At 68.9% G+C, this 49681-nt stretch carries 44 protein-coding genes; 10 read left to right on the top strand and 34 right to left on the bottom strand.

Annotated elements, in window-relative coordinates:
* Window positions 1–123 precede the first annotated feature (123 nt).
* From SCI24_RS06885 to rho, 7 genes are all read right to left on the bottom strand, one after another.
* Window positions 124–1188, bottom strand: coding sequence for a 3-deoxy-7-phosphoheptulonate synthase (locus SCI24_RS06885; RefSeq protein WP_318724677.1), 1065 nt, complete (start codon window positions 1186–1188; stop codon window positions 124–126).
* A 300-nt stretch (window positions 1189–1488) separates the two neighbouring features.
* Window positions 1489–1614 carry a hypothetical protein gene (locus SCI24_RS06880; RefSeq protein WP_318724676.1) on the bottom strand — a complete coding sequence of 42 codons (126 nt, stop codon included), beginning with the start codon at window positions 1612–1614 and terminating at the stop codon, window positions 1489–1491.
* Between the two features lie 64 nt (window positions 1615–1678).
* The gene (locus SCI24_RS06875; protein ID WP_318724675.1) at window positions 1679–1807 is read right to left on the bottom strand and encodes a hypothetical protein; all 129 of its coding nucleotides are present in this window, start codon (window positions 1805–1807) and stop codon (window positions 1679–1681) included.
* 84 nt (window positions 1808–1891) lie between these two features.
* Window positions 1892–2605, bottom strand: coding sequence for a dihydromonapterin reductase (folM, locus tag SCI24_RS06870; protein ID WP_318724674.1), 714 nt, complete (start codon window positions 2603–2605; stop codon window positions 1892–1894).
* Window positions 2602–3381: an NAD(P)H-flavin reductase gene (locus SCI24_RS06865; protein WP_318724673.1), complete on the bottom strand. Its 780-nt coding sequence runs from the start codon at window positions 3379–3381 to the stop codon at window positions 2602–2604. Before SCI24_RS06865 ends, folM begins: the two co-directional genes overlap by 4 nt.
* Before the next feature lie 18 nt (window positions 3382–3399).
* Window positions 3400–4887, bottom strand: a complete 1488-nt coding sequence (gene ubiD / locus SCI24_RS06860; RefSeq protein WP_318724672.1) for a 4-hydroxy-3-polyprenylbenzoate decarboxylase — start codon at window positions 4885–4887, stop codon at window positions 3400–3402.
* 230 nt (window positions 4888–5117) lie between these two features.
* Window positions 5118–6377: a transcription termination factor Rho gene (rho, locus tag SCI24_RS06855; RefSeq protein ID WP_318724671.1), complete on the bottom strand. Its 1260-nt coding sequence runs from the start codon at window positions 6375–6377 to the stop codon at window positions 5118–5120.
* Window positions 6378–6819: 442 nt separating this feature from the next.
* Between rho and ppx the strand changes: the two genes are divergently transcribed.
* Window positions 6820–8361, top strand: coding sequence for an exopolyphosphatase (gene ppx, locus SCI24_RS06850; RefSeq protein ID WP_318724670.1), 1542 nt, complete (start codon window positions 6820–6822; stop codon window positions 8359–8361).
* Here the strand turns inward: ppx and tilS are convergent.
* The 18 genes from tilS to rpsB form a co-directional block, all read right to left on the bottom strand.
* Window positions 8294–9622 carry a tRNA lysidine(34) synthetase TilS gene (gene tilS / locus SCI24_RS06845; protein WP_318724669.1) on the bottom strand — a complete coding sequence of 443 codons (1329 nt, stop codon included), beginning with the start codon at window positions 9620–9622 and terminating at the stop codon, window positions 8294–8296. The two genes, ppx and tilS, sit on opposite strands and share 68 nt — an antisense overlap.
* A 21-nt stretch (window positions 9623–9643) precedes the next feature.
* On the bottom strand, window positions 9644–10597 hold the full coding sequence (accA, locus tag SCI24_RS06840) for an acetyl-CoA carboxylase carboxyl transferase subunit alpha (protein ID WP_318724668.1): 954 nt from the start codon (window positions 10595–10597) through the stop codon (window positions 9644–9646).
* Window positions 10598–10942: 345 nt separating this feature from the next.
* Window positions 10943–14443, bottom strand: coding sequence for a DNA polymerase III subunit alpha (gene dnaE, locus SCI24_RS06835; RefSeq protein WP_318724667.1), 3501 nt, complete (start codon window positions 14441–14443; stop codon window positions 10943–10945).
* 270 nt (window positions 14444–14713) lie between these two features.
* Window positions 14714–15352: a ribonuclease HII gene (gene rnhB / locus SCI24_RS06830; protein ID WP_318724666.1), complete on the bottom strand. Its 639-nt coding sequence runs from the start codon at window positions 15350–15352 to the stop codon at window positions 14714–14716.
* On the bottom strand, window positions 15349–16545 hold the full coding sequence (lpxB, locus tag SCI24_RS06825; RefSeq protein ID WP_318724665.1) for a lipid-A-disaccharide synthase: 1197 nt from the start codon (window positions 16543–16545) through the stop codon (window positions 15349–15351). Before lpxB ends, rnhB begins: the two co-directional genes overlap by 4 nt.
* Before the next feature lie 13 nt (window positions 16546–16558).
* Complete coding sequence (gene lpxA, locus SCI24_RS06820) at window positions 16559–17326, bottom strand: acyl-ACP--UDP-N-acetylglucosamine O-acyltransferase (RefSeq protein ID WP_318724664.1); 768 nt, start codon at window positions 17324–17326, stop codon at window positions 16559–16561.
* The gene (fabZ, locus tag SCI24_RS06815; RefSeq protein ID WP_318724663.1) at window positions 17323–17766 is read right to left on the bottom strand and encodes a 3-hydroxyacyl-ACP dehydratase FabZ; all 444 of its coding nucleotides are present in this window, start codon (window positions 17764–17766) and stop codon (window positions 17323–17325) included. The genes lpxA and fabZ overlap by 4 nt, the downstream gene beginning before the upstream one ends.
* Before the next feature lie 105 nt (window positions 17767–17871).
* Window positions 17872–18909 (bottom strand): UDP-3-O-(3-hydroxymyristoyl)glucosamine N-acyltransferase, encoded by a 1038-nt coding sequence (gene lpxD / locus SCI24_RS06810; protein WP_318724662.1) that lies wholly within the window; start codon window positions 18907–18909, stop codon window positions 17872–17874.
* A 28-nt stretch (window positions 18910–18937) separates the two neighbouring features.
* A complete protein-coding gene (locus SCI24_RS06805; protein ID WP_318724661.1) occupies window positions 18938–19441 on the bottom strand; it encodes an OmpH family outer membrane protein in 504 nt (167 codons plus the stop codon).
* A 29-nt stretch (window positions 19442–19470) separates the two neighbouring features.
* Window positions 19471–21810: an outer membrane protein assembly factor BamA gene (gene bamA, locus SCI24_RS06800; RefSeq protein WP_318724660.1), complete on the bottom strand. Its 2340-nt coding sequence runs from the start codon at window positions 21808–21810 to the stop codon at window positions 19471–19473.
* A gap of 87 nt (window positions 21811–21897) precedes the next feature.
* Complete coding sequence (rseP, locus tag SCI24_RS06795; RefSeq protein ID WP_318724659.1) at window positions 21898–23256, bottom strand: sigma E protease regulator RseP; 1359 nt, start codon at window positions 23254–23256, stop codon at window positions 21898–21900.
* Between the two features lie 39 nt (window positions 23257–23295).
* Window positions 23296–24471 (bottom strand): 1-deoxy-D-xylulose-5-phosphate reductoisomerase, encoded by a 1176-nt coding sequence (gene ispC, locus SCI24_RS06790; RefSeq protein ID WP_318724679.1) that lies wholly within the window; start codon window positions 24469–24471, stop codon window positions 23296–23298.
* A gap of 2 nt (window positions 24472–24473) precedes the next feature.
* Complete coding sequence (locus SCI24_RS06785; protein WP_318724658.1) at window positions 24474–25274, bottom strand: phosphatidate cytidylyltransferase; 801 nt, start codon at window positions 25272–25274, stop codon at window positions 24474–24476.
* Entirely contained in the window at window positions 25267–26055 is a 789-nt protein-coding gene (gene uppS / locus SCI24_RS06780) for a polyprenyl diphosphate synthase (protein ID WP_318724657.1), read from the bottom strand. Before uppS ends, SCI24_RS06785 begins: the two co-directional genes overlap by 8 nt.
* A 118-nt stretch (window positions 26056–26173) precedes the next feature.
* Complete coding sequence (frr, locus tag SCI24_RS06775) at window positions 26174–26731, bottom strand: ribosome recycling factor (protein ID WP_318724678.1); 558 nt, start codon at window positions 26729–26731, stop codon at window positions 26174–26176.
* A 4-nt stretch (window positions 26732–26735) separates the two neighbouring features.
* Window positions 26736–27503: a UMP kinase gene (gene pyrH / locus SCI24_RS06770; protein WP_106231405.1), complete on the bottom strand. Its 768-nt coding sequence runs from the start codon at window positions 27501–27503 to the stop codon at window positions 26736–26738.
* Window positions 27504–27618: 115 nt separating this feature from the next.
* Window positions 27619–28488 (bottom strand): translation elongation factor Ts, encoded by an 870-nt coding sequence (gene tsf, locus SCI24_RS06765; RefSeq protein ID WP_318724655.1) that lies wholly within the window; start codon window positions 28486–28488, stop codon window positions 27619–27621.
* A 137-nt stretch (window positions 28489–28625) separates the two neighbouring features.
* Window positions 28626–29372, bottom strand: coding sequence for a 30S ribosomal protein S2 (gene rpsB, locus SCI24_RS06760; protein WP_318724654.1), 747 nt, complete (start codon window positions 29370–29372; stop codon window positions 28626–28628).
* 286 nt (window positions 29373–29658) lie between these two features.
* Between rpsB and map the strand changes: the two genes are divergently transcribed.
* From map to SCI24_RS06725, 7 genes are all read left to right on the top strand, one after another.
* Window positions 29659–30450, top strand: coding sequence for a type I methionyl aminopeptidase (map, locus tag SCI24_RS06755; protein ID WP_282815809.1), 792 nt, complete (start codon window positions 29659–29661; stop codon window positions 30448–30450).
* Window positions 30451–30460: 10 nt separating this feature from the next.
* Window positions 30461–33142 (top strand): [protein-PII] uridylyltransferase, encoded by a 2682-nt coding sequence (locus SCI24_RS06750; RefSeq protein WP_318724653.1) that lies wholly within the window; start codon window positions 30461–30463, stop codon window positions 33140–33142.
* Between the two features lie 144 nt (window positions 33143–33286).
* Window positions 33287–34492: a succinyldiaminopimelate transaminase gene (dapC, locus tag SCI24_RS06745; protein ID WP_318724652.1), complete on the top strand. Its 1206-nt coding sequence runs from the start codon at window positions 33287–33289 to the stop codon at window positions 34490–34492.
* A complete protein-coding gene (locus tag SCI24_RS06740) occupies window positions 34486–34824 on the top strand; it encodes an arsenate reductase (RefSeq protein ID WP_318724651.1) in 339 nt (112 codons plus the stop codon). The genes dapC and SCI24_RS06740 overlap by 7 nt, the downstream gene beginning before the upstream one ends.
* A gap of 43 nt (window positions 34825–34867) precedes the next feature.
* Complete coding sequence (gene dapD / locus SCI24_RS06735; protein WP_318724650.1) at window positions 34868–35893, top strand: 2,3,4,5-tetrahydropyridine-2,6-dicarboxylate N-succinyltransferase; 1026 nt, start codon at window positions 34868–34870, stop codon at window positions 35891–35893.
* On the top strand, window positions 35880–37052 hold the full coding sequence (dapE, locus tag SCI24_RS06730) for a succinyl-diaminopimelate desuccinylase (protein ID WP_318724649.1): 1173 nt from the start codon (window positions 35880–35882) through the stop codon (window positions 37050–37052). The genes dapD and dapE overlap by 14 nt, the downstream gene beginning before the upstream one ends.
* A gap of 7 nt (window positions 37053–37059) precedes the next feature.
* Window positions 37060–37446, top strand: coding sequence for a hypothetical protein (locus SCI24_RS06725; protein ID WP_318724648.1), 387 nt, complete (start codon window positions 37060–37062; stop codon window positions 37444–37446).
* Between the two features lie 79 nt (window positions 37447–37525).
* Here SCI24_RS06725 and SCI24_RS06720 read toward each other — a convergent pair whose 3' ends face one another.
* Window positions 37526–37990 (bottom strand): cold-shock protein, encoded by a 465-nt coding sequence (locus SCI24_RS06720; protein ID WP_318724647.1) that lies wholly within the window; start codon window positions 37988–37990, stop codon window positions 37526–37528.
* Window positions 37991–38091: 101 nt separating this feature from the next.
* On the opposite strand from SCI24_RS06720, the gene SCI24_RS06715 reads away from it, so the two are divergent.
* Entirely contained in the window at window positions 38092–38337 is a 246-nt protein-coding gene (locus SCI24_RS06715; protein ID WP_318724646.1) for a SlyX family protein, read from the top strand.
* 158 nt (window positions 38338–38495) lie between these two features.
* On the opposite strand, the gene trxB is transcribed toward SCI24_RS06715, so the two are convergent.
* Window positions 38496–39446 (bottom strand): thioredoxin-disulfide reductase, encoded by a 951-nt coding sequence (gene trxB, locus SCI24_RS06710; protein WP_318724645.1) that lies wholly within the window; start codon window positions 39444–39446, stop codon window positions 38496–38498.
* A 56-nt stretch (window positions 39447–39502) separates the two neighbouring features.
* Window positions 39503–39712 carry a CPXCG motif-containing cysteine-rich protein gene (locus SCI24_RS06705; protein ID WP_318724644.1) on the bottom strand — a complete coding sequence of 70 codons (210 nt, stop codon included), beginning with the start codon at window positions 39710–39712 and terminating at the stop codon, window positions 39503–39505.
* 185 nt (window positions 39713–39897) lie between these two features.
* Between SCI24_RS06705 and acnA the strand changes: the two genes are divergently transcribed.
* Complete coding sequence (gene acnA / locus SCI24_RS06700; protein ID WP_318724643.1) at window positions 39898–42642, top strand: aconitate hydratase AcnA; 2745 nt, start codon at window positions 39898–39900, stop codon at window positions 42640–42642.
* Window positions 42643–42881: 239 nt separating this feature from the next.
* Here acnA and SCI24_RS06695 read toward each other — a convergent pair whose 3' ends face one another.
* From SCI24_RS06695 to SCI24_RS06670, 6 genes are all read right to left on the bottom strand, one after another.
* The gene (locus SCI24_RS06695) at window positions 42882–44561 is read right to left on the bottom strand and encodes an NAD-dependent malic enzyme (RefSeq protein ID WP_318724642.1); all 1680 of its coding nucleotides are present in this window, start codon (window positions 44559–44561) and stop codon (window positions 42882–42884) included.
* Between the two features lie 137 nt (window positions 44562–44698).
* Window positions 44699–45907 carry a YeeE/YedE family protein gene (locus SCI24_RS06690; protein WP_318724641.1) on the bottom strand — a complete coding sequence of 403 codons (1209 nt, stop codon included), beginning with the start codon at window positions 45905–45907 and terminating at the stop codon, window positions 44699–44701.
* A gap of 129 nt (window positions 45908–46036) precedes the next feature.
* Window positions 46037–47062, bottom strand: a complete 1026-nt coding sequence (gene trpS / locus SCI24_RS06685) for a tryptophan--tRNA ligase (protein WP_318724640.1) — start codon at window positions 47060–47062, stop codon at window positions 46037–46039.
* Window positions 47063–47339: 277 nt separating this feature from the next.
* Window positions 47340–48455, bottom strand: a complete 1116-nt coding sequence (gene ald / locus SCI24_RS06680; RefSeq protein ID WP_318724639.1) for an alanine dehydrogenase — start codon at window positions 48453–48455, stop codon at window positions 47340–47342.
* A gap of 229 nt (window positions 48456–48684) precedes the next feature.
* Window positions 48685–49008, bottom strand: coding sequence for a DUF2007 domain-containing protein (locus SCI24_RS06675; protein ID WP_318724638.1), 324 nt, complete (start codon window positions 49006–49008; stop codon window positions 48685–48687).
* 3 nt (window positions 49009–49011) lie between these two features.
* A partial coding sequence (locus SCI24_RS06670; protein WP_318724637.1) for a class I SAM-dependent rRNA methyltransferase occupies window positions 49012–49681 on the bottom strand: 670 nt, incomplete at its 5' end.

Genomic DNA, 49681 nt, shown 5'->3' with positions numbered 1-49681 from the left:
CCGCTCCGCTTGCAGGGCCGGTGCTGGCCATCCATGGCCAGCCCGTTCGGAGCAATGCTCCTCACCCCTGGCGTAGGTGTCTCCTCTTCGGCCTGCCCCCGGCGCACCTCGCTACAGCCCGCTTCAGCGCAGACGCTCGGCGGCCGTGAGCAGCAGATGCTCGGTGGTCTCCCAGCCGAGGCAGGCGTCGGTGACCGAGACCCCATGGCGCAGCCGGCCCGGTTGCAGCGGCTGCTTGCCCTCGTGAAGATGGCTCTCGAGCATCAGCCCCGCCAGCGCCGTCTCCCCGGCCTGGCGCTGGGCCAGCACATCGAGCAATACCTCGCTCTGGCGGCGGTGGTCCTTGCGCGCGTTGGCATGGCTGCAGTCGACCATCAGCCGCGGCGACAGGCCGGCGTCCTCCAGGGCGCGGCGCGCCGCCTGGACATGGGGTGCCTGGTAGTTGGGCTCGCCATGGCCGCCGCGCAGCACCAGCTGGGTGTGGGGATTGCCCGCGGTGTCGCGGATCGCCGGGCGGCCCTCGGAATCCATGGCGAAGTGGCTGTGGGGATGCGCCGCGGCACGCATGGCATCCAGCGCCACGCCGATGTCGCCGCCGGTGGCATTCTTGAAGCCCACCGCCGCTTCCAGGCCGCTGGCCAGCTCGCGGTGCAGCTGCGATTCGGTGGTGCGGGCCCCGATGGCCACCCAGGAGAGCAGGTCCTCCAGGTAGGGGGAGAGCATCGGCTGCAGCAGCTCGGTGGCCACCGGCAGCCCCAGCTCGGCCACCTCGCGCATCAGCCGCCGCGAGACCACGATGCCGCGGGCCATGTCGCCTGAGCCGTCGAGGTCCGGGTCGTAGGCCAGGCCCTTCCAGCCCACGGTAGTGCGCGGCTTCTCCACGTAGACGCGCATCACCGGCAGCAGCCGGTCCGAGATGCGCGGGGCCAGCGCGGCCAGGCGACGGGCGTACTCCAGGGCCGCCCCGGGATCGTGGATGGAGCAGGGGCCGACCACCACCAACAGGCGGTCGTCGTGGCCGGCAAGGATCTGGTGGATGGCGCGGCGCTGGGCCTCGATCCGGGCCGCCAGCGCCGGTGAGAGCGGCAACTCGCGGCGCAGCTCGCCGGGGGTGGGCAGCGGGCGGGCCGGGTTGGCGGCGCGGTGCAGGGTCTCGGTCAGGGGGGCGGCGGCAAGGGAAGCGTTCATGTCGTCATCAGCTCCGGGTAGCGGTCATACATCGTGTCGGTCGGGTGCCATCGATCTCGCTACGGCCGGGCATGGCGGAGTGGGCCGACCGCAGCTCGCTAAATCGCCAGTAGCCGTAATAGCCCGCGAAGCCCCGGGACTGGCGAATGGCGATGGATGCGGTCATGGTCTCTCTCCTGGATGTCGGTGGTGTGGACGGGGGCCGTGAAACGCAGAACCCCCGGGCGGGGCGGCCGTCCGGGGGTTCTGGCGGAGGCGGCCCTGGTGGGGGATGCCTCCCGGCGATGTCGCGTCTTGCGCTCAGGACATGGCCACGGGCACCCCGGGGGTAAACCAATAGCCATGCCAGAATCCGCGCACCGCGAACGCCACGCTGCCATTGCGGGCATCGCGAGAGTCGGGCTGGGCACGGCGGGTCATGGTCATGGGTCGCTCCTGAGGTCTCGTCACATCGTGCCGCATTGCCGCATGGCTGGCAAGGGCCGCCCGCTCAGCCGGCGAACAGCTGGTACCAGCCGATGGTGGCCGGCAGGGCGCTCATGGCCACCAGCACTACCAGGCCGAGCACCACGGAGAGCAGGCCGCTTTGGTCCTTGAAGTTCGTGTCGTGTCCCGCCATGTGTCGCTCCTTACTATCGTGTCAGGGTAGGACCGCATTCTAGCGAAGATGGCCACGCCCGGCACGGCACCGATGGTCGCAGGCTCAGCGCAGATGGCGTCCGCCGTCCACCGGCAGGGTCACGCCGGTGACGTAGCGATTGTCGAGCAGGTAGCGCAGGCTCTGGTAGATCACCCCGGGGCCGGGAATCATCTCCATCGCCGACTTGGCGCGGGCCTTCTCGGCGTAGGCCTCGTCGTCGCCCTCGTTGAGCATGATCATCGCCGGGGCGATGGCATTGACCTGGATCGTCGGGGCGTACATGGCGGCGAACGACAGCGTCAGGTTGTCCAGCCCCGCCTTGGTGGCGGCGTAGGCGGCGTGCTTCCGCGAGCCCTTCTGCACCACGTAGTCGGTCAGGTGCACGATGTCACGCTGGGGCTCGCTGCACGCCTCGAGCATCTCGCGGGTGTGCAGGTTGATCAGGTAGGGCGCCAGCATGTGGATCCGGAACAGCCGCTCGAAGGTGGCCCCCGCCTCGGGGCCGCTGGAGTCCGGCGCCCAGTCGCTGGCGTTATGGACGACCGCTCTCAGGGAAGGGGTTGCCTCCTTCAGCCTGGCGAGAAACTCCAGGATGCCCGCCTCCGTCGAGAAGTCGGCCGGCAGGGTGACGATGCCCCGCTCTCGCAGCGCGTCGAGCTCGGGGCGCTCGCGGCGATAGCTGATGATCACCGGATGGCCGTCGTCACGCAGGCGCTCGGCACAGTGGCGCCCCAGGCGCTGGGCGCCGCCGGTGATCAGGATCGGCGAGGCGCTCATGGCCGCCCCTCCCTCACCAGGCTGCCCGCGGTGGGCACGATGGGGTCCCGCGGCGCATAGGCGAAGACATCCGAGAAGACCCGCGAGGCCTGAAGGCCCAGCGAGGCGAGCACGTCCACGCAGGCGTAGACCATGCCCGGCGAGCCGGAGACATAGACGTCATGCCCCGAGACGTCATCGAGGGTCGACGCCAGGGCACTGTCGATGCGGCCGCGGTGGCCGATGACCCGCTCTCCCGTCAGGGGCTCCTCGGGCGCGACCTCGGTCACGGCATGGAAGCGGACATTGGGATGGCTCTCGGCCCACTCCCGGGGCAGGCGCTCCAGGTAGAGGTCGCGACGCTCGCGGGCCGCCCACCAGAGGTCGATCTCGCGTGCCGGGTCATCGTGCAGCGCCGCCTCGGCGATCGCCTTCATCTGGGAAAAGCCGGTGCCGGCGGCGATCAGCAACAGCGGGCGCCTGCTGTCCGGGTCGAGGATGCAGTCGCCGCCGGGCAGGCGCAGGGTCAGCCGCTCGGCCACCTGCATCAGCTCGCGCAGCCGGGCGGAGTTCTCCCGCTCCGGCCAGTGCTGGATATGCAGCTCGATCCCGCCATCGCCGCCGTGGGCATTGGCGATGGAGAACGGCACCCAGAGGTCCTCCTCCAGCTTCAGTTCCAGGTACTGGCCGGGCTCATGGGCCACGGCCTCGGGCCGGCCCTCCAGCTGGACGCGGAAGACGTCCGGGGTGAGATCCTCGACCTCGGTGACCAGGCAGGTCAGGGTCCTTGGCGTCATGAAAGCCTCATGAAGTTGTCAGAGTGTCGTGGTGTCGGGGAGGTCGATGCCCAGCTCGTTCCAGCGCTCGCTGACGCGGGCCTTGACGGCCTCGTCCATGACGATGGGCGTGCCCCACTCGCGGTCGGTCTCGCCGGGCCACTTGCTGGTGGCGTCCAGGCCCATCTTGGAGCCCAGCCCCGCCACGGGCGAGGCGAAGTCCAGGTAGTCGATGGGGGTGTTCTCCACCATCACGGTGTCCCGGGCGGGGTCCATGCGCGTGGTGATGGCCCAGATCACGTCCTTCCAGTCGCGGGCGTCGACGTCGTCGTCGAGCACCACCACGAACTTGGTGTACATGAACTGGCGCAGGAAGCTCCACACCCCCATCATCACCCGCTTGGCGTGGCCCGGGTACTGCTTCTTCATGGTCACCACCGCCATGCGATAGGAGCACCCCTCCGGCGGCAGGTAGAAGTCGACGATCTCGGGAAACTGGCGGCGCAGGATGGGCACGAACACCTCGTTCAGCGCCAGCCCCAGGATCGCCGGCTCGTCCGGCGGGCGCCCGGTGTAGGTGGAGTGGTAGATGGCATTCTCGCGCATGGTCATGCGCGTCACCGTGAACACCGGGAACTGCTCGACCTCGTTGTAGTAGCCGGTATGGTCGCCGTAGGGGCCCTCGGGCGCCATGTCGTCGGGATAGATGAAGCCCTCGAGGATGATCTCGGCGGAGGCCGGCACGTCCAGGTCGGCGTGGCCACACTTGACCAGCTCGGTGCGCGAGCCGCGCAGCAGCCCGGCGAAGGCGTACTCGGAGAGCGAGTCCGGCACCGGCGTCACGGCGCCGAGGATGGTGGCCGGGTCGGCCCCCAGCGCCACCGCCACCGGGAAGGGCTCACCGGGGTGGGCCTGCTGGAACTCCTGGAAGTCGAGTGCCCCGCCGCGATGGGAGAGCCAGCGCATGATCAGGCGGTTCCTCCCGAGCTTCTGCTGGCGATAGATCCCCAGGTTCTGGCGGGTCTTGTGGGGCCCCTTGGTGATCACCAGGGGCCAGGTGACCAGCGGCGCGGCGTCGCCGGGCCAGCAGTGCTGGATCGGCAGGCGGTCGAGGTCGACCTCGTCGCCATCCAAGGCGAGCGCCTGCACCGGCGCCGAGCGCACCGTCTTCGGCCCCATGCTCATCACCTGCCGGAAGATCGGCAGCTTGCTCCAGGCGTCGCGGAAGCCCTTGGGCGGCTCGGGCTCCTTGAGGAAGGCGAGCAGTTCCCCCACCTCGCGCAGGGCGGCGACCGAGTCCTGGCCCATGCCCATGGCCACCCGCTTCGGGGTGCCGAAGAGGTTGCCGAGCAGCGGCATGGTGTGGCCCTTGACGTTCTCGAACAGCAGCGCCGGGCCCCCGGCGCGCAGGGTACGGTCGCAGATCTCGGTGATCTCGAGGTAGGGGTCGACCTCGGCGGTGATGCGCTTGAGCTCGCCCTGGGCCTCGAGCACCGCGATGAACTCGCGCAGGTCCTTGTACTTCATTCGGATTTCCCGGTTCCGGAATGACGAAAGGGGCAGCATAGCATGCCGCCCCTTCCTTTCTCGTCCGACCGCGAGGCAGTTTCAGTCCGCGGCTTTTCCGGCGACAGGCCCCGGAGCGCCGGACCGTCGAGGAGGCGCTGTGAACCCCTCCCTGGGCGCTACCGATGCCATCCCTGGCATAGGACCTCCTCTACGGCCTGCCCCCGGCGCCGCTCGCTCCAGCAGGGACCTCAGCGGCGCTTCATGGCCTCGAAGAACTCGAGGTTGGTCTTGGTATCCTTCAGGCGGTCGATCAGGAACTCGGTGGCCGCGGTATCCTCCATGGGGTTGAGCAGCTTGCGCAGGATCCACATGCGCTGCATCTCGTCCTCGGAGGCGATCAGGTCCTCGCGGCGGGTGCCGGAGCGGCGGATGTTGATCGCCGGGTAGACGCGGCGCTCGGCCAGCTTGCGGTCCAGGTGCGCCTCCATGTTGCCGGTGCCCTTGAACTCCTCGAAGATCACCTCGTCCATCTTGGAGCCGGTGTCCACCAGCGCCGTGGCGATGATGGTCAGGCTGCCGCCCTCCTCGATGTTGCGCGCCGCACCGAAGAAGCGCTTGGGCTTCTCCAGGGCGTGGGCATCGACACCGCCGGTGAGCACCTTGCCGGAGCTCGGCACCACGGTGTTGTAGGCGCGTGCCAGGCGGGTGATGGAGTCGAGCAGGATCACCACGTCCTTCTTGTGCTCCACCAGCCGCTTGGCCTTCTCGATCACCATCTCGGCGACCTGCACGTGGCGCGCCGGCGGCTCGTCGAAGGTCGAGGCCACCACCTCGCCGCGCACCGTGCGCGACATCTCGGTCACCTCCTCCGGCCGCTCGTCGATCAGCAGCACGATCAGGTGGCACTCGGGGTTGTTGCGGGTGATGGAGGTGGCGATGTTCTGCAGCATCAGCGTCTTGCCCGCCTTGGGCGGGGAGACCAGCAGGCCGCGCTGGCCCTTGCCGATGGGCGCCACCAGGTCGATGATCCGCGCCGTGAGGTCCTCGGTGGAGCCGTTACCGATCTCCATGCGCAGCCGTTCCTGGGGGAACAGCGGCGTGAGGTTCTCGAAGAGGATCTTGCTCTTGGCGTTCTCCGGCTTGTCGAAGTTGATCTCGCTGACCTTGAGCAGCGCGAAGTAGCGCTCCCCTTCCTTCGGCGGGCGAATCTTGCCGGAGATGGAGTCGCCCTTGCGCAGGTTGAAGCGCCGGATCTGGGAGGGCGAGACGTAGATGTCGTCGGGGCCAGCCAGGTAGGAGCTGTCGGCGCTGCGCAGGAAGCCGAATCCATCCTGCAGGATCTCCAGCACGCCATCGCCGAAGATCGGCTCGCCGCTCTTGGCGTGCTTCTTGAGGATGGCGAAGATGATGTCCTGCTTGCGGGAACGTGCCAGGTTGTCGATGCCCATCTCGCGGGCGATCTCCAGAAGCTCCGGCACTGGCTTTTGCTTGAGTTCGGTAAGATTCATCGGTGTGTTCAGAATTCGCTCGTGGAAGCCGGGCGGCAGTGCGCCGTGAGGAAAGACAGGAGGCGAGACGATGACGCCCTGTGGATGCGTTCAGAGCCCGGACAGGCTACCTCTCGTCATGCTGCATCGAATGGCCATGGGCGGGCAACCGCACTCTGGGGTTGCCGGGCCGATATCGGTAGCGAGGAAGCAGGTTCGTTTTCGCCTGACCTGCGGGTCCGGGCCAGGCGGCCGGGATCGCGGGCTGAAGCAGTGGGCTGTCTGACGACTTGGAAACTGACCGTGACGGGATCGCCGCGAGACGGTCGGGAAGCATTCGGAACAGGCGAACGACCCGATACTAGTCAAGGCGGCGTGCGAACGCAAGCCCCGGGGCCCGCGACAATTGACACGACCGGGAGCGCCGCGCACCCTTGCTCCTGATCGATTCGAAGGAACTGCCATGACCTCGCCACAGGACCCGGCGCCCTCCACTGCCGACCCGCTTCCGGCCGCCGTGGCCGGCGATCCCACCCGGCTCGCCGCCATCGACCTCGGCTCCAACAGCTTCCACCTGCTGGTGGCCAACTATCAGGACGACCGCCTGCAGGTGGTGGCCCGCCTCGGCGAGAAGGTGCAGCTGGCCGCCGGCCTCGACGACGACGGCCGGCTCGGCGAGGCGGCCATGCAGCGCGCCCTGGACTGCCTGGCCCGCTTCGCCCCCTTCCTCGAGGACATCACCCCGGGCCACCTGCGGGTGGTGGGCACCAACGCGCTGCGCGACGCGACCAACAGCCAGGTGCTGATCGAGCGTGCCGAGGCCCTGCTCGGCCACCGCATCGAGATCATCGCCGGCCGCGAGGAGGCCCGCCTGATCTACCTGGGCGCGGCCCACGCCCTGGCCGAGGACGGCCGCCGGCTGATCGTCGACATCGGCGGCGGCTCCACGGAGTTCATCATCGGCGAGCGCTTCGAGCCCCTGGCGCTGGAAAGCCTGCGCATGGGCTGCGTGACCTTCACCCGCCGCTTCTTCGCGAGTGGCGAGATCAGCGAGAGGCGCATGCGCCAGGCGGAACTCGCCGCCCTCTCGGAGCTGGCCAATATCCAGCGCCCCTACCAGCGCCTGGGCTGGGCCGACCCGGTGGGGTCCAGCGGCACCATCAAGGCGGCGGCCGCAGTGATCGCGGCCGCCGGCGATGCCCCGGAGGGGGTGATCACCCGCAACGGCCTGGCCGCCCTGCGCAAGCGCCTGATCAAGTGCAGGAAGCTCGACAAGGTGGCCATGGAGGGCCTCAAGGCCGACCGCTCGCGGGTCTTTCCCGCCGGGGTGGCGATCCTCGGGGCGATCTTCGAGGCCTTCGACCTGGAGCGGATGCGCTATGCCGACGGCGCCCTGCGCGAGGGGGTGCTCTACGACATGGTGGGGCGCAACAGTCCCGAGGACTCGCGCCTCAAGACCCTGGACGGTCTGGCCCGCAACTACCAGGTGGACGGCCGCCAGGCCGACAACGTGGCGACCACCGCCGGTGCCCTGCTCGACCAGGTCCGCGGGGCCTGGGGCCTCGACGACGACCAGGCGCGCTTCCTCGACTGGGGGAGCCGCCTGCACGAGATCGGCCTGGCCATCTCGCACAGTCAGTTCCATCGCCACGGCGCCTACCTGCTGGAGCACTCCGACCTGGCCGGCTTCTCGCGGCCCGAGCAGCGCCTGCTGGCCTTCCTGGTGCGCGCCCACCGTCGCAAGTTCCCGGTCAAGGAGTGGCAGGCCCTGCCCGAGTCGGAACGCCGTCCCCACGCCCGCCTGGCGCGGCTGCTGCGCCTGGCGGTGATCCTCAACCACTCCCGGCCCGAGCAGCCCCCCGCCGTGCCACGGCTCGAGGCCGAGGGCGAGACGCTGACGCTGACGCTGGCCGGCGAGGAGCCCCCGGCGCTGCTGCTCAACGACCTGGAGCAGGAGGCGGCCTACCAGCAGGCCGCGGACTTCCCGCTGGTGCTGCGCGGCTGATCCAGCCCTCGGCGAGCGCCAGCCACGCCTCATCCACAGGGTCGAGGACCGCCACCGGCGTGTCTCCCGCCCGGACCACCAGCAGCCGCCCACGCGCCCAGGGCGGCACGCCGAGCTCCTGGAGCAGCCGCTTGAGGTCGCGCCGGCCACGGCCGGGCAGGTGCAGCCGCTCGCCCCCCTGCCGCGGCACCACCCGCAGGCACGCCGGTGCACCGTCTGCCCGCCCCAGTGCGACCCTCACCTCGCCCAGCGGGGTCACCAGCGGCGGGTGGCCGTCCCACTCCGCCTGCCAGTCGGCCGGCAGCAGTTCCGGGGGCGCGAGCAGGTGGAGCCGCCCTCGCCAGACCCTGGCCTCGGCACCCGGCCAGGCCACCCGCACCTCGGCCCCCTCTCCGGCACCCAGCTGGGCCAGCAGCGTCTCGAGACGCCGCGCCGGCGGCCGCGGCAGGCACAACCGCTCGCAACAGTGCCGGACCAGCAGGCGCCGTCGAGGGTCGGAGAGCGCCGCCAGGCCCGCCACCGGCAGCCGGGCAGGGTCACCACCCAGCCGCTCCAGGTCCAGCCCGGCGAGTTCGGCGAGCAGGCCGTCGGCTTCACCTGCGAGTGCCGAGCTGCGGGCGAGGGCCGCGCCGGCATGGGGCCAGCGGGAGGCGAGCAGCGGCAGCACGCCATGGCGCAGGAAGTTGCGATCCAGGCTCTCGTCGGCGTTGGAGGGGTCCTCCAGCCAGGCCAGGCCCCGGTGCCCTACCTCGGCCTCGAGGGTCGAGCGTGCGACACCGAGTAGCGGGCGCTCGAGCCGCCGGTCCCGCCAGTCGCGGCATGCCGCCATCCCGGCCAGGCCGCGCACCCCGCTGCCGCGCAGGGCGGCCAGCAGGAAGCTCTCGGCCTGGTCATCCCGATGCTGGGCCAGCCAGAGGCTCTCCCCGGGCGTCACGCGCCGGGCGAAGGCCGCATAGCGCGCCTCCCGGGCCGCCCCTTCCAGCCCCTGTCCGGCGGCCCGGTCGACGACGACACCTTCCACGAACAGCGGCACGCCTAGGCGCGAACAGAGCCGTCGGCAGTGATCCTCGAAAGCGTCGGCGGCCGGCTGCAGCCCATGGTGGACATGCAGGGCCCGCAGGGGACGCGGATGGCGACGACAGGCCTCCGCGGTGAGCGTCAGCAGCAGCGAGGAGTCGAGGCCCCCGGAGAGGGCCACCCAGACGCAGCGCCCCGGCGGGGTAGCCGCCAGGGCGCTGTCGATACGGCGTTGCAGGGACATGGCCGAATCCAGGCAGGCCCCCTAGGCAGGCGCCCCGTAGCTCATCAGGCGCTCGTAGCGACGCGCCAGCATCTGGTCCGTGTCCATCGCCTCCAGGCGGTCGAGGCTCGCCAGCAGCGACGCCTTGATCCGCTCGGCGGTGGTCACCGGGTGGCGGTGGGCGCCGCCCAGGGGCTCGGGAATCAGGGTATCGACCAGCCCCAGCTCCTTGAGGCGCTCGGCGGTGATCCCCATGGCCTGGGCGGCATCGGAGGCCTTCTCGGCGCTCTTCCAGAGGATGGAGGCGCAGCCCTCGGGGGAGATCACCGAGTAGGTGGAGTACTGCAGCATGGCCAGCTCGTCGCAGACGCCGATGGCCAGCGCCCCGCCGGAGCCGCCCTCGCCGACCACGGTGGCGACGATCGGCGTGCGCAGGCGCGACATGACCGCCAGGTTGTAGGCGATGGCCTCGGACTGGCCGCGTTCCTCGGCATCGATGCCGGGATAGGCTCCCGGGGTGTCGATGAAGGTCAGTACCGGCATCTTGAAGCGCTCGGCCATCTCCATCAGGCGGCAGGCCTTGCGGTAGCCCTCGGGGCGCGGCATGCCGAAGTTGCGGCGCACCTTCTCGTGGACGTCGCGCCCCTTCTGGTGGCCGATCACCATCACCGGCTTGTCGTCCAGGCGCGCCACGCCGCCGACGATGGCGGCATCGTCGGCGAACTTGCGATCGCCGTGCAGCTCGTCGAAGTCGCTGAAGACGTGCTCCAGGTAGTCCAGGGTGTAGGGGCGCTGGGGATGGCGCGAGAGCTGCGAGACCTGCCAGGGGCTCAGGTCCTTGAAGATCGACTCGGTGAGCTTGCGGCTCTTCTCCTCGAGACGGCCGATCTCGTCGCTGAGGTTGACCTGGCTGTCGTTGCCGACCAGCCGCAGCTCCTCGATCTTGGCCTGCAGCTCGGCGATGGGCTGTTCGAAGTCGAGATAGTTGGGATTCATTGGCGGGAGGCCTTGTGGTGTTTCACCGCCCTGCACGTCGAGGCCAGGCGCGGCGCGAAAAATGAGAAGTGGCTGGCATTATCGCACCCTCAACGCGCCACGCAAGGCGACACATCGACTGCTCGGGGCTGATCCGGCGGAAGGCCTGCGAGGAGGCGCTGTGAACCCCTCCCTGGGCGCTACCGACGCCCTGCGGCGCTCTCACGTCCCGCTCCGCTTGCAGGGCCGGTGCTGGCCATCCATGGCCAGCCCGTTCGGAGCAATGCTCCTCACCCCTGGCGTAGGACCTCCTCTACGGCCTGCCCCCGGCGGCCCCTCGCGGGCATGCTGAAGGCCACGGCCCGTTTACCGATACTTCAGTCTTACCCCATCCTGGCCCTGCACCTCGCGCAGGCCGGTCAGCAGTTCGTCGCTTGGGGTGACGCGCCACTCCTCGGCGAGCTCCAGCCAGCCCGAGGCCTCGGCATTGCGGTAGCGCAGCCGCACCGGCAGGCCTTCAGCGTTACAGAAGGGCGCGAGGCTGGCACGCAGGGAGTCCACCAGGCGTCCGTTGAGGCGGCCGCCGTCCAGGGAGAGCTCCACCGCCTGGCCGAAGCGGCTGCGCGCCTCGACCATCGGCGTGACCTCCTTGCCGCGCAGGCGCAGGCCGCCGGAGTAGTCGTCGCTTGCGACCTCGCCCTCGACGATCATCACCTGGTCGGCCTCGAGGCGGCCACGCAGCTGGTCATAGAGCTCGCCGAACAGCGAGGCCTCGATGCGCCCGGTGCGGTCGTCCAGGGTGATGAAGGCCATGGTATCGCCGCGCTTGGACTTCATGGTCCGCACGCCGACCACCAGGCCCGCCACCCGCTGGGGCTCGCGGGAGGGCTTGAGATCACTGATGCGGGTGGAGACGAAGCGGGCGAGCTCGCCCTCGTACTCGTCGATGGGATGGCCGGTGAGGTAGAGCCCCAGGGTCTCCTTCTCGCCGGCGAGGCGCTCCTTGTCGCTCCACTCCCGGACCCGGCGGTAGTCGGCGTAGGCATCCCCGGCCGACTCGTCGACGAAGGCCTCGCCGAACATGTCCATCATCCCCAGGTTCTGGTTGGTCTGGGTCTGGACCGCCGCCTTCAGGGCGTCCTCCAGGGCCGCGCTGAGCACCGCACGGCTCGGCCCCAGGTTGTCCAGGGCACCGGAGCGGATCAGCGCCTCCAGGGTGCGCTTGTTCATGCGCTTGGGATCGACCCGGCGGCAGAAGTCGAAGAGGTCCTCGAAGGGGCCGCCCGCCTCCCGGGCCTCGACGATGGCGCCGATCGGGCCCTCGCCGACCCCGCGGATCGCCCCCAGGCCATAGACGACCCGCGCCTGGTCATCGACGGTGAACTTGTAGCCGCCAACGTTGACGTCGGGCGGGGTCACCGTGAGCGAGAGGTGGCGGCACTCCTCGATCAGCGGCACCACCTTGTCGAGGTTGTCCATCTCGGTGGACATCACCGCCGCCATGAAGGGCCCGGGATAGTGGGCCTTCAGCCAGGCGGTCTGGTAGGAGACCAGCGCATAGGCCGCCGAGTGGGACTTGTTGAAGCCGTAGCCGGCGAACTTCTCCACCAGGTCGAAGATGTTGCCGGCGAGGTCCTTGTCGATGCCGTTGGCCGCGCAGCCCTCCATGAAGCCGGCGCGCTGCTTGGCCATCTCCTCGGGCTTCTTCTTGCCCATGGCACGACGCAGCATGTCGGCCTGGCCCAGCGAGTAGCCCGCCATCACCTGGGCGATCTGCATCACCTGCTCCTGGTAGAGGATGATGCCGTAGGTGGGGGCGAGCACCGGCTTGAGCAGCTCGTGCTGGTAGTCCGGGTGCGGGTAGGAGATCTCCGCCCGGCCATGCTTGCGGTTGATGAAGTCGTCGACCATCCCCGACTGCAGGGGCCCCGGGCGGAACAATGCCACCAGGGCGATCATGTCCTCCAGGGAGTCGGGCAGCAGGCGCTTGATCAGCTCCTTCATGCCGCGGGACTCGAGCTGGAAGACCGCCGTGGTCTCGGCCTTCTTGAGCATCTCGAAGGTCGGCACGTCATCCAGCGGGATGGTGTCGATGTCCAGCGGCCCCTGGCCCTCGGTGGCACGCACCTTGTCGACCATTTCCAGCGCCCAGTCGATGATGGTCAGGGTGCGCAGGCCGAGGAAGTCGAACTTGACCAGCCCCGCCTCCTCGATGTCGTTCTTGTCGAACTGCACCACCAGGCCGTTGCCGTCCTCGTCGCAGAGCAGCGGCGAGAAGTCGGTGAGCTTCGTCGGCGCGATCACCACGCCGCCGGCATGCTTGCCGGTGCCGCGGGTGATGCCCTCGAGCTTGAGCGCCATCTCCCAGATCTCGGCGGCCTCCTCGTCGTTGTCGAGGAACTCCTTGAGCGCCGGCTCGGCCTCCAGCGCCTTGGCGAGGGTCATGCCCACCTCGAAGGGGATCAGCTTGGAGAGCTTGTCGCCCAGTGAATAGGGCTTGCCCTGGGCACGCGCCACGTCGCGCACCACCGCCTTGGCCGCCATGGTGCCGAAGGTGACGATCTGGGAGACGGCGTCGCGGCCATAGCGGTCGGCCACGTAGTCGATCACCCGGTCGCGCTTCTCCATGCAGAAGTCGACGTCGAAGTCGGGCATCGAGACCCGCTCGGGGTTGAGGAAGCGCTCGAACAGCAGGTCGTAGCCGATGGGGTCGAGGTCGGTGATCTTCTGGGCGTAGGCGACCAGCGAGCCGGCACCGGAACCGCGCCCCGGCCCCACCGGGACATCGTTGTCCTTGGCCCACTGGATGAAGTCCATCACGATCAGGAAGTAGCCGGGAAAGCCCATCTGGATGATGATGTCGAGCTCGAAGTCGAGCCGCTTGCGATAGCGGGCATCGATCTCGGCATACTCCGCCCCGTCGCGCGGATAGCGCTCCACCGGATAGAGGACGTCCAGCCGCTCGGTGAGGCCGTCGTGGGAGATCTTGCGGAAGTACCCGTCCTGGGTCATGCCCTCGGGAATCTCGAACTCCGGCAGGAAGATCTCGCCCAGGCGCACCTCCACGTTGCAGCGCGCGGCGATCATCACGCTGTTCTCGAGCGCCTCGGGGATATCGGCGAACAGCTCCGTCATCTCCTCGGGGCTCTTGAGGTACTGCTCCTCGGTATAGCGGCGCTCGCGGCGCTTGTCGTCCAGCGCCTTGCCCTCACCGATGGACACCCGGGTCTCGTGGGCCCAGAAGTCCTCGCGGGCGAGGAAGCGCACGTCGTTGGTGGCCACCACCGGGGTGCCGGTCTCCACGGCCAGATCCACCGAGAGGTGCACGCACTCCTCCTCCAGCGCCCGGCCTGTGCGGGTCAGCTCCAGGTAGAAGCGTCCCGGGAAGGCGGCGTTCCACTCCTCGAGCAGGGCGCGGGCCTCGTCGTGATGGTCGCTGAGCAGGTGGCGGCCGACCTCCCCTTCCCGGCCACCGGAGAGGGCGATCAGCCCCGCGCTCTGCTCGAGCACCCAGGCCTTGTCGAGCAGCGCCTGGCCCTGGCGCTGGCCGTGCATCCAGCCCCGCGAGATCAGCTCGGTGAGGTTGCGATAGCCGGTCTCGTCCATGGCCAGCAGCGTCAGGCGATAGGGATGCCCCTCGTCATGCGGGTTGGCCAGCCAGAGGTCGCTGCCGATGATCGGCTTGAGGCCCGCGCCCTGGGCGCCCTTGTAGAACTTGACCAGGCCGAAGAGGTTGGCCTCGTCGGTCAGCGTCAGGGCCGGCAGGCCCTGGTCCACGGCGGCCTGGACCAGCGGCTTGAGACGCACCAGGCCGTCGACCAGGGAGAACTCGCTGTGAACGCGAAGATGAACGAAGGGCGTGGTCATAAAGGGCTCGGGGCTTGGCAGTAGATGATCAGTACAGGAAGTTCGAGGCTATCCCGGAAGCAGGCCCCGGAGCGCCGGACCGTCGAGGAGGCGCTGTGAACCCCTCCCTGGGCGCTACCGATGCCCTGCTGCGCTCTCGCGTCCCGCTCCGCTTGCAGGTCCGGTGCTGGCCATCCTGGCCAGCCCGTTCGGAGCGATGCTCCTCACCCCTGGCATAGGACCTCCTCTTCGGCCTGCTCCCGGCGCCTCTCGTGGTGCCGCTTGAGCGACCTAGAACAGTGCCAGCTGGCGCTTTACCGGACCGAAGGAGCGGCGGTGCTCCGGCAGCGGCCCCAGGCGTTCCAGGGCGGCCAGGTGCTCGCGGGTCGGGTAGCCCTTGTGGCGGGCGAAGCCGTAGTCGGGATGCCGGGCATCGAGGGCCACCATGCCCGCGTCACGGGCGACCTTGGCCAGTATCGAGGCGGCGGCGATGGCCGGATGGCGGGCATCGCCCTTGACCACCGCCTGGCCGGGCACATGATGCCCGGGCAGGCGATTGCCGTCCACCAGCAGGTACTCGGCCGCCGGCACCAGGGCATCGATGGCACGGCGCATGGCGAGGTGCGTGGCATGGTAGATATTGAGCGCGTCCACCTCGGCGGCCGACGCCTCGGCCACGGCACAGGCCAGTGCCCGGTCGCGGACCTCGAGCGCCAGGGCCTCGCGACGCCGCGCGGTGAGCACCTTGGAGTCGGCAAGGCCCGCGATGGGGCGCGCCGGGTCGAGGATCACCGCGGCGGCGACCACCGGGCCAACCAGCGGGCCTCGCCCCACCTCGTCGACCCCGGCCAGGCGCTCGCCGGCATAGTCGATCGAGAGCGGCGGCAGCTCGCGGCCCCCTTTGCCTCTCGCACACGCTTTTGCCGTCATGGCGCCACCTCCTCGGTCAGCGCCGGGGCGACGCTCTCGGGCAGCGGCCTGCCTGCGACCAGCGCCTCGATGGCCTCGGCCGCCCGGCGGCTGGCGTCCCGCTGCAGGCCGGCATGCATCGCGGCGAAGCGCGCCTCCAGGGCCGCCCGCCCCGCGTCATCGTCGAGCATCTCGCCCAGGCGCTCGGCAATCGCCTCGGGGGTGGCCGCGTCCTGGATCAGCTCCGGCACCAGGCTATCCCGGGCGATCAGGTTGGGCAGCGAGATCCATTCGGTCTTCACCAGTCGCCTGGCCAGCCAGTGGGTCATGGGCGCCATCCGGTAGGCGACCAGCATCGCGCGGTGGCAGAGCATCGCCTCCAGGGCCGCGGTGCCCGAGGCGAGCAGCACCGCGTCGCTTGCCACCATCGCCTCCCGGGCCCGGCCATCGACCAGGGCGAGGCGGTCCGCCAGGGCGGGATGCTTGGCAATCAGCTCCTCCAGCTCGGCGCGGCGCGCCGGCGTCGCCGCCGGGACCACCACCCGCAGGCCGGGACGCTCGGCACATAGCCGCTCGGCGGCGGCGAGAAAGGTCTCGCCCAGGAAGCGGATCTCGCTGGCCCGGGAGCCTGGCAGCACCGCCAGCACCGGGCCATCGGCAGGCAGGCCCAGCTCGGCACGCGCGGCCGCGCGGTCGTTGGCCAGCGGCAGCTCATCGGCCAGCGGGTGGCCGACGAAGGCCACCGGGACCCGATGGCGCGCATAGAAGGCCGCCTCGAAGGGCAGGAAGGTGAGCATGGCGTCGACCGACCTCGCGATGCCCTTGACCCGCCCCTGGCGCCAGGCCCAGACGGAGGGGCTGACGTAGTGGGCGGTGGTGAGGCCCGCCTCGCGCAGCTGCCGCTCCAGGCCGAGGTTGAAGTCCGGGGCATCGATGCCGACCATGATATCGGGTTGCCAGGCCAGCGCATCGCGCCTGAGTTCGCGCCGCACCCGGACCAGGCCGGGCAGGTGACGAATCACCTCGACCAGGCCCATGACCGACAGGGTCTCCAGGGGGAAGCGGCTGTCGATGCCCTCGGCGATCATGCGAGGGCCGCCGATGCCGCGGAATTCGGCCCCCGGATGACGCGCCTTCAGCGCCCGCATCAGGCCGGCCCCCAGGATATCGCCCGAGAGCTCGCCCGCGACCAGGTAGACGCGCCGGACCGTCATGACGCTGCCATGCTCAGCGGATGATGCCGCGAGTCGAGGCCTCGATGGAGGCGACGAAGGCCTCGGTCTCGGGCAGCGCGAAGCGCTCCCGGATCTGGACCAGGGCCTGCTCGGTGGTCAGCCCCTGGCGGTAGACCAGCTTGTAGGCCTCGCCCAGCGCACGGATGGCCTCCTTGGAGAAGCCGCGGCGCTTGAGCCCCACCAGGTTCAGGCCATGGACCTGGGCCGGGTTGCCGTTGATCATCACGTAGGCCGGGGTGTCCTTGGTGATGATCGAGCCGCCGCCGGCCATGGCGTGTTCGCCGAAGTGGCAGAACTGGTGGATGGCCGAGAGCCCGCCGAGGATGACGAAGTCACCCAGGTGCACATGGCCGGCGAGGGTCACCTGGTTGGCCAGGATGCAGTCGTTGCCGATCACGCAGTCGTGGCCCACATGGACATAGGCCATGAAGAGGTTGCGCGAGCCGATGGTGGTCTCGCCGCGATCCTGGGCGGTGCCGCGATGCAGGGTGGCCCCCTCGCGGATGACGTTGTCGTCGCCCATCACCAGGCGTGTCGGCTCCCCCGCATACTTCTTGTCCTGGCAGTCCTCGCCCACCGAGGCGAACTGGAAGATGCGGGTACGCGCGCCCAGCACGGTGGGCCCCTTGAGCACGACATGGGGGCCGATGTGGCTACCGGGCCCGATCTCGACATCGGGCCCGATCACCGTGAAGGGCCCGACCTCGACATCGTCGGCCAGGCGTGCCGCGGGATCGATGAGGGCGGTGGGGTGTATCAAGCGACCTTCCTCTCGGCGCAGGTGATGTCGGCCTCGCAGACCAGCTCGTCGTCCACCGTGGCCCGGCAGGCGAACTTCCAGATGCCGCGCTTGGTGCGTTCGACCCTGGCTTCCAGCACCAGCTGGTCGCCCGGCATCACCGGGCGCTTGAAGCGCACGTTGTCGCTGGCCACCAGGTAGTAGACGTAGCCGTCGGCGGGCAGCTTGTTGACGGTCTTGAAACCGAGGATGCCACAGGCCTGGGCCAGCGCCTCGACCACCAGCACCCCGGGCATGATCGGGTGGTGCGGGAAGTGGCCGTTGAAGAAGGGCTCGTTGATGCTGACATTCTTGTAGGCAACGATGGCTTCGCCCAGGGTGATCTCCGTCACCCGGTCCACCAGCAGGAAGGGGTAGCGGTGGGGCAGATACTCACGAATCTCGTTGATGTCCATTACCATCGTAGCGACCTCTGAAATGACAGGATGCCCGTCCGGGGAGGGGCATGGCCGGCAGCAGGGGCCGGCAGAGACAGGCGGTGGATTATACCGCCCTGCGACGCGGCCTCAACCGCTGCGGCCGGCCTTCTCGAGCCGCGCCAGGCGCCGCGCGATATCGTCGAGTTGCTTGAAGCGCACCGCGTTGCGGCGCCACTGGGCGTTGTCCATGGCGCCGGTCCCCGACGAGTAGATGCCGGGTTCGAGGATCGAGTTGGTCACCAGGCTCATGCCGGTGACCTGCACCCCGTCGGCGATGGTCAGGTGGCCGGAGAGCCCCACCCCGCCCCCCAGCATGCAGTGGCGGCCCACCCGGGTGGAGCCGGCGATGCCCACGCAGCCGGCCAGGGCGCTGTGGTCGCCGATCTGCACGTTGTGGGCGATCTGTACCTGGCTGTCGATCTTGACGTCATCGCCGATCAGGGTGTCGCCGAGGGCGCCGCGATCGATGCTCGAGCAGCTGCCCACCTCGACGTCGTCGCCCAGCACCACGCCGCCCAGTTGGGCGATCTTGTGCCAACGCGCGCCGTCGTGGGCGAAGCCGAAGCCGTCGCCGCCGATCACGCAGCCGCTGTGCAGGATGGCCCGGGCCCCGATCACCACGCCATGGCAGACGGTGACATTGGCGTGCAGCCGCGACCCGGCGCCGATGCGCGAGTCGGCGCCCACTACGCAGCCCGGGCCGACGACCACCTCGTCAGCCAGCTCGACGCCCGGCTCGATCACCGCCTGGGGGCCGATGGCGACGTCCGCCCCCAGGCGGACGTTGTCGGCGACCACCGCCGTGGGATGGATGCCGGCCGGGGTGCGCCCGGCCAGGGGATCGAAGAGCCGCGACAGCTCGGCGTAGCCGAGGTAGGGATTGTCCATCTCCAGGCGCGCCACCGGACAGCTCTCGGCATGGCCGGGGGCCAGCAGCACCGCCGCCGCCCGGGTGCCCGGCAGGTCCTTGAGGTAGGCGCGATTGGCGAGGAAGGCCACCTGGTCCGGCTCGGCCTCCCGGAGCGTGGCCAGGCCACTCACCTGCCGCCCGCCGTCCCCCTCGAGGCGGGCTCCCAGGCGCTCGGCGATCTCGGCCAGTGTGAGGGTTCGGGCGTCTTGGTTCATGGGGACTCGCTGTCGTGGGGCGGCCGGCTCAGTAGAGGGTATTGAGGATCTCGGTGACTTCCCCGGTCAGGTTCTGCAGCTCCCGTTCGGAATGCAGCACGCCGTTCGGGTCCACCAGCACCTCGACCCCGTGACGGTCGATGACCCGCTGGACGGCCTGATCCAGCTTGGGCTCGGCCTCCTGGAGGAACTGCTGCTCGGACTGCTGGCGCGCCTGGCCGATCTCCTGGCGCAGCTGCTCGAAGCGCTGGCCCTTGCGCTGGAACTCCTGCATGGCCGTGCGCCGTTCGGTCTCGGTCATGCTTTCGCCCTGCTGCAGGCGCTGCTGCATCTGCTGAAGCTCCTGGCCCAGCGACTCGGCCTCCTGCTGCTGGCCGGCGAGGCGGTTGCGCAGCTCGTTCATGGAACGCTGGGCGGCGTCGGTCTCCATCAGCGCGGCGCGCCAGTCGAGCACGGCCACCTCCTCGGCCTGGGCCGGCAGGGTGACGGCGACCAGCAGGCTGAGGCAGAGGGCGGCGGAGAGCTTGCGCATTACGGGGGACTCCTCGATAGGGGGCCGGATCAGAAGGTCTGACCGAGCGAGAACTGGAAGAACTGGGTGTCGTCACCGTCCTTGTCATTGAGAGGCTCGGCGACGCTGAAGGTCAGCGGCCCCACCGGGGTCAGCCAGGAGAGGCCGACGCCCGCGCTGTAGCGCAGCTCGCCCAGGTCGACGCCGGATTCGCAGGACGAGGTGAACCCCTCGGGCACGTCGTAGCAGTCGGTCAGGAAGGTGTTGCCGGCATCCAGGAACAGCGAGGCCTGCAGGGAGCGCTGGTCCTCGACGAAGGGTACCGGGAAGAGCACCTCGGCGCTGCCCTCCACCAGCACGTTGCCGCCCAAGGTACGGTCGTCGCCACCGTTGCGCTCGGTAGTGGCCGGCCCCAGGGTGTTGCCGGTGAAGCCGCGCACCGAGCCCAGGCCGCCCGAGAAGAAGTTCTCGTAGAACGGATAGGGGTCGTCGCCGACGCTGTCCGCGTAGCCCAGCTCGCCGCTGAACTTCAGCCCCCAGGTCTGCTCCTCGTTGAGGGGGAAGATCTGGCGGGCCCTGGCGCGCAGCTTGTAGTACTCGGCGTCGCTGCCCGGCACCGCGCTCTCCAGCGACAGACGCTGGTAGTTGCCGGCGGTGGGCATGATGCCGCGGTTGAGGTTGTTGCGGGTCCAGCTGGCGGTGAGCTTCAGGCTCTGGGCGTCACTACCCTGATCCTCCTCATACTGGATGATCTCGGCCGGTGTATCGCGGAAAGTCCTGAGGGTCAGGTCCTCGACAGAGGCCCCGAAGTTCAGGCGGGTCAGCTCGTTGATCGGATAACCGAAGTTGATGCCCCCACCGTAGGCGTCGGTAGAGAAGGTCGAGATATCGGAGTCCTCGTAGTCGGTCTCGCGGTAGTAGAGGTTGTAGCCCCGCGAGATGCCGTCCAGGGTCCAGTAGGGATCGGTGAAGCCGAAGTTGAGGCTGGTGAAGGTGTCGCTGCGCTGGGCACCGAGGTTGACCCGGTTGCCGGTGCCCAGGAAGTTGTTCTGGGACAGCGAGGCGCCGTAGATCACCCCGGCGCTCTGGGAGAAGCCGATGCTCGCCGAGATCGAACCGGAGGGCTGCTCCTCCACGGTGTAGGTGACGTCCAGCTTGTCGGGTTCGCCGGCCACCGGGCGCGTCTCCACGTCGACCTGCTTGAAGAAGCCCAGGCGCTCGAGGCGCTGGCGCGACTGGCTGATCGACTCGGTGGAGGCCGGCGCGCCCTCCATCTGGATCATCTCGCGACGCAGCACCTCGTCCTGGGTGGTGGTGTTGCCGGCGAACTCGATGCGCCGCACGTAGGCCCGGCGGCCCGGCTCGATGCGGAAGGTCAGGTCCACGGTGTCGCCGCGGGTGGCGACCTCGGGAATGCCGTCCACGTTGGCGAAGGCGAAGCCCTCGGCCCCCAGCCGCGAGCGCAGGGCCTCCGAGGAGGCGGTGACGTCGCTGCGCGAGAAGATCTCGCCGGTCTCCACCGCGAGCAACTCACGGGCCTCGCGCTCGGGGATGCGCAGGTCGCCGGCGAAGCGGATGTCGCCCAGCCGGTACTGCCGCCCCTCGTCGATGTTCACGGTGACGAAGATCCGCGACTTGTCGGGGCTGATCGAGACCTGGGAGGACTCGATGTTGAAGTTCACGTAGCCGCGGTCCAGATAGAAGGAGCGCAGCCGCTCCAGGTCGCCGGACAGGGCCTCGCGGGAGTACTCGTCGCTGGAGAACCAGCCGAAGAACCAGCCCGGCCTGTCGTCGAGTTCGAAGACCTCGCGCAACTCGTCATCGGTGAAGTCGCGGTTGCCGACGATGTTGATCTGGCGGATCTTGGCCACCGCCCCCTCGTCGATGTCGATGTTGACCTGGACCTGGCCCTCGCCGACCTCCTCGACGGAGGTCTCGATCCGCGCGCTGTAGCGCCCCTGGGACTGGTAGACCCCCTCGAGCTCGCGCTGGATCTCCTCGAGGGTGGAGAGCTGCAGCACCTGGCCCTCATCGAGCCCGGCCTGCTTGAGGCCGTTGCGCAGGTCCTCGTCGGGGATCTGGTTGTTGCCCTCGATGTTGAGGCGCGCGATGGTCGGGCGCTCGACCACCTGGATGATCAGCACATCCCCCTCGCGGGCCAGGCTGACGTCCTCGAACAGGCCCGTGGCGAAGAGCTCGCGGGCCGCCTCGGCCAGCTCGCGCTCGTCCACCCGATCGCGGGCGCTGACAGGAAAGGCATTGAACACGGAGGCGGGGGAGACCCGCTGCAGCCCCTCAACCCTGATGTCGGCAACGTCGAAAGGTTGTGCCTGTGCCGCCTGGGCACCCACGAGCAGCAGCGCCGCCAGTCCGATGGTCTTGATTTTCATGCAGTCGATTCGCTCGCGTTGATCTGCCGTCCTGTCCAGACAGGCACCTTATACATTTGTACTGGCCACTGACAAGCCGGCGCCCGGCTACCAGAGCCGCATCAGGTCGAAATAGAGCGCCATCAACATCAGGGTGCCGACCAGCGCCAGGCCGATGCGCAGGCCCACGGCCTGGGCCTGCTCGGACACCGGGCGACCGCGCACCACCTCGACCAGGTAATAGAGCAGGTGGCCGCCGTCGAGCACCGGGATCGGCAGCAGGTTGAGCACCCCCAGGCTGATCGAGAGGTAGGCCAGGAAGCTGACGAAGCTCTCCAGGCCCGCGCGGGCCGAGTCGCCGGAGATCCGGGCGATGGTGATGGGCCCGGAGAGGTTCGACGGCGAGATCAGCCCCACCACCATCTTGCGGATGGCCCCCAGGGTCAGCACCGTCATCTCGCCGGTACGCGAAAGCGACTGGCCCACGGCGGCCAGCGGGCCGTAGCGGATCTCTCGACGGTACTCATCGGGCCAGCTGACGGCCTCGACGCCGGCGCCGATGTAGCCGATGGTCACACCCTCCTGCAGCTCGTTGCGGCCGGGCGTGACGGTGACCTCGAGGCGCTCGCCGTTGCGCAGCACCTCGAGGTCGAGGGGCTCACCCGGGCTCGCGCGGACCCGGTCGACGAAGGCCATCCAGTCCGCTACCGGCTCGCCGTCCACCGCGACGACCTCGTCGCCGACGCGCAGGCCGGCCTCGGCGGCCGCCTCGCCCTCGACCACCTGGCCCAGCACCGCCGGGATCTCGGGCTGCCAGGGGGTCAGCCCCAGGCTCGGCAGCGGCCGGGGCGGATCCTGGCGCACCAGCCAGTCCTGCACCGGCAGGCGATAGGTCTGCGGGTCGGCGGTGGCCTCGTCCCGGGCCTGCACCTCGAGCTCGCCGCTCTCGCCGATGGCCGCGACCAGCTTGAGGTTGATCTCGTCCCAGGAGCGCACCGCCTCGCCGCGCACCGCGGTGATCTCCTGCCCCGCCTCGAGGCCGCCACGGCTCGCCGGGGAGTCCGGCGCCACGCTGCCGATCACCGGTGCCACCGTGGTGGTACCGGCCACGAACAGGGCCCAGTAGGCGACGATGGCCAGCAGGAAGTTGGCCAGCGGGCCGGCCGCGACGACGGCGATGCGCTGCCAGACCGTCTTGTTGTTGAAGGCCTGATGCCGCTCGGCGGGATCGACGTGGCCCTCTCGCTCATCGAGCATCTTCACGTAGCCACCCAGCGGGATGGCGGCCACCATGAACTCCGTGCCGTGGCGGTCGCGGCGCGACCAGAGCGGCTTGCCGAAGCCCACCGAGAAGCGCAGCACCTTCACGCCGCAGCGCCGGGCCACCCAGAAGTGACCGAACTCGTGGAAGGTGATCAAGAGGCCGAGCACCACGATCACGGCCAGCACGTTCTGGATCAGGCCCAAGGCAATCTCCTTGCAGTCAACTGCGTGAAGGCGCGGGCGTCATTGCCGCGCCAGCCAGGCGTGTGCCGCCCGCCGGGCGAGGTCATCGGCCTCGAGGATGGTCTCGAGGTCCCCGGCCGGGGAGACCGGGCGCTCATCGCGAACCCGGGCCACCAGCTCGCCGATCTCGGTGAAGCCGAGACGGCCGGCCAGGAAGGCCTCCACCGCCACCTCGTTGGCGGCATTGAGCACCGCCGGAGCGGTACCGCCCGCGGCCATGGCCTCCCGAGCCAGGCGCAGGCAGGGAAAGGCCATCTCGTCGGCGGGCTCGAAGTCGAGCCGCGCGACCCGGAAGAGGTCCAGCGCCTCCACCCCGGCGTCGATGCGCTCCGGCCAGGCCAGTCCGTAGGCGATGGGGGTACGCATGTCCGGATTGCCCAGCTGGGCGATCACCGAGCCGTCGCTGTAGGCCGCCATGGAGTGGATCACGCTCTGGGGGTGCACCACCACCTGCACCTGGTCGGGACGGGCATCGAAGAGCCAGCACGCCTCGATCAGCTCGAGCCCCTTGTTCATCAGGGTGGCGCTGTCCACCGAGATCTTGCGCCCCATGGACCAGTTGGGATGGTCGCAGGCTTGGTCCGGGGTCACGCGGTCCAGGGCATCCCGCGACCAGCCGCGGAAGGGGCCGCCCGAGGCGGTCAGCAGCAGCTGGGTCACCCCGTGACGCCCCAGGCCGCCACGATGCTCGACGGGTAGACACTGGTAGATGGCATTATGTTCGGAATCGATGGGCAGGAGGGTCGCCCCATGACGCGTCACGGCGTCCATGAACAGCGCCCCGGACATCACCAGGGCCTCCTTGTTGGCCAGCAGGACCCGCTTGCCGGCCCTCACCGCGGCAAGCGTCGGCAGCAGGCCGGCGGCACCGACGATGGCCGCCATCACGGTATCCACCTCGCGGGCCTCGGCCACCTCGACCAGCGCCTCGGCGCCCGCGCGAACCTCGGTGGCGAGCCCCGCCTCGGCCAGTTCCCCGCGCAGCCAGGCGGCATCCTCCTCGGTATCGAGCACGGCCAGGGCCGGACGGTGGCGTCGGCACTGGGCCAGCAGCGCCTCCCGGGAGCGATGGGCGGTCAGGGCATGCACCCGGTAGCGTTCCGGGTGGCGGCCGAGCACGTCCAGGGTGCTGGTGCCGATGGAGCCGGTGGCGCCCAGCACGGTCACGCGGCGCAGGGTCACAGCAGCCCCCCGTGCAGCAGCGCGAAGAGCGGCACCGCGGCGGTCAGGCTGTCGACCCGGTCGAGCACCCCGCCATGGCCCGGCAGCATCTGGCTGGAGTCCTTGATGCCGCGATGGCGCTTGAGCATGCTCTCGAGCAGGTCGCCCAGCACCGAGGCCAGCGTCACCACCGCCGTGGACAGCAGCAGCACCAGGCCGCCGGCGACGCCGAGGCCCTGCCAGACGGCGAAGCCGACCGCCAGCAGCGAGGTGACGGCCAGGCCGCCGGCCACGCCCTCCCAGGTCTTGCCGGGGCTGACGCTGGGGGCCAGCTTGTGGCGACCGAGGGCCCGGCCGACGAAGTAGGCGCCGATGTCGGCGCCCCATACCAGCAGCAGCACGAAGAGCAGCCAGACGGCACCCCCCTCGCGCAGCACGCTGAAGCCCACCCAGGTCGGCAGCAGCACCCAGAGCCCCATCGCCAGACGCATGCCGGTCGACTGCCACTGCGCGAGTCGCGCGGGGTAGCCGGTCACCCAGTAGAGGTTGGCCAGCCAGCCCAGCGCGCCCAGCCACAACGGCCAGGCCGAAAGCACGGCCCCGCTCGCCCAGAATAGCGCCATCACCACGGCGAGACCCGCCACCGGGAGCAGGCGCCGGCCCGGCGAGGTGATGCCGGCGAGGTTGGCCCACTCCCAGGCGGCAAGCAGCACGATGGCGGCGGTGAAGAGCCGGAACCCCTCCCCTTCCAGGCCGAACAGGCCGAACAGGGCCAGGGGAATCAGCCAGGCCGCGGTGAGGATCCGTTGTCTAAGCATCCTGCGCCTCGACCTGTTCGTCGGTCATGCCGAAGCGCCGCTGACGCCCCTGGAAGTCGGCAAGGGCACGGTCGAAGGCGGCACCGTCGAAGTCGGGCCACAGCACCGGGGTGAAATGGAGCTCGGCATAGGCCATCTGCCAGAGCAGGAAATTGGAGATGCGCTGCTCGCCGCTGGTGCGGATGCACAGGTCCACCGGGGCGTCCCCGGACAGGCTCACCTCATCGTCGAGGGCCTGTTCGTCGATCGCCCCGGGCTCGAGCTCGCCGGCGGCGACCCGCTCGGCCAGCCGCCGGGCGGCACCGGCGATGTCCCAGCGCCCCCCGTAGTTGGCGGCGATCACCAGGTGAAGGCCGGTGTTGTCCCGCGTCAGCGCCTCGGCGCTGGCGATATGCCTCTGGATCGAGGCGGAGAAGCCGCTGCGGTCCCCGATCACCGAGAGGCGGATGCCGTGCCGGTGGAGCTTCCTGACCTCGCGCTTGAGGGCCATGAGGAAGAGCTCCATCAGGGCATTGACCTCGCTGGCGGGCCGCTTCCAGTTCTCGCTGGAGAAGGCGAACAGCGTGAGGGTCTCGATGCCGCGCTCGGCGGCGCGGCGGATGACGGCGCGCACCGCCTCGACGCCGGCATGGTGGCCACGTACGCCGGACAGGCCACGCGCCTTCGCCCAGCGGTTGTTGCCGTCCATGATGATGGCCACGTGGCGCGGCAGGGGCGCCTCGCCGGCGGTGGACCCGTCGTCGGGGCTGACCCCGGAGCGGGGAGACTGCGGTGACGTCATGGTGTCTCGCATGGCGGGTAAGAGCATGAAGGCCGGCGAACCACGGACGCCTGGCCCGCGGTTCGCCGAGGGGCGATCCGTCGCCGGCGGCGCCGCTCGCCGGTGCCGCCCGCCGTCATCAGACCTGCATCAGGTCGTGTTCCTTGGACTCCAGCGCCTTGTCGATCTCGGCGACGATGCTGTCGGTGAGCTTCTGGATCGCCTCCTCGGCCTGGTGCTGCTCGTCCTCGGTGATCTCCTTCTCCTTGAGCAGCGACTTGAGATCGCCGTTGGCATCGCGACGCACGTTGCGCACCGCCACCCGGGCGTGCTCGGCCTCCTGGCGGGCCTGCTTGATGTAGCCCTTGCGCGTCTCCTCGGTGAGCATCGGCATGGGCACGCGGATCACGTTGCCGGCGCTCGCCGGGTTGAGGCCAAGATCGGAGGTCATGATGGCCTTCTCGATCTTGGGCACCATCTGCTGCTCCCAGGGCACCACGCTCAGGGTCCTGGCGTCCTCGACGTTGATCGAGGCCACCTGGTTGAGCGGCACCTGGCTGCCGTAGTACTCCACGGTCACCGCATCCAGGATGCTGGAGTGCGCCCGACCGGTACGGATCTTGTTGAAGTTCTGGTGAAGGGCCTCGAGGCTCTTCTTCATGCGACTCTGCGCATCCTTCTTGATGTCGTCGATCACTGTCTCACCCTCTGTCAATCAGCGTGCCTTCCTTGCCACCCACCACCAGGTTCAGCAGGGCACCCGGCTTGTTCATGTTGAAGACCCGCACCGGCATGTCATGGTCCCGCACCAGGCAGATGGCGGTCAAATCCATCACCCCGAGCTTCTGGTCGAGCGCATCATCATAGGTCAGCTGCTCGTACTTGACCGCATCGGGGTGCTTGACCGGGTCCTTGTCGTAGACCCCGTCGACCTTGGTGGCCTTCACCACCACGTCGGCATCGATCTCGATGCCGCGCAGGCAGGCCGCGGAATCCGTGGTGAAGAAAGGGTTGCCAGTGCCGGCCGAGAACAGTACCACGTCGCCGGAGGTCAGGTAGCGGATGGCGGTACGGCGGTCGTAGTGCTCCACCACGCCACTCATGGGAATCGCCGACATCACCCGCGAGCGGATGTTGGAGCGCTCCAGGGCGTCGCGCATGGCCAGGGCGTTCATCACCGTGGCCAGCATGCCCATGTGGTCACCCGTGACCCGATCCATGCCCGCCTCGTGCAGGGCCGCCCCACGGAAGAGGTTGCCGCCGCCGACCACGATGCCGACCTGGACGCCGATCCCCACCAGCTGGCCGATCTCCAGCGCCAGGCGATCCAGCACCTTGGGGTCGATGCCGAACTCGGCATCCCCTGTCAGGGCCTCGCCGGAGAGCTTGAGCAGGATGCGCTTGTACTTGGACACCTCGGCGCGGGTCTTCTCGGGCTTGCTGGGGGCGGGGTGATCGGCACTGGTCATGGGGTATCTCCCGGGTTCTCGACGCTTGGGACCTGGTGGATGGCCGGATTCACCGGCCGGATACGCGAAGGCGTGCGCTCGCGCGCACGCCATCTTCACACTGGAACCTGCGACCTCAGCTGCGCTTGGCCTGTTCCATCACTTCCTTGGCGAAGTCGACCTCTTCCTTCTCGATGCCCTCGCCCACCTCGAAGCGGGTGAAACCGACCACCTCGCCGCCGGCCGCCTTGACGAACTCGGCCACTGACTGGTCCGGGTTCTTGACGAAGGGCTGCTCGGTCAGGCTGTTCTCGGCCAAGTATTTCTTCAGGCGGCCCTGGACCATCTTCTCGGCGATCTGCTCGGGCTTGCCGGCCATGTCGGGCTGGGCCAGGATGATCGCCTTCTCGGCGTCCAGCTGCTCCTGGGGCATGTCCTCGGGACGGGCCACGGCCGGGTTGATGGCGGCGACGTGCATGGCGACGTCCTTGGCCACCTCGGCGTTGCCGCCCTTGAGCACGGTCAGCACGCCGATGCGGCCACCGTGGACGTACTCACCGACCAGGTTGCCCTCGCCGGCCTCGACCACGACGCTGCGACGCACGCCGATGTTCTCGCCGATCTTCTGCACCAGCTGCTCGCGGGCGGTCTCGAGTTCGCCGTCCATGACGGCGGCCACGTCCTCGCTCTTGGCGGCGAAGAAGGCATCGGCGATCTTCTCGGCGAAGGCCTTGAAGTTGTCGTCACGGGCGACGAAGTCGGTCTCGGAGTTGATCTCGACCATCACGCCGTAGCTGCCGTCCTCGGCCACGCGGGTGACCACGGTGCCCTCGGCGGCGGTGCGGCCGGCCTTCTTGGCGGCCTTGAGGCCGGAGTTCTTGCGCAGGTTCTCGATGGCCTGCTCGATGTCACCATCGGTCTCGGTGAGTGCCTTCTTGCACTCCATCATGCCGAGCCCGGTACGCTCGCGCAGTTCCTTGACCTGGGAGGCGCTGATAGCTGCCATGGTAGTGTCCTCTGAATGGTTCGACCTGGAATGGGTAGCGGAAAGAAGAGAAGAAAGGGGGCCTGAGCCCCCTTGCGCCTGTCCGGCGTGCCGCCACCGGCGTGGCGGCACGGCGACCGGCCCAGGCGGGCCGACGATCACTCGGCGGCGGCGTCGCTCTGGCTCTCTTCGGCCTCGGTGACCTCGACGAACTCGTCGGGACGACCTTCCTTCGCACGGGCACAGGCGTCGGCGATGGCCTTGACGTAGATCTGGATGGCGCGGATGGAGTCATCGTTGCCCGGGATCACGTAATCGACGCCATCGGGGTCGGAGTTGGTATCCACCACGCCGATGACCGGAATGCCCAGCTTGTTCGCCTCGTTGATGGCGATGCGCTCATGGTCGACGTCGATCACGAACAGGGCATCGGGCAGGCCGCCCATTTCCTTGATACCACCCACGGACCGCTCGAGCTTGTCCTGCTCGCGGGTCGCCATCAGCACTTCCTTCTTGGTCAGCTTCTCGAAGGTGCCGTCCTCGTGCATGGTCTCGAGGTCGCGCAGGCGCTTGATGGAGACGCGGATGGTCTTGTAGTTGGTCAGCATGCCGCCGAGCCAGCGGTGGTTGACGAACGGCTGACCGACGCGGTTGGCCTCTTCCTTGATGATCTTGCTCGCGCTGCGCTTGGTGCCGACGAACAGGATCTTGTTGTTGGCCGCTGCCATCTTCTCGACCACGTCGATGGCCTCGTTGAGGGCCGGCAGGGTGTGCTCGAGGTTGATGATGTGGATCTTGTTGCGCGCGCCGAAGATGTACTTGCTCATCTTCGGGTTCCAGTACTTGGTCTGGTGACCGAAGTGAGCGCCTGCCTTCAGCAGGTCACGCATATTGACGTGTGCCATGGATGACTCCTGGAAAATCGGGTTAGGCCTCCACGCACCCCATGGATCCGACCGTCGGAGCGACCCGACAGCACCCGGGACCATGTGACGGTGCATGTGTGATTTCAAGGCATTGCATTGATGATTGAACGCGCTTCCGGGTTATCGCCGAGGCGCCGACGGGTCGGCCGGCTCCGCGATTGCAGGAAAGCGCGCAGCTTTATACCATGGATGGCCTCCGAGATGAAGTCGTCCGATGCTCGAGCCCGCCGTAATCCGGGCGACACCACCCCTGATCCGAGATTCCATGAACGTACCCATCAAGACGCCCGACGAGATCGAGAAGATGCGCGAGGCGGGCCGCCAGGCCGCCAGCGTGTTCGAGATGATCATCCCCCACGTGAAGGCCGGCGTGAGCACCGGCGAGCTGGACCGGCTCTGCCACGACTATATCGTCGATGAGCTGGGCTCCACCCCGGCGCCGCTCGACTACCACGGCTTTCCCAAGTCGATCTGCACCTCGATCAACCACGTGGTCTGCCACGGCATTCCCGATGACGCCAAGAAGCTCAAGAAGGGCGACATCATGAACATCGACATCACCGTGAAGACCGCCGACGGCTATCACGGCGATTCCAGCATGATGTTCATCATCGGCGAGACCATCCAGGGCGAGCGCCTCTGCCGAGTCACCCAGGAGTGCCTCTACCGCAGCATCGCCCTGGTACGCCCGGGCGTACACCTCTCGGAACTGGCCCGCGCCATCCAGTCCCACGCCGAGGCCAACGGCTACTCGGTGGTGCGCGACTTCTGCGGGCACGGCATCGGCGCCGGCTTCCACGAGGATCCGCAGATCCTCCACTACGACGGCTATGCCCCCGAGGCCGACATCGCCCTCGAGGAGGGCATGTGCTTCACCATCGAGCCGATGATCAACGTCGGCGACCATCGCACCAAGGTGCTGCGCGACGGCTGGACCGCCGTGACCAAGGACAGGAGCCTGACCGCCCAGTGGGAGCACACCCTGCTGGTCACCGCGACGGGCGTGGAGGTGCTCACCGCCCGCCACGACGAAGACCTCTCCTTCCTCGACCGCTGAGTCGATCGCCATGCTCCTGCACCACTATCGCTTCGTCCCCGACGAGAGCCTCTTCGATGTCGAGGCCTTCCGCACCGAGCTCGCCGGCGAGCGCTCGCCGATCGCCCCCTTCAAGGCGGCGCTGCGCGGCATCCAGGCCCGCCTCGACGAGCGCTTCCGCGCCGGCGCCGACATCCGCGACCTGGTGCACGGCCGGGCCTGGTGCCTGGACCGCCTGCTGGCCATCGCCTGGGAGCAGCACGCCTGGCCCGACGAGGGGGTGGCGCTGCTCGCCGTGGGCGGCTACGGCCGCGGCGAGCTGCACCCCCACTCCGACATCGACCTGCTGCTGCTGCTCGAGCAGGACGACGACACGCCCTATCGCGAGCCGCTGACGGCCTTTATCACCTTCCTGTGGGACATCGGCCTGGAGATCGGCCACAGCGTGCGCTCGCTGGCCGACTGCGAGCGCGAGGCCGAGGCTGACGTGACGGTGATCACCAACCTGCTCGAGACCCGCACCCTGGCCGGGCCCGAACACCTGCGCGAGGCGATGCAGGAGCGCCTGTCCACCGACCGGATGTGGCCGGCGGACCGCTTCTTCGAGGCCAAGTGGCAGGAGCAGATCAGCCGTCACTACCGCTACAACAACTCCGAGTACCACCTCGAGCCCAACATCAAGAGCTCGCCGGGCGGGCTGCGCGACATCCAGATGATCGGCTGGGTGGCCAAGCGCCACTTCGGCACCCAGCGCTACGAGGACCTGGTCGCCGGCGGCTTCATGAACGACCCGGAGCTGCGCATCCTCAGCCAGGGCCAGGCCTTCCTGTGGCAGGTGCGCTACGCCCTGCACATGCTCACCGACCGCGCCGAGGACCGCCTGCTTTTCGACCACCAGCGCACCATCGCCGAGCTCTTCGGCTATCGCGACACCCCGGAGCGCCTGGCGGTGGAGCAGTTCATGAAGCGCTACTATCGCCATGTCACGGCGCTGGCCGGGCTCAACGACATGCTGCTGCAGCATTTCGACGAGGCGATCCTGCACGCCGGCGAGGCGCTCACCACCGTGCCCCTCAACGAGCGCTTCGAGATCAAGGGGGGCTATATCCAGGCCCGCTCGCGCCATGTCTTCCGCCGGCGCCCCTCGGCACTCCTCGAGCTCTTCCTGCTGATGGCCGAGCACCCGGAGATCGAGGGGGTGCGTGCCGACACCATCCGGCTGATCCGCGACCACCGCCACCAGATCGACGACCTCTATCGCGACGACCTTCGCCACCAGAGCCTGTTCATGGCCCTGCTGCGCTCGGGCGGCAACGTGGCCCGCCAGCTGCGGCGCATGAACCGCTACGGCGTGCTCGGCAAGTACCTGCCCGAGTTCGGCCAGGCGGTGGGACTGATGCAGCACGACCTCTTCCACATCTACACGGTGGACGCCCATACGCTGCGCCTGCTCAAGTGCATCCACGGCTTCCGCAAGCCCGAGGCGAAGGAGGAGTTCCCGGTCGCCGCCAACCTGATCCACCAGCTGCCCAAGCTGGAGCTCTTGTGGATCGCCGGCCTCTACCATGACATCGGCAAGGGGCGCGGCGGCGACCACTCGACCCTGGGCGCCCGGGATGCCGAGGCCTTCTGCGAGCGCCACGGGCTCTCCAGCCGCGACACGCGCCTGGTCAGCTGGCTGGTGGAGCACCACCTGATGATGTCCATGGTCGCCCAGAAGCGCGACATCACCGACCCCGACGTGATCGCCGAGTTCGCCCGCCTGGTGGGCGACGAGACGAGGCTCGACTACCTCTACGTGCTGACGGTGGCCGACATCAACGCCACCAACCCGACCCTGTGGAACGGCTGGCGGGCCTCGCTGCTGCGCCAGTTGCACAGCGAGACCAAGCGCGCCCTGCGTCGCGGCCTGGAGAATCCCCTGGAGCGCGACGACTGGGTCCGGGAGACGCGCAGCGAGGCCCATTCGCTGCTCGCCTCGGTGGGCGCCGACATGGCCCGGGTCGACCGGCTCTGGGAGTCGCTGGGCGAGGACTACTTCCTGCAGTACGCGCCCAGCGAGATCGTCTGGCAGACCCAGGGCATCCTCGACCATGGCGACAGCCAGCTGCCGCTGATCCTGATCAACGCCCCCACCGACGACATGGCCGAGGGGGGCACCAAGGTGTTCATCCACACCCGCTCGGTGGACGACCTCTTCGCCGCCACCGCCGCCGCCATGGACCAGCTGGGGCTGTCGATCCACGACGCCCGAATCGCCACCTCCAGCAGCGACTGGACGCTGAACACCTTCATCGTGCTGGACGACCACGGCCAGGCGATCCGCGACCGCGAGCGCATCGAGGAGATCCGCCGCCACCTGGTGGAGGAGCTCGACGACCCGGACGACTACCCGCAGATCGTCACCCGGCACACCCCGCGCCAGCTCAAGCACTTCCGGGTACCCACCGAGGTCAGCATCGAGCAGGACCCGGCCAACGAGCGCACCCTGCTCGAGCTCGTCGCGCCCGACCGACCCGGCCTGCTGGCGCGGGTGGGACGCATCTTCATGGAGCAGGACATCGCGCTGTCGGCGGCCAAGATCGCGACCCTCGGCGAGCGGGTCGAGGACGTCTTCTTCATCACCGACAAGGCCGGGGCACCGCTCACCGACCCGGGACGCCAGCAGCGCCTGCGCGAGCGCCTCATCGAGGTCCTTGCCATCCCCGGCTGACGCAGCCCGCCGGGCCGGCGTTTGAGGCCGCCCCGGGGCTTCCCTATAATCGACGCCCTGCCCGCCCGCGCGCCGCCGGCACGCGGGCCACCAACGACAACGACGCCGGACGCTTGCTTCTGTCCCAGGCGCATCTGGACCGCCATGAATCCCGACCTCGACGCGCTCATGCCCTACCCCTTCGAGAAGCTCGCCGCCCTCAAGGCCGGCGTGACGCCGCCCGAGGGACTCACGCACATCCCGCTGACCATCGGCGAGCCCCGTCTCGCGCCCTTCGCGGCGGCCCTCGAGGCGCTCACGGCCCACCGCCAGGACTTCGCCCGCTACCCCGCCACCGCCGGGACGGCCGAGCTGCGCGCGGCGATCGCCGGCTGGGCGAAGCGACGCTTCGCCCTGGAGGGCCTCGACGCCGAGACCCAGGTGCTGCCGGTGAACGGCACCCGGGAGGCGATCTTCGCCTTCGTCCAGGCGGCGCTGGACCGCACCCGACCGGCCAGGGTGGCGATGCCCAACCCCTTCTACCAGATCTACGAGGGCGCCACCCTGCTCGCCGGCGGCGAGCCGCTCTACCTGGATGCCACGGTCGAGAGCGGCTTCCGGCCGGACCTTGACGGGGTGCCCGCCGAGACCTGGCGCGATGTCCAGCTGGTGTTCCTCTGCTCGCCGGCCAACCCCACGGGCGCGGTGACGCCGCTGGCCGAGTTCGAGACGCTCATCGCCCTGGCCGATGAGCACGACTTCCTGATCGCCTCGGACGAGTGCTATTCGGAGCTCTACCTGGACGAGGCCGCCCCGCCGCCGGGGCTGCTCGAGGCCTGCGCGCACCTCGGTCGCCACGACTACCGGCGCTGCCTGGTGTTCCACTCCCTCTCCAAGCGCTCCAACCTGCCGGGGCTGCGCTCCGGGTTCGTGGCCGGCGACGCCGAGCTCATCGCCCCGTTCCGGCGCTACCGCACCTATCACGGCTGCGCCATGTCGCTGCCCGTGCAGCAGGCCTCGATCACCGCCTGGCACGACGAGGACCACGTGCGCGCCAACCGCGACGCCTACCGCAAGACGTTCGCGGCGGTGACCGAGGTCCTCGCCCCGGTGATGGACTTCCCCGCCCCCGAGGCGAGCTTCTACCTGTGGCCGGCGGTGCCCGGCGGGGACGACGAGACCTTTACCCGCGCGCTCCATGCGGAGACGAACGTCAGCGTGCTGCCCGGCAGCTACATGGGTCGGGTCGGCAGCAGCGGCACCAACCCCGGCAGCGGCCGACTGCGCCTGGCACTGGTCGCCGAGGTCGAGGCCACGGTGGAGGCCGCCTGGCGCATCCGCCACTTCATCGAGAGGAGTCCCCGATGCTGACGCTCTACGTGATCAAGAACTGCGACACCTGTCGCCGCGCCCGCAAGGCCCTGGACGGCAGGGGCCTCCCCTACCAGGTCCATGACCTGCGCGAGGACGGCCTCTCGGCCCCGCTGCTGGAGCACATCCTGCACCGGGTGCCGGTCATGGAGGTGCTCAACAGGCGCAGCACCACCTGGCGGGAGCTCGATGACGAGGAGAAGGCCGACATCGACGCCAACAAGGCCCGCGAGCTGATGCTGGCCCACCCCACCCTGCTCAAGCGCCCGCTGCTGGATACCGGCGACGAGATCCTCGTCGGCTACCGCGACGGCGACTACGACTCACTCTAGGGCCCGCCAGGCCCTCCCCCACGCTTCCAGAGGACACCATCCCATGCTGAGCTTTGCACTCGGAATCGGCACCCAGAACACCCAGGGCGACTGGCTGGAGATCTACTACCCGGCCCCGCTGCTCGACCCCGAGGCCGGCCTGGTAGCCGCCGCCGCCAAGGTCCTCGACGCCCCTGCCGGCAACGCCGCGGTCAGCTTCCTGCCCGAGCAATGCGCCGAGCTGGCCGGCGCGCTGAAGGCCGCCGGCCACGAGGAGCAGGCCGAACTCGCCGAGTCCCTGGCCGCGAGCCGGCGCCCGCTGGTGGCCATGTTCCTGGACGTGGACACCCCGCCCCAGAGCGCCCCGGAGGTCTACCTGAAGCTGCACCTGCTCTCCCACCGCCTGGTGAAGCCCCACGGCCTGGACCTCACCGGCATGTTCGGCCTGCTGCGCAACATCGCCTGGACAAGCGAGGGGGCGATCGACGTCGAGGAGCTGCCGGCACGCCGCCTCAAGGCCCGCCTGGAAGGTCGAGCGCTCTCCGTGGACTGCGTCGACAAGTTCCCCAAGATGACCGACTACGTGGTGCCCGCCGGCGTGCGCATCGGCGACACCGCCCGGGTCCGCCTGGGCGCCTATCTCGGCGAGGGCACCACGGTGATGCACGAGGGCTTCGTCAACTTCAACGCCGGCACCGAGGGGCCCGGCATGATCGAGGGGCGCATCTCCGCCGGCGTGATGGTCGGCAAGGGCTCGGACCTCGGTGGCGGCTGCTCCACCATGGGCACCCTCTCCGGCGGCGGCAACATCGTCATCAAGGTGGGCGAGGGCTGCCTGATCGGCGCCAATGCCGGAATCGGCATCCCGCTGGGCGACCGCTGCACCGTGGAGGCCGGGCTCTACATCACCGCAGGGGCCAAGGTCACCCTGCTCGACGACCAGGGTCAGGAGGTCGAGACCGTGGCCGCCCGCGAGCTGGCCGGCCAGGATGACCTGCTGCTGCGCCGCAACTCGCAGAACGGGCGCATCGAGTGCCTCACCAACAAGAGTGCCATCGCGCTCAACGAGGCGCTGCATGCCAACAACTGAGCCGACCGCGCTCTCCCCGACCCTGCAGCTCGCCTTCGAGCTCATCCGGCGCCCCTCGGTGACGCCGGATGACCTGGGCTGCCAGGCGCTGATGATCGAGCGCCTCGAGGCGCTCGGCTTCCGGGTCGAGCGCCTGCCCTTCGGCGACGTGGAGAACTTCTGGGCGACCCGCGGGCACCACGGGCCCCTGCTGGCCTTCGCCGGCCACACCGACGTGGTGCCCAGCGGTCCCCATACCCGCTGGGACTTCCCGCCCTTCGAGCCGTGCATCGACGAGTCAGGCATGCTGCGGGGCAGGGGCGCCGCTGACATGAAGGGCAGCCTGGCGGCGATGGTCACGGCGGTGGAGCGCTTCGTGAACGCCCACCCGGACCACCACGGGCGGATCGGTTTCCTCATCACCTCCGACGAGGAGGGGCCGGCGGTGGACGGCACCCGGGCCGTGGTCGAGCACCTGCGCGAGACCCACGACCGGCTCGACTACTGCATCGTCGGCGAACCCTCCTCCACCGACCGCCTCGGCGACGTGATCAAGAACGGTCGACGCGGTTCGCTGGGCGGGGTGTTGCATGTCAGGGGCGTCCAGGGCCATGTGGCCTACCCGCACCTGGCGCGCAACCCCATCCACCAGGCGCTGCCGGCGCTGGACGCCCTGGCGCGGGAGCACTGGGACGCCGGCAACGCCTTCTTCCCCGCCACCAGCTTCCAGGTCTCCAACATCCGCTCGGGCACCGGCGCCACCAACGTCATCCCCGGCGATGTCGAGGTGGTGTTCAACTTCCGCTTCTCCACCGAGGTGACCCACGAGCAGTTGCAGCGCCGCACCGAGGCGCTGCTGGAGGCCCATGGCCTCGACTACCACCTGGACTGGACGCTCAACGGCGAGCCCTTCCTCACCGCCGAGGGCGAACTGGTGGAGGCCGCCGTCAGCGGCGTGGAGGATGCCCTGGGGCACCGCCCCGAGCTCTCCACCGCTGGCGGCACGTCGGACGGTCGCTTCATCGCCACCCTGGGCAGCCAGGTGGTCGAGCTCGGCCCCTGCAATGCCACCATCCACCAGGTCAACGAGCGGGTGCTGGCCTCGGACCTCGATGATCTCAGCCGGGTCTACGAGGCGATCCTCGCCAGACTCTTCGTCAACGGCACGGCACGGCCCTGAGGCGCCCATGCAATCCTACCCCGATATCGAGATCTACCTGGCCCACTGCGACATCGCGCGCCTGGATGGCTGGCTCCAGCAGGCCATCGGCGCCGAGCCGCTGTCGCCCGCGGGCAAGCGCCAGTGGCGTACCCTCGGCCGCGCCGCCGCCGGCGAGGTGCCGGTGCTGGTGGTGGAGAAGGCCGCCGACGGCTTCGCGAGCCTGTGGCTCGACAGCCCGGAGACCCCCTGGGCGACCGACGCGGCCTGCGCCCGGGAAGCCGCCGCCCGGCTGGGCTGCGAGGTGCGCTGTTCGCTGGGCGGCTGGCAGCCAGGCGACGACCCGGACCGCTTCCTGCAGGTGCTGCCCGACGGCACCGAGCAGGCGATCGACTGGCCCGACTCGGGGCAGTGAGCCAAAACGACATCGCCCCGCAGGTGCGGGGCGATGTCATTGGCAGTAAGGAAAAGGAGCCGAGCGCAGGGGCTTCGATTCACTTAATCACGGTGACGTCGTCGGCCTGGAGCCCCCGCTCGTTCTGGATGACGTGGTAGCGCACCTTCTGGCCCTCGGCCAGGGTGCGGTGCCCCCGCCCGCGGATGGCCCGGAAGTGCACGAAGACATCCTCGCCGTCGTCACGGGTGATGAAGCCATAGCCCTTGTTGACGTTGAACCACTTGACCTCGCCGATCTCGCGATCGTCGTCCTCGACCTCGGCCAGGTTGACCAGCTGGGGCGTCAGGGCGTTGACCGCCAGGGTGGCGACCAGCAGTACCAGGAAGACGGCGGCGGCGGCGGCGAAATAGACCACGGCCACGCCACCAACCTGGAGGCTGGAAAACAGCTCACGGGACAGCACGCCGCCGGTGAGATGGACGAACAGGGCAATCAGCAACGGGGCCGGCGCGGCCAGCAGCAGGCTGATGAGACTGCAACGAAACACGACCTTTCGATTCATGGACCTGTAAGACTCTCTTGTCGGGGTGAAAGGAAGAAAGAAACCATCATGATCATGAAGGTGTCACGATGAACGGCGACACCCAACGCGAGGATTCTACCATGAGCACCGATACGACGCCTGCCGAGCTGGCACGGCGCCTCGAGGCCCTCGAGAGCCGTATCGCCTACCAGGAGCACTGGCTCGACACCCTGGACGCGGCCGTGGCCGGCCAGGAGCAGCGGCTATCGCAGCTCGAACGGCTCAATGCGCTGATGACGGAACGGCTGCGCGACCAGCAGCGGGCGCTGCAGGAAAACGACACGGCGACGCCTGGCCCCGAGGACGAGGTGCCGCCGCACTACTGACCCAAGTGGCAAGTGGCAAGTGGCAAGGGGCAAGGAGCAAGGAGCAAGGAGCAAGGAGCAAGGAGCAAGGAGCAAGGAGCAAGGAGCAAGGAGCAAGGAGCAAGGAAAGGGTATCAGGCATAAGCAATGGTCCTTGTTCCTTGCTCCTTGTAACTGGTTTACAGCTCGTCCAGGTAGCGCTCGGCGTCCAGCGCGGCCATGCAGCCGGTGCCGGCGGAGGTCACGGCCTGGCGGTAGACGTGATCCATCACGTCGCCGGCGGCGAACACGCCCGGCACGCTGGTCGCGGTGGCATTGCCGGCGAGGCCGGACTGGACCCGGATGTAGCCGCCGGCCATCTCGAGCTGGCCCTCGAAGATGCCGGTATTGGGGCTGTGGCCGATGGCGATGAAGAGCCCGGGCGCCTGGATCTCCTTGGTCTCGCCGGTCTCGGTGGACTTGAGGCGAACCCCGGTCACGCCGCTGTTGTCGCCCAGCACCTCATCCAGGGTCTGGTTCCACTCCAGCACCACGTTGCCGTTCTCGGCCTTCTCGAACAGCTTGTCCTGGAGGATCTTCTCGGCGCGCAGGCTGTCCCGGCGGTGCACCAGGGTCACCTTGGAGGCGATGTTGGAGAGGTAGAGCGCCTCCTCCACGGCGGTATTGCCGCCGCCCACCACGACCACCTCCTGGTTGCGGTAGAAGAAGCCGTCGCAGGTCGCGCAGGCCGAGACCCCCTGCCCCATGAACTTCTGCTCCGACTCGAGGCCCAGGTAGCGTGCACTGGCGCCGGTGGCGATGATCAGGGCATCACAGGTATAGGTGCCGCTATCACCCTTGAGCGTGAAGGGGCGATTGCGCAGTTCCACCTCGTGGACATGGTCGAAGAGCACCTCGGTATCGAAACGCTCCGCATGGCGCTTCATCCGCTCCATCAGTTCCGGCCCCTGGACGCCGGACTCGTCTCCCGGCCAGTTGTCCACGTCGGTGGTGGTGGTCAGCTGGCCACCGGCCTGGATGCCGGTGATCAACAGGGGCTTCAGGTTGGCGCGGGCCGCGTAGACGGCCGCGGTGTAGCCGGCGGGGCCGGAGCCCAGGATGATCAGGCGTTCGTGACGCGCATCGCTCATGGAGGACCTCGTAAAGGATCGAGTTGAATCGGGTGGGCGACGCCCGGCGGGAGAGCCTACAGCACTTCGTCGTCACTCCCCAGGGTCACCTGGAAGGCGCTCTCGTCCTGCAGGTCGACATCGACACGTACCTGGATAGGCTCACAGCAGACATGGCAATCCTCCCAGGTGATGTGACTGCCCTGGCTCGGGTCGACCAGCAGGTCGAAGGGGGCATCGCAGTAGGGACAGTGCACGCGGCGCGACATCAGCTGTTCTTCGTGCATCCGGCTTCCCGTGACCATCATGCCGTATCGCAGCAATATGAGGGGACGGGGTCGGCATTTCAAGGGCGTCCGACCGTCACGCTCCCCGGGCGGCGCTTGAAAAGGCCAACTATCATGACCATGTCATCAGCAAGGTACCAGGATGGTGCCCTCACTCCCCGCGATGCGAAAGGAGGACAGACAGCATGAGCAACGAGTCCACACCGGATACCCTGCAGACGCTGGACGCCGGCGGCACGACCTACCACTACCACAGCCTGGCGAAGGCCGCCGAGGCGCTCGGCAACATCGACCGACTGCCCAAGACCCTGAAGATCCTGCTGGAGAACCAGCTGCGCTTCGCCGATGACGAGAGCGTCTCCCGCGAGGACATGCAGGCGCTGGTCGACTGGCAGCAGCAGGGCCACTCCGACCGCGAGATCGGCTATCGCCCGGCGCGGGTGCTGATGCAGGACTTCACCGGCGTGCCCGGGGTCGTCGACCTGGCCTCCATGCGCGCCGCGGTGGAGTCCCTGGGCGAGGACCCGGCCCGCATCAACCCGCTGTCGCCGGTGGACCTGGTCATCGACCACTCGGTGATGGTCGACAAGTTCGGCAACCCCACGGCGTTCAAGGACAACGTGGCCATCGAGATGGAGCGCAACCACGAGCGCTACGAGTTCCTGCGCTGGGGCCAGCAGGCCTTCGACAACTTCCGCGTGGTGCCGCCCGGCACCGGCATCTGCCACCAGGTCAACCTCGAGTACCTGGGCAAGACCGTCTGGAGCAAGGAGCAGGACGGCAGGACGCTGGCCTACCCGGACACCCTGGTGGGCACCGACTCCCACACCACCATGATCAACGGCCTGGGCGTACTGGGCTGGGGCGTGGGCGGCATCGAGGCCGAGGCGGCCATGCTGGGCCAGCCGGTCTCGATGCTGATCCCCGAGGTGGTGGGCTTCAAGCTCACCGGCAAGCTGCGCGAGGGCATCACCGCCACTGACCTGGTGCTGACAGTCACCGAGATGCTGCGCAAGAAGGGCGTGGTGGGCAAGTTCGTCGAGTTCTACGGCGACGGCCTCAAGGACCTGCCGCTGGCCGACCGCGCCACCATCGCCAACATGGCCCCGGAGTACGGCGCCACCTGCGGCTTCTTCCCGGTGGACGACGAGACGCTGACCTACATGCGCCTCACCGGTCGCGATGACGCCCAGCTGGCGCTGGTGGAGGCCTACAGCAAGGCCCAGGGGCTGTGGCGCGAGCCCGGCGACGAGCCCATCTTCAGCGACACCCTGGCGCTGGACATGACCGAGGTCGAGGCCAGCCTGGCCGGCCCCAAGCGGCCCCAGGATCGGGTGGCGCTCAAGGACATGAAGTCGGCCTTTGCCAAGGTGATGGAGGATGACGGCAAGCCGCTCTCCACCACCGAGAAGGGCAAGCTGATGTCCGAGGGCGGCCAGACCGCCGTGGGCGTCGAGGAGAGCTACGAGCACCACGACAGCCAGGACGTGGACCTCGACGGCGAGGCCTTCCGGCTGAACCCGGGGGCCGTGGTGATCGCCGCCATCACCTCCTGCACCAACACCTCCAATCCCAGCGTGATGATGGCCGCCGGCCTGCTGGCCCGCAAGGCCCGCGAGAAGGGGCTGCACACCAAGCCCTGGGTGAAGACCTCCCTGGCGCCGGGCTCCAAGGTGGTCACCGACTACCTGGTCGCCGGCGGCGTGCAGGATGACCTCAATGCCCTGGGCTTCAACCTGGTCGGCTATGGCTGCACCACCTGCATCGGCAACTCCGGCCCCCTGGCAGGCCCCATCGAGGAGGCCATCGAGGAGGGCGACCTGACCGTGGCCTCGGTGCTCTCGGGCAACCGCAACTTCGAGGGCCGGGTGCACCCGCTGGTCAAGACCAACTGGCTCGCCTCGCCGCCGCTGGTGGTGGCCTACGCGCTGGCCGGCAACGTCCAGCTCGACCTGAGCCGCGACCCGCTGGGCACCGACCATCACGGCAAGCCGGTCACCCTCAAGGACATCTGGCCCAGCCAGGCGGAGATCGCCGAGGCCGTGGAGCAGGTCAACACCGAGATGTTCCGCAAGGAGTACGCCGAGGTGTTCGACGGCGACGAGACCTGGAAGGCCATCGAGGTGCCGCAGAGCAAGGTCTACCAGTGGTCGAAGGACTCCACCTACATCCAGCACCCGCCCTTCTTCGAGGGCATGGGGCGCACGCCGCCCGCCATCGAGGACGTCAAGGACGCCCGGGTACTGGCCATGCTGGGCGACTCCGTGACCACCGACCATATCTCGCCGGCCGGCGCCATCAAGCCCGACAGCCCCGCCGGGCGCTACCTGCTGGAGCGTGGCGTGAAGCCGGTGGACTTCAACTCCTACGGCTCACGGCGCGGCAACCACGAGGTGATGATGCGCGGCACCTTCGCCAACGTGCGCATCAAGAACGAGATGCTCGATGGCGTGATCGGCGGCGAGACCCGTCACGTGCCCTCCGGCGAGCAGATGGCGATCTACGACGCCGCCATGCGGTACCAGGAGGAAGGCACGCCGCTGGTGGTGATCGCCGGCAAGGAGTACGGCACCGGCTCCTCCCGCGACTGGGCTGCCAAGGGCACCCGCCTGCTCGGCGTGCGGGCGGTGCTGGCCGAGTCCTACGAGCGCATCCACCGCTCCAACCTGATCGGCATGGGCGTGGTCCCGCTGCAGTTCCCGGAAGGCGAGAGCCGCAAGACCCTGGGCCTGACCGGCGACGAGACGGTCTCCATCGAGGGGCTCGGTGAGCTCACCCCGGGCGGCAAGGTCAAGGTGACCATCACCTCCGACAAGGGTGAGAAGAAGCTCGAGGCGCTGTGCCGCATCGATACCGCCAACGAGCTGGAGTACTACCGCCATGGCGGCATCCTCCACTACGTGCTGCGCAAGATGATCGGCGCGGCCTGATCATGACGGCGTAAGCCGTCACACTTCGCCTCAGCAAAAGGCCCCGCCGGGATACCGGCGGGGCCTTTCTCAATTCATTGCATAGTGCTTCTGATTCATGTCACGAGCGAAGATAGGCTGGCCGCCGCCGGAGCAGAACAACCGGAGTTGACAGGCTGCTCAATGAGGATTGCGACGGTCCGACGCTTCGGCACCGCCGGCGGCCAGGATATCGAGCGCAGTAATGAATCAGTGCACTATCAGAAGGAGCGGCGGCGATAGCGCCGGTACTCCGGCGTCCAGCTGCTGCGCTCGATGGCCTCGCGCAGCTTGATGCCGTTGGTCTTCAGCGCCACGCCTTCGCCCTGGGCCTGGGCGGCCACGTCGAAGGCGATCGCCTTGGAGAGCTCGCGGATCTTGGAGAGCGCCGGCAGCAGGGCCCCCTCCCCCTGCTTGACCAGCGGCGCCTCGCGGGCCAGCGCCCGGGACGAGGCCATCAGCATGGCGTCGGTGACGCGCCTTGCCCCGGCGGCCACCACGCCCAGGCCGATCCCCGGGAAGATGTAGGCGTTGTTGCACTGGGCGATGGGGATGCGGCGGCCACCGTACTCCACCGGCGGGAAGGGGCTGCCCGTCGCCACCAGGGCCTGGCCGTCGGTCCAGCGGATCACGTCCTCCGGCACCGCCTCGGCCCGGGAAGTGGGGTTGGAGAGCGGCATGATCAGCGGCATCTCGCAGCCCGCGTGCATGGCACGCACCACCTCCTCGGTGAAGATGCCCGGCATGCCGCAGACCCCGATCAGCACCGTGGGCTCGATGCGCCGCACCACCTCGAGCAGCGACTGGCCGTCCCAGCCGGCCACCATCCCGGGGTCGTGGGCCAGCCGGCCCTGGAAGTCGCGCAGCCAGGCCTGCTCGGAGGTGACCAGCCCCTCGCGGTCGACCATGTAGATGCGCGAGCGCGCCTCCCGCTCGGTCAGGCCCTCGGCCTGCATGGCCACCACCACCTGCTCGGCGATGCCGCAGCCGGCGGAGCCCGCACCGACGAACACCACCTTCTGCTGGCCGATGCCCTCGTCGCGGGCCTGGCAGGCCGCCATCAGGGTGCCCACCACCACCGAGGCGGTCCCCTGGACATCGTCGTTGAAGCAGCAGAGCTCGTCGCGATAGCGGTCGAGCAGCGGCAGGGCATTGGCCTGGGCGAAGTCCTCGAACTGCAGCAGCACCCCCGGCCAGCGGCGCTTCACCGCGGCGATGAACTCCGCCATGAAGGCATCGTACTCCTCCTGGGAGACGCGCCGGTGGCGCCAGCCCATGTACATGGGGTCGTCGAGCAGCGCCTGGTTGTTGGTGCCCACGTCGAGCATGATCGGCTGGGTGTAGGCCGGGCTGATGCCGCCGCACGCCGTGTAGAGCGCCAGCTTGCCGATGGGGATGCCCATGCCGCCGATGCCCTGGTCACCGAGCCCCAGGATGCGCTCGCCGTCGGTGACCACGATGACCTTGACCTTGTCCTTGGTGGAGCTGCGCAGGATGTCATCCATGCGGTCGCGGTCCGGGTAGGCGATGAACAGCCCGCGGTGGTTGCGGTAGATGTTTGAGAACTCCTCGCACGCCTTGCCGACCGTGGGGGTGTAGATGATCGGCAGCATCTCCTCGAGGTGCTCCGAGACCAGCCGGTAGTAGAGGGTCTCGTTGTCGTCCTGGATGGCACGCAGGTAAATGTGCTTGTCCAGGTCGCTCCGGCACTGCCGGTACTGTCGATAGGCCCGTTCCGCCTGCTCCTCGATGGTCTCCACATTCTGCGGCAGCAGGCCGATCAGGTTGAACTCCAGGCGCTCCTCGCGGGTGAAGGCACTGCCCTTGTTGAGAAGCGGCATCTCGAGCAGCGGCGGGCCGGCATAGGGGATGTAGAGGGGACGCTTTTGGTCGATGGTCATCTCTCGCCTCGATACGGTGACTGGAACGGGCCGTTGGCGCTCTGTCGGCACCTTGCCGCCAACTCTAGCACGCCGCAAACGACGGCGCCCCGGCCTGGGGCCGGGGCGCTGCAGTGCGATGCGGGCGGAGTTGCGATTCAGCAGCCCTTGGCCACGGGGCGAGAGGCCCGCTCCCCCGTGAAGAAGAAGGGACGCAGCTTCACCCCGAGCATGTTGCCGGCGAAGGCGGCCACCAGCCACACCCAGCCATGCAGGCTGCCCGAGGCGATACCGCTGAAGTAGGCGCCGATGTTGCAGCCGAAGGCCAGGCGGGCCCCGTAGCCGAGCAGCAAGCCGCCGATCACTGCCGCCAGCACGGAACGTGCCGGAATGCGGAAGTTGGGCGCGAACTTGCCCGCCAGCGACGCCGCCACCAGTGCCCCGAGCAGGATGCCGATGTTCATCACGCTGGTGATGTCGCGCCAGATGGTCGCCTCCAGGGCCGCCGCATTCCACGAGGACTGCCAGTAGCCCCACTGGCTGACGTCGCCGCCGAGGGCCTCGAAGCCCTTGGCGCCCCACAGCGCGAAGGCGGAGGTGATCCCCCAGGGGCGACCGGCCAGCGCCAGGGTGGCGAAGTTGAGCAGCGCCAGAGCCACGGCCCCGGCCAGCAGCGGCCAGGGGCCGGTGAGCCAGCGAAGGTTGCCGGCATCGATCGTCGGGGCCCGCTCCAGCTGGCCGTGGCGGCGCCTCTCCATCACCACGGTGAAGGCGGCAATGGCAGCGAACAGCGCCAGGCTGATGGCGATCCCGCCTCCCGTGCCTGCGGTCTTGACCAGCGACACCGGCTGGAAGGCGGGCAGGTCCTGCCACCAGGTGAAGTGGGCGGTGCCGATCAGCGAGCCGACGATGAAGAACAGCAAGGTGATCAGCATGCGGGCGTTGCCGCCGCCGGCGGTGAACAGGGTGCCGGAGCCGCAGCCGCCGCCGAGCTGCATGCCGATGCCGAACAGGAAGGCGCCAACCACCACCGAGATGCCGATGGGGGCCACGAAGCCATACACCGACTGGCCGAAGAGGCTGCCCGCCCCCAGTGCCGGGAAGAACAGCAGCACGGCGAGGGTCAGCATCACCATCTGGGCGCGCAGGCCGCGGCCACGCCGCTCTGTGATGAAGACCCGCCAGGCGGCGGTGAAGCCGAAGGCGGCATGGTAGAGCACCATGCCCAGCAGTCCGCCCACCACCATCAGCACACCGAGGCGCGCACCGAAGGCGGCACCCACGGCCAGGGCACCCAGCAGCAGGGCTCCGGCTGCCACGGCGAAGACGGAGAGTCGGGGACGTTGGGTCAGGGCGAGTTCACTCATGGCGTGTTCTCTCGAGGTCGTCAGGGGCGGGGAGCCCGGATGACCGGCCATGGTAACGACCCCGAATAAGCACGTAAAAGCATTTAAACGAAAGAATCAATCACTGAAAGGAATAAATCGGGACGCGCCTCAGACGAAGCGCCCGAGCCCCACCGCCTGGCGCAGGCGGTCCATGAGGGGTGCCGCCTCGGCTCGGGCCCGCTCGGCCCCCTTGACCAGCAGCTGCTCGATATGGCCGGGGTCCTCCATCAGCGCCTGGTAGCGCTCGCGCGGCTCGCGCAGCTGCTCGTTGAGCAGTTCGAAGACGCGGTTCTTGGCCTCGCCCCAGCCGATGCCATTGGCGTACTCGCCACGCATGGCCTCGGTCTCGTCGGCCGTGGCGAAGGCCGAGTAGATCTGGAACAGGGTACAGCTCGAGGGATCCTTGGGCTCGCCGGGCTCCAGGGAGTTGGTCTTGATCTTGCGGACCAGCTTCAGCAGCTTCTTCTCGGAAACGAACAGCGGGATGGTGTTGTTATAGCTCTTGGACATCTTGCGGCCATCCAGGCCGCCCAGGACCTCCACCCGCTCGTCCACCACGGCATCGGGCAGGGTGAAGTACTGCCCCTTGTAGAGGTGGTTGAAGCGTCCGGCGATGTCGCGGGCCATCTCGATGTGCTGGATCTGGTCGCGCCCCACCGGCACCTTGCTGGCGTTGAACATCAGGATATCGGCGGCCATCAGTACCGGGTAGCCGAACAGCCCCATGGTGATGCCCTTGTCCGGGTCCTGGTTGCCGGCGGCCTCGTTCTCGGCCACCGCCGCCTTGTAGGCGTGGGCGCGGTTCATCAGCCCCTTGGCGCAGACGCAGGAGAGCATCCAGGTCAACTCGGGGATCTCGGGTACGTCCGACTGGCGATAGAAGATGGCGTTGTCGGTATCCAGGCCCAGCGCCAGCCAGGTGGCCGCGATCTCCAGGCGCGACTCCTGCACCCGGCGCGGGTCCTGGCACTTGATCAGCGCATGCAGGTCGGCGAGGAAGTAGTAGGACTGGACGCTCGGGTCCTGGCTCGCGGCGATGGCGGGCTTGATCGCCCCCACGTAGTTGCCCAGGTGAGGGGTGCCGGTGGTGGTGATGCCGGTGAGAACGCGGGTCTTCTCGGGAGCTGCACTCATGGGGAAAGCGGACTCTGCTGTTCGGAAATGGCCGCTATGGTAACGCGAGGCCCCGGTCAAGGCGACCGGGGCCCGCACCAGAGCGATCGCAGCCAGCTCAGTTGCGATAGCGAAAGGCGCCGGGGACAGGCCGATGAGGGAGTCCTATGCCAGGGATGGCATCGGTAGCGCCCAAGGAGGGGTTCACAGCGCCCCCTCGACGGTGCGGCGCTCCGGGGCCTGTCGCCGGGAAAGCCTTGAGCGGTGTTGCCATCGGCGATCGTCCTGGGCCTGTCCACTACCCCAGCAGATCGGCAGGCTCGACAAAATCGAGACCGAAGGCCTCGGCCACCGCCTGGTAAGTCACCTGGCCGGCGTGGACGTTAAGGCCGGCGGCGAAGTGGGCGTCGTCGGCCAGCGCCTGCTGCCAACCCTTGTCGGCCAGCGCCGTGACGAAGGGCAGGGTGGCGTTGGTCAGTGCCTGGGTGGAGGTGCGCGCCACGGCGCCGGGCATGTTGGCCACGCAGTAGTGGACGATCCCGTCGACGAGGTAGGTCGGGTCGGTATGGGTGGTGGCCCGGCTGGTCTCGAAGCAGCCGCCCTGGTCGATGGCCACGTCCACCAGCACGCTGCCGGGCTTCATCTCGGCGAGCATCTCGCGGGTGATCAGCTTGGGAGCGGCGGCCCCCGGGATCAGCACGGCACCCACGATCAGGTCGCACTCGCGCACCGCCTCGTCGATGGCATCGGCGGTGGAGAAGACCGTCTTCATGCGGCCCTGGTAGCGGTCGTCGAGGGTCTCCAGGCGCGGGATCGACTTGTCGAGCACCGTGACCTCGGCGCCGAGGCCCAGCGCCATGCGGGCGGCATTCTCGCCCACCACGCCGCCGCCAATGACCGCAACCTTGGCCGGCGCCACGCCGGGCACCCCGGGCAGCAGCACGCCGGCGCCGCCCTGGGCCTTCTCCAGGCTGTGGGCGCCAGCCTGGATGGCCATGCGCCCGGCCACGGTGCTCATCGGCGCGAGCAGCGGCAGGCCGCCCTGGCGGTCGGTGATGGTCTCGTAGGCGATGCAGGTGGCGCCGCTCTCCATCAGGCCTCGGGTCAGCGACTCCTCGGCGGCCAGGTGCAGGTAGGTGAAGAGGGTCTGGCCGGCCTTGAGGCGTGCGACCTCCTCGGCCTGCGGCTCCTTGACCTTGAGGATCAGCTCGGCGCCCTCCCAGACCCTGGCCACGTCGGCCTCGAGGCGCGCCCCGGCGGCCTCATAGGCGGCGTCCGCGAAGCCGGCACCCTCGCCGGCGCCGGCCTGCACCGTGACCGTGTGGCCGCGACCGACCAGTTCCCGGGCGCCGGTGGGGGTGAGGGCGACACGGTACTCGTGGTTCTTGATCTCCTTGGGCACGGCGATCTGCATGGTGTTCTCCTGGGCTGTTGTTGGGTGGCTTTCCTCCCCATTACAGCACAGGCAGTCCATACACGAAGAGTCCACGCAGAAGAACGGAAAATATCGACACAGCAGGACTTTCTGACCGGAATTTTTTCTTCGTGCTACCACCCCTGCAGGAAACCCCGCCATCCCACACCAGGGTGAGGGGCCGGACGGTGCTCTCGCCAGGGCAGAAACCGCCAGGCGCCGGGCCGTGTCAGGGCTCTCGAGGGGTACCACAGTTCCAGCAGGTGTCGAAGGCGCCCTCGAGGCGCTCCCCGCAGCCCGGGCAGGTCCACGCCGAGCGGTCACTCCTGCCCTCCAGGGCCTGGCGGATCAGGGCCTCGGCCCGCGCGAGGTTGTGGGGCGCCACCCACACCTCCGGCTCGCACTCCCCCAGCGGCAACTCACCGGCGCCACCGCCCAGGGTCAGGTTGCGCAGTTCCGCGGGAATGCCGGCCGCGGTCAGCACGTTGTGCACGTGGCTGACCAGCAGCGCGTTGGAGTGGGCGAAGGCGCGAACGTAGCCGGGGAGCACCATGCGCTAGTCCCGGAAGACGCGCACGCCCAGGGCCTTGAGGTAGGAGGTCTCGGGAATCGCCGGATGGACGGGGTGGTCCGGTCCCTGGTGGCCCTGGAAGAGGATCTGGCCCTGGCGGTCCTGATGACGCACCGCCCCGCGCACCACGTCGACCAGGCGCTCCGGGGCCAGGTGCATGGAACAGGAGGCCGAGAGCAGCAGGCCGTCGCGCCCCAGCAGGCGCATCGCCTCGCGGTTGAGCTTGCCGTAGGCCCGTTCTCCGTTGGGGATGTCCTTGCGCTTGCGGATGAAGGCGGGTGGATCAAGGATCACCACGTCGAACTCCTCGCCCTCGGCCTTGAGGGCCGCCAGGACCTCGAAGGCATCGCCCTCGCCCACCGCCACCTGCTCGTGCAGGCCGTTCAGGGCGGCGTTCTCGGCGACCCGCTCCAGTGCCGGGCCGGAGGCATCCACGCAGAGCACCTCGCGGGCGCCGTTGGCCGCGGCCTGCACGCCCCAGCCTCCCACGTAGCTGAACAGGTCCAGCACCCGCTTGCCGGCCACCAGGCCGTTGAGCCAGGCTCGATTGACCCGGTGATCGAAGAACCAGCCGGTCTTCTGCCCGTCGAGGACCGGGGCGACGAACCGCACGCCGTTCTCCTCCATCAGCACACGGTCGGGCAGCTCCCCCTTG

The sequence above is a fragment of the Halomonas sp. genome (genome assembly GCF_033549285.1).
In the GTDB taxonomy this organism is placed as follows: domain Bacteria; phylum Pseudomonadota; class Gammaproteobacteria; order Pseudomonadales; family Halomonadaceae; genus Halomonas.
Note: the sequence above shows the minus strand (reverse complement) of the source record. Positions and strands in the feature narration are given on the sequence as shown.

Excerpts from the sequence above, each read along its gene's own strand:
- SCI24_RS06885 (WP_318724677.1), bottom strand. The coding sequence starts at position 1,188 with ATGAACGCTTCCCTTGCCGCCGCCCCCCTGACCGAGACCCTGCACCGC.
- SCI24_RS06880 (WP_318724676.1), bottom strand. The coding sequence starts at position 1,614 with ATGACCATGACCCGCCGTGCCCAGCCCGACTCTCGCGATGCCCGCAAT.
- SCI24_RS06875 (WP_318724675.1), bottom strand. The coding sequence starts at position 1,807 with ATGGCGGGACACGACACGAACTTCAAGGACCAAAGCGGCCTGCTCTCC.
- folM (WP_318724674.1), bottom strand. The coding sequence starts at position 2,605 with ATGAGCGCCTCGCCGATCCTGATCACCGGCGGCGCCCAGCGCCTGGGG.
- SCI24_RS06865 (WP_318724673.1), bottom strand. The coding sequence starts at position 3,381 with ATGACGCCAAGGACCCTGACCTGCCTGGTCACCGAGGTCGAGGATCTC.
- ubiD (WP_318724672.1), bottom strand. The coding sequence starts at position 4,887 with ATGAAGTACAAGGACCTGCGCGAGTTCATCGCGGTGCTCGAGGCCCAG.
- rho (WP_318724671.1), bottom strand. The coding sequence starts at position 6,377 with ATGAATCTTACCGAACTCAAGCAAAAGCCAGTGCCGGAGCTTCTGGAG.
- ppx (WP_318724670.1), top strand. The coding sequence starts at position 6,820 with ATGACCTCGCCACAGGACCCGGCGCCCTCCACTGCCGACCCGCTTCCG.
- tilS (WP_318724669.1), bottom strand. The coding sequence starts at position 9,622 with ATGTCCCTGCAACGCCGTATCGACAGCGCCCTGGCGGCTACCCCGCCG.
- accA (WP_318724668.1), bottom strand. The coding sequence starts at position 10,597 with ATGAATCCCAACTATCTCGACTTCGAACAGCCCATCGCCGAGCTGCAG.
- dnaE (WP_318724667.1), bottom strand. The coding sequence starts at position 14,443 with ATGACCACGCCCTTCGTTCATCTTCGCGTTCACAGCGAGTTCTCCCTG.
- rnhB (WP_318724666.1), bottom strand. The coding sequence starts at position 15,352 with ATGACGGCAAAAGCGTGTGCGAGAGGCAAAGGGGGCCGCGAGCTGCCG.
- lpxB (WP_318724665.1), bottom strand. The coding sequence starts at position 16,545 with ATGACGGTCCGGCGCGTCTACCTGGTCGCGGGCGAGCTCTCGGGCGAT.
- fabZ (WP_318724663.1), bottom strand. The coding sequence starts at position 17,766 with ATGGTAATGGACATCAACGAGATTCGTGAGTATCTGCCCCACCGCTAC.
- lpxD (WP_318724662.1), bottom strand. The coding sequence starts at position 18,909 with ATGAACCAAGACGCCCGAACCCTCACACTGGCCGAGATCGCCGAGCGC.
- SCI24_RS06805 (WP_318724661.1), bottom strand. The coding sequence starts at position 19,441 with ATGCGCAAGCTCTCCGCCGCCCTCTGCCTCAGCCTGCTGGTCGCCGTC.
- bamA (WP_318724660.1), bottom strand. The coding sequence starts at position 21,810 with ATGAAAATCAAGACCATCGGACTGGCGGCGCTGCTGCTCGTGGGTGCC.
- SCI24_RS06785 (WP_318724658.1), bottom strand. The coding sequence starts at position 25,274 with ATGCTTAGACAACGGATCCTCACCGCGGCCTGGCTGATTCCCCTGGCC.
- uppS (WP_318724657.1), bottom strand. The coding sequence starts at position 26,055 with ATGACGTCACCGCAGTCTCCCCGCTCCGGGGTCAGCCCCGACGACGGG.
- pyrH (WP_106231405.1), bottom strand. The coding sequence starts at position 27,503 with ATGACCAGTGCCGATCACCCCGCCCCCAGCAAGCCCGAGAAGACCCGC.
- tsf (WP_318724655.1), bottom strand. The coding sequence starts at position 28,488 with ATGGCAGCTATCAGCGCCTCCCAGGTCAAGGAACTGCGCGAGCGTACC.
- rpsB (WP_318724654.1), bottom strand. The coding sequence starts at position 29,372 with ATGGCACACGTCAATATGCGTGACCTGCTGAAGGCAGGCGCTCACTTC.
- map (WP_282815809.1), top strand. The coding sequence starts at position 29,659 with ATGAACGTACCCATCAAGACGCCCGACGAGATCGAGAAGATGCGCGAG.
- SCI24_RS06750 (WP_318724653.1), top strand. The coding sequence starts at position 30,461 with ATGCTCCTGCACCACTATCGCTTCGTCCCCGACGAGAGCCTCTTCGAT.
- dapC (WP_318724652.1), top strand. The coding sequence starts at position 33,287 with ATGAATCCCGACCTCGACGCGCTCATGCCCTACCCCTTCGAGAAGCTC.
- SCI24_RS06740 (WP_318724651.1), top strand. The coding sequence starts at position 34,486 with ATGCTGACGCTCTACGTGATCAAGAACTGCGACACCTGTCGCCGCGCC.
- dapD (WP_318724650.1), top strand. The coding sequence starts at position 34,868 with ATGCTGAGCTTTGCACTCGGAATCGGCACCCAGAACACCCAGGGCGAC.
- dapE (WP_318724649.1), top strand. The coding sequence starts at position 35,880 with ATGCCAACAACTGAGCCGACCGCGCTCTCCCCGACCCTGCAGCTCGCC.
- SCI24_RS06725 (WP_318724648.1), top strand. The coding sequence starts at position 37,060 with ATGCAATCCTACCCCGATATCGAGATCTACCTGGCCCACTGCGACATC.
- SCI24_RS06720 (WP_318724647.1), bottom strand. The coding sequence starts at position 37,990 with ATGAATCGAAAGGTCGTGTTTCGTTGCAGTCTCATCAGCCTGCTGCTG.
- SCI24_RS06715 (WP_318724646.1), top strand. The coding sequence starts at position 38,092 with ATGAGCACCGATACGACGCCTGCCGAGCTGGCACGGCGCCTCGAGGCC.
- trxB (WP_318724645.1), bottom strand. The coding sequence starts at position 39,446 with ATGAGCGATGCGCGTCACGAACGCCTGATCATCCTGGGCTCCGGCCCC.
- SCI24_RS06705 (WP_318724644.1), bottom strand. The coding sequence starts at position 39,712 with ATGCACGAAGAACAGCTGATGTCGCGCCGCGTGCACTGTCCCTACTGC.
- acnA (WP_318724643.1), top strand. The coding sequence starts at position 39,898 with ATGAGCAACGAGTCCACACCGGATACCCTGCAGACGCTGGACGCCGGC.
- SCI24_RS06695 (WP_318724642.1), bottom strand. The coding sequence starts at position 44,561 with ATGACCATCGACCAAAAGCGTCCCCTCTACATCCCCTATGCCGGCCCG.
- SCI24_RS06690 (WP_318724641.1), bottom strand. The coding sequence starts at position 45,907 with ATGAGTGAACTCGCCCTGACCCAACGTCCCCGACTCTCCGTCTTCGCC.
- trpS (WP_318724640.1), bottom strand. The coding sequence starts at position 47,062 with ATGAGTGCAGCTCCCGAGAAGACCCGCGTTCTCACCGGCATCACCACC.
- ald (WP_318724639.1), bottom strand. The coding sequence starts at position 48,455 with ATGCAGATCGCCGTGCCCAAGGAGATCAAGAACCACGAGTACCGTGTC.
- SCI24_RS06675 (WP_318724638.1), bottom strand. The coding sequence starts at position 49,008 with ATGGTGCTCCCCGGCTACGTTCGCGCCTTCGCCCACTCCAACGCGCTG.